This window comes from Rhizobium sp. ZW T2_16, from assembly GCF_044987325.1.
GTDB classification, from domain to species: Bacteria; Pseudomonadota; Alphaproteobacteria; order Rhizobiales; family Rhizobiaceae; genus Neorhizobium; species Neorhizobium cellulosilyticum.
In genome coordinates this window covers 57,672-115,342 of record NZ_JBJDRG010000013.1, presented here as the reverse complement: position 1 = coordinate 115,342, position 57,671 = coordinate 57,672, and the positions used below count along the sequence as shown (strand labels likewise).

The window sequence follows — 57,671 nt, the reverse complement described above, 5'->3', positions numbered from 1 at the left end:
GCTATCTGTCATGGCCCGCAATTGCTGACCGCCGCCGATGTGGTGCGCGGGCGCAAGCTGACAGCCTATCCCGCCGTCGAACCGGAGGTTCGGTTGGCTGGCGGTAATTTCGTTTCGATCGCGGCCGATGATGCCGTGACCGATGGAAACCTCGTAACCGCGCCGGCTTGGCTGGCACATCCGAAACTGATGCGCGGCTTCGTGCAGCTGGTTTCTCCCACCATTCTGAACTGCCCAATACCCTGAACTGCAAGACGCGCTCCCGCTGGCTTGAGGCCGTGGGAACGACATTCACTCCTGGAGGACGTAATGATTGAGAAGGGCTTTTCCAAACCGACCGACCGCATATTGCGGTTGAAGAAACAGATCATCGACGCGCGGCCGCATGTCGAGTCCGAGCGCGCTGTGCTGGCGACCCAGGCCTACAAGGAAACCGAAGGTCTGCCGCCAATCCTTCGCCGCGCCAAGGTGGTCGAGAAGATCTTTAACGAGCTGCCGGTGACGATCCGTGACGACGAACTGGTCGTCGGCGCCATCACCAAGAACCCGCGCTCGACCGAAATCTGCCCGGAATTCTCCTTCGACTGGGTAGAGAAGGAATTCGAGACCATGGCAACGCGTGTTGCCGATCCTTTCGAAATCCCGAAGCAGACGGCAGACGAACTGCGTGAGGCCTTCAAATACTGGCCGGGCCGCACGACGAGCGATCTCGCTTCATCCTACATGTCGCAGAAGGCCAAGGACTGCATCGCCAACGGCGTCTTCACGGTCGGCAACTATTTCTACGGCGGTGTCGGCCATGTCTGCGTCGATTACGGCAAGATCCTCAACATCGGCTTCAGTGGCGTGATTGCAGAAGCGGTCCGGCACCTCGAAGCGCTCGACCAGATGGATCCGTCCTATATCAAGAAGCAGCAGTTCTATAACGCCGTCATCATTTCCTATAAGGCTGCAATAGACTTTGCGCATCGCTACGCTGCAAAGGCCCAGGAACTGGCCGGTCGCGAAAGCAACCCGACGCGCCGGGCCGAACTGGAGCAGATCGCCAAGAACTGCCGCCTCGTGCCTGAATATCCGGCTTCCAACTTCTGGGAAGCCTGCCAGACGATGTGGTTCATCCAGTGCATGCTGCAGATCGAATCCTCGGGCCACTCGATCTCGCCCGGCCGTTTCGACCAGTACATGTATCCCTTCCTCAAGGCCGACACGTCGATCAGCCGTGAGTTCGCCCAGGAACTGATCGACTGCATCTGGATCAAGCTCAACGACGTCAACAAGACCCGCGACGAAGTCTCGGCCCAGGCCTTTGCCGGTTATGCCGTGTTCCAGAATCTCTGCGTCGGTGGCCAGACGCCGGAAGGCCGCGATGCGACCAATGACGTCTCCTACATGTGCATGGAAGCAACGGTTCATTGCCGCCTGCCGGCACCGTCCTTCTCCATCCGTGTCTGGCAGGGCACGCCGGACGAATTCCTCTACCGTGCCGCGGAAGTCATCCGTCTCGGTCTTGGCGTTCCGGCTGTCTATAACGACGAAGTCATCATTCCGGCGCTGCAGAACCGCGGTGTCTCGCTGGCCGATGCCCGCGATTACGGCATTGTCGGCTGCGTCGAACCGCAGGCAATCCACAAGACCGAAGGCTGGCACGACGCTGCCTTCTTCAACGTCGCCAAGGTTCTCGAGATCACGCTGAACGACGGCAAGGTGGGCTCGACCCAGCTCGGCCCGGTCACCGGCGATCCGAAGCGCTGGACCTCGATCGAAGACTTCTATGACGCCTTCAACAAGCAGATGGCCTTCTTCGTCAAATATCTGGCCGAAGCCGACAACTGCGTCGACATCGCCCATGGCGAGCGTGCACCGCTGCCGTTCCTGTCTCCGATGGTCGAAGACTGCATGGGACGGGGCAAGTCGCTGCAGGAAGGTGGAGCGCTCTACAACTTCACCGGTCCGCAGGCCTTCGGTGTCGCCGACACGGGTGACTCCGTCTACGCCATGAAGAAGTTCGTCTTCGACGAAAAGAAGATCTCCATGGCCGAACTGAAGGAAGCGCTCGACGCCAATTTCGGGCTTGCCATCGGCCAGAAGGCCAATACGGCCGGCGGTGGCGAACTGACGGAAGGCCAGATCTACGAGGCCGTCCGCAAGGTGCTTTCGTCCAACAGGTCGATGGATGTGACGGCGCTGAAGGAAGAGGTCTATCGCACGCTATCGACCGATACGATCACGGCGCCTGCCGGCTCATCGAAATATGACGGCATTCGCCGCCTGCTCGACTCGGCCGAAAGCTTCGGCAACGACATCGACGACGTCGATCTGATCGCCCGCAAATGCGCCCAGATCTATTGCCTCGAAGTCGAGAAGTACAAGAACCCGCGCGGTGGCCAGTTCCAGGCCGGTATCTATCCGGTCTCGGCCAACGTGTTGTTCGGCAAGGATGTCGGTGCATTGCCTGACGGCCGTCCGGCCAAGGCTCCGCTTGCAGACGGTGTCTCGCCCCGCCAGGGCAAGGACCATCTGGGACCGACGGCTGCGGCAAACTCGGTTGCCAAGCTCGACCACTTCATTGCCTCCAACGGCACGCTGTATAACCAGAAGTTCCTGCCCTCGGCTCTCGCCGGTGACAACGGGTTGCGCAACTTCGCCTCGCTGGTCCGCTCCTACTTCGACCAGAAGGGCATGCACGTACAGTTCAACGTCGTTGACCGCGATACGCTGCTCGCAGCCCAGAAGGACCCGGAAGCCTATCGCGATCTCGTGGTTCGCGTGGCCGGTTACTCCGCCCAGTTCGTCGTGCTCGCCAAGGAAGTGCAGGACGACATCATCAGCCGTACGGAACAGCATTTCTGAGACGGCAATCCCTACCCCGCCTGAAGCGGGGTCGGGATCAAGAAACAGCCTGGGCGGGTCCCAAGCCCGCCCGGGCAACACCAGACCGAACAATACCGTCAATCCCGAACTGCAACAGGTGACATATGCCTTCCTACAAAAGCTTCTCCCCCCGGACCGAGATCGTGTTCGGCGAAGGGTTGCTTGACCGGCTGCATGCCTATCGCGGGCAGCGGGTCGGGATCGTCACCGATGCCTTCATGGCGAAATCCGGTCCGCTGGAGCGGGTGCTGCGTTATCTCGATGGCTGCGAGGTCAAGGTTTTCGACGAGGCCATTCCCGAGCCGCCGATTGCAACCGTGACCAAGGGGGCCGGTATCTTTGCCGAATTCCGTCCGCAGGTGCTTCTGGCGCTCGGCGGCGGGTCGCCGATCGATGCGGCCAAGGCCATCCTGTCTGTGGTTCGCGCTACGGATACGGCCCAAACTATTGAATTCGTCGCCATTCCGACGACCAGCGGCACGGGGTCGGAAGTGACCTCATTCGCCATCATCTCCGATCCGGCAAAGGGCAAGAAATTCCCGCTGATCGCAAAAGAGATGGTGCCGGATGTGGCGATCCTCGATCCCGAATTCGTCCGCACGGCGCCACCGAAAGTGACGGCGGATACGGGCATGGATGTCATCACCCATGCGCTTGAGGCTGTGGTTGCCAATGGCGCATCGCATTTTACCGACGCCTTTGCCGAAAAGTCGCTGGAACTCGCCTTCGCCAACCTGCCGCGCGCCTATGACGACGGCAATGACATGCAGGCACGCGATGCGATGCATCAGTCCTCCTGCCTTGCCGGCCTTGCCTTCAGCGAAGCGGGCCTCGGGGTGAGCCATGGTCTTGCGCATGCGATCGGCGGGCGGATGCATCTCGTCCATGGGCGCATCAATGCGGTGCTTCTGCCGCATGTGATTGCCTGGAATGCGGGGCTTGAGGACGATGCGCCGGGCTGCCGCGAGACCGCCGGCCGCTATGCACGCATCGCTTCGCGCATCGGGCTGGACGTGCCGAGCGTGAGGGCCGGGGTCATCGCGCTGATCCGTGCGATCCAGGCACTCAATCAACGGTTCTCCATCCCGTCCACGCTTCGTGGCTTCGGCATGGATGCCGAGGAATATCGTCGGGCAATGCCCGATATGGCAGCGGCCGCCATGGCGGACGCCTGCACCGCAGGAAACCCACGCAGGCCCACGCTCGGGGAGCTTTCCATGCTTCTCGGCCGGGCCGGGGGCTAGGCCGGGAGGGAGGGGGCCGACGATTTTAGTCCAACCCGCGAGAAACGGTCATCACATCAACGTCTGAACACCGAAACGCTAAGGAGTTAAGTCATGCAACAGGAAGCTCTCGGAATGGTCGAAACCAAAGGTCTGGTTGCTGCCATCGAAGCCGCCGATGCCATGGTCAAGTCGGCTAACGTCGCCATGGTCGGTTATGAAAAGATCGGTTCCGGCCTTGTCACGGTTATGGTCCGCGGCGATGTCGGCGCAGTCAAGGCCGCCACCGATGCCGGTGCCGTCGCCGCCGAAAAGGTCGGCACGGTTGTTTCCGTCCACGTGATCCCGCGTCCTCACACTGAGGTCGAAAAGATCCTGCCGGAAAGCAAGGTCGCCTGAACCCCTGAACACACAAAGGAGGATCGACAATGCAGGATGCTCTTGTCGAAAAACTCATGGACGAGGTGATCCGGAAGATGGGTGGGAGCGAAAGCTCCCCGGCCCCGGCCGCCTCTCCCGCTGAGAAGCCGGCTGCCCGCACCACGGCGCCGAAGGCCTGTAATCTCACCGAATTCGTCGGCACGGCTATCGGGCATACGGTCGGTCTGGTGATTGCCAATGTAGACCCGCTCTTGCACGAGCAGATGAAGATCGACAAGAAATACCGGTCGATCGGCATTGTCGGCGCACGTACCGGCGCAGGTCCGCATATCTTTGCTGCAGACGAAGCGGTGAAGGCCACCAACAGTGAAGTGCTGCTGATCGAACTGCCGCGCGACACGGAAGGCGGCGGCGGCCATGGCAGCTTGATCATCTTCGGCGCCGAGGACGTTTCCGACGCCCGCCGTGCCGTCGAAGTGACGCTGTCGGAACTCGATCGTACCTTCGGCGACGTCTACGGAACGCCGGCCGGCCACCTGGAATTCCAGTATACCGCCCGCGCCAGCTATGCGCTGAACAAGGCCTTCGGGGCACCGCTCGGACAGGCATTCGGCATCACGGTCGGCTCTCCCGCCGCAATCGGCGTGCTTCTGGCCGATACCGCCGCAAAGGCCGCAACCGTCGTACCGACCGGTTTTGCGTCTCCAGGCAATGGCGGAACGAGTTACTCGAACGAAGCCATCTTCCTGTTCAGTGGCGATTCCGGTGCTGTCCGTCAGGCCATCCGCGCCGCACGCGATGTCGGCAAGCAGGTACTCGGGACGCTTGATCCGGCGGCGGTGGTCTCCTCGACCAAGCCGTATATCTGACCCTGAAAGGAGACTGTCATGTTGCAGGAAAGCCTTGGATTGATCGAGACCATCGGATTGACGGCTGCAGTGGCTGCCGCCGATGCGGCGGTGAAATCCGCCAATGTCACGCTGGTGGGCTACGAGCTTGCCAATGGCGACGGCATGACAGTCGTCAAGGTTCGGGGGGATGTCGGGGCCGTCAAGGCTGCGGTTTCCGCAGCCGCTGCAGAAGCTTCACGTGTGGGAACGGTTGTATCAACCAGCGTGATTGCCCGTCCCGCAAACGGACTGGGCAAGATCGTGGAAAGCGGGTCCACTGTCGGTCTGAAACCACCTGCCGCAGCGGTTGCTGCGGCGGAGGTTTCCCCGGAGGTTTCTCTGGCGGTCGAGGATGTTGTTGCAGACGATCTATCGCCTGAGCCGGAAACTCCGGTGACCGAAGCCGCTGAAGCTCCGGTAGAAGAAGTCGCATCGGTAGAGCCGGAAGTCCCGGCCGTTGCCGAGGCTTCCGTGGAGCCTGAGGTCGAGGTGGCGGCTGAGCCGGCACCCCAAGCTGCAAGCCATGCGCAATCCCGCGCCGATCGTCGCCATCGCCGGCGGTAGTCAGCGCCAAACAGACGAGAATTTCAGGTGACAGCGAAGGCCGGCGGCAACACCGCCGGGTGGATCGTTGCGCCCATGAAAGGCCCGGTCGTCATGTCGGGCCAGGACGAACAGGACACCATAATGCAAATCAACAGCCCCATGATCGACCGCGTGATCGCCGAGCTTCTGGCACAGAGCCTCACCGCCTCGGCAGAGCAGGCAAAACCTGCCGCAAAAGGCGCCGAGGACCGCGATCCGTGGCTTGTGCCGATCGGCGTGTCGAACCGCCACATCCATCTTTCCCGGCCGGACATGGACGCGCTTTTCGGCCCAGGATCCGAACTGACGCGGATGAAGGCGATGAAACAGCCCGGCCAGTATGCGGCGGAAGAAACGGTGACGATCCGCGGCCCCAAGGGGCAGATCGCCAAGGTGCGGGTGCTCGGGCCGCTGCGCAAGGAAACGCAGATCGAGGTTTCTGTTGCCGACGGGTTCACCCTCGGTATCAAGCCGCCGCTGCGGATGTCGGGAAAACTGGAACAGTCGCCGGGCATAGAGGTGATCGGCCCCTATGGAGCGATCAAGAAGGAGAGCGGCGTGATCGTGGCGCTCCGCCACATCCATATGCTGCCGGCTGAAGCCGCAAAGCTCGGCTTGAAGAATGGCGAAGAGGTCGATGTCGAGGTCGGCGGCGTGCGCGGCGGCATCATGCACAATGTCACGATCCGCGCGGCCGAAGCCTCATTCATGGAAATGCATATCGACGTCGAGGAGGCCAATGCATTCGGCCTGAAGAACGACGCGATGGTGCGGATCCGCAAGGTCTGATCGGAGAGAAGTCATGTCGAGCATCGACAGCAAACTCAAGGCTTTCGGGGAACTCGTCCGGCAGGGCACGATCGTGCCGCAGCCGGAATGGGCGCCCGGCCGGCTGAAAGTTGGCGTCGATCTCGGCACGGCCAATCTGGTGCTTTCGGTGGTCGATGCGGACAATAATCCGGTGGCCGGAACGTCCTGGCGCTCGACCGTCGTGCGCGATGGGATCGTCGTCGATTATATCGGCGCGGTTCACGCTGTCCGCCGCATGAAGGAAGAGCTCGAAGAACGGCTCGGTCAGCCGCTTCTTCGCGCTGCGACCGCCATTCCACCCGGCGTGCATCCGTCCAATGCGAAGGCGATCGGCCATGTGGTCGAATCGGCCGATTTCGAGCTGGCGGAGATTGTCGATGAACCGACCGCCGCGGCGCGCCTGCTTGGCGTTGAGAACGGTGCGGTGGTCGATGTCGGCGGCGGCACGACGGGGATTTCGGTCCTGAAGGACGGCGAGGTGGTTGCCACATTCGACGAGCCGACCGGCGGCACGCATATGACGCTGGTTCTGGCCGGCGCGAGAAAAATCTCCTTCGAGGATGCCGAAGCTGAAAAGCTCAATCACGCGCTTGAACGGGACGTCTTCTCGATCATCCGGCCGGTGGCCGACAAGATGGGCCGCATCGTTGCCGGCTTTCTCGCAGATTACCCTTATGTCGATACGATCCATGTCGTCGGCGGCGCCTGCTCGTTCAAGGATTTTGCTGCGGTTCTCGTCAGTCATACCGGACGCCGGGTCATCAAGCCCGTCGAACCGCTGCTGGTTACGCCGCTCGGGATCGCGATGTATCACGATGGAGGCCAGGCATGAGCATCGATGCCGTTCTCGATCGTATCCTCCTCGATCTGCTATCCGATCGCATCATCGCGCGTATGGGTGGCAGAGTGCCAGCAAAGCCGCGCTCGGCGCTGTTGCTTTTTGCGGAAACGGATTTCGGGCTTGAGGCTGCGCTCGAACAATTGCAGCAGCTTCGCGATGCGGGATGGGCATTCGAGACGGTCATTGCGCCGGAGGCACGGCAATCTCTGAAGGACCGGCTTGCCGGTTTCGGAGCAGCCGAAGTCGAAGGCAAGGCCGGGGATATTCTGGATCAGCATACGACCATATTGGTTCCAACACTCAGCATTTCGCTTGCAGCCAAGGTGGCGCTCGGCATTGCCGACGATCTGCTGTCGAAAATTCTGCAGGGTGGACTGGAAAGAGGTGTCCGCATCATCGCCGCCCGAGATGGCGGCTGCCCCAATGGACGGGATCGGCGCGCGCGCGGCTTGCTGCCAAATGCGGCCTATCAGGCGACGATGAGCGGCCATCTGCAGACACTGATGAACTACGGCATCGAATTGAGCTGGGCGGCGCGGCTTGCCGTCGCCGTCGAGGGCGCCACGCCTCTATCGTCGGCAGCCCCGATCACTGCGCCGAAGCTCGTTGCCGCCCGAACCGAGGGCGTGTTCGGCCTGCGCGAGGCGCGCAGCCTGGACGCGACGGAACTGCGTCTCGGTCATGCAGTGATCGTCACGCCGGCCGCTGCGGAAGAACTGCGCGCGCGCGACATCGCGCTTGTGAGGGAGTGAGGATCAAGCCATGTATCTCGCCAGGGTTATCGGACGGGTGGTCGCCACGACCAAGGATGCGAGCCTCTCGGGTTCGAAACTTCTGATCATTACCCGGCTCAATGAATTGTTGGAGCCGCAGGGCCAGACGCTAATTGCCGTCGATACGGTCGGTGCAGGCAAGGGCGAGACGGTCATCGTTACATCCGGCAGCGCCAGCCGCTTTGCCGGCACGCTGCAGCAGTCCGTGGTCGATGCCACGATTGTCGGCATTGTCGATACAGTCGAAACAGACGGAGGCGTGAACGATGTTCGCCACCCGTAATTTCGCCCCCCGCGACCTGCAATTGATCGAAGCGGCACTCGCCGCCGAGCTTGCCGGGCGTATTGCCGACAGAGGGTTTGCGACCGGCATTTCGCTTGCCGATGCCTGCGCCATTGCGGCGCGTGCGGAGAGCCGCGCGCGGCAGATGTCGGTGCCGGTCTGCATCGCGATCGCCGATGCCGAAGGACGGCCGATCCTGTTTCACCGAATGGAGGGCAGCCTGCCGGCAAGCACCAAGCTTGCCAGCGCCAAAGCCTGGACTTCTGCCGCCTATCGCATGGGAACCGATGAACTTGGGTGTCTCGCCCAGCCGGGCGGCATGCTTTTTGGCGTGGGTCACACGGGCAGCGGGGTTGGCAACGGCTCGGGCGAAGGCCAGGTCGTGCTTTTCGGCGGGGGCATTCCCTGCCGCGTCGGAGGCGCCGTGATCGGTGCCATCGGTATCAGTGGCGGAACGGTCGCTGAAGACATGGAGATCGCCCGCTACGCGATCGATGGATTTCCCGAAAGAAGGGGAACGGTCCCCGAGGAAGGAAGAGGATTATGAACGACCAAGATATCAACGCCGCCGTCAATCGCGTGCTTGCCGGGTTCAACGGTGCAATCGCTTCGGCTCCGACCCCTGTTCCCGCTCCTCCTCCAGTAAAGAGTGCAGCATCCTCGGTCGAAGATACGGTTGCGCGCATCATCGCGGAAATGGGCGGTTCCAAATCTGCTCCAGCTGCTGACCCTACTGCGCCGTTCAGCCAAGGCTGCATCGTAGCCGAGGGAATGGTGACGAAGTCCGCCGGTGAGATGAACTGCTCCTGTTGCGAACGCGGTGACTGCGCCTTGTCTGCCACATCGGTCTCGCTCGATGTTTCGGATGAGGAAGCAGTCGTCCTTGGCGACGGTGTGTTTGCCAGCATGGATGAGGCCGTGGAAGCCGCCGCCGAAGCGCAGCGGCAATATCTGTTCTGCTCGATGGCGGCGCGAAAAAGCTTTGTCGACGGTATCCGCGATATCTTTCTGGATCCGGTCATGCTGGAGCGGATTTCCAGGATGACGGTCGAACAGACTGGCATGGGCAATGCCAGCGACAAGGTGATCAAGAACCGGCTGGCCGCCTCCAAGACCCCCGGCATCGAGGATCTTAAAACCGAAGCCGAAAGCGGCGATGGCGGCCTGACGCTGGTTGAATATTCCGCCTATGGCGTCATCGGTTCGATCACGCCGACCACCAATCCGACGGAAACGATCATCTGCAATACGATCGGCATGCTGGCAGCCGGCAATGCTGTCGTGTTCAGCCCCCATCCGCGTGCGAAAGTCGTGTCGCTCCTGGCAATCAAGCTGATCAATCGCAAGCTTGCGAGCCTCGGTGCACCGGCAAACCTCGTTGTAACCGTCCAGGCACCGTCGATTGAAAATACCAATGCGATGATGGCGCATCCCAAGGTGCGTATGCTGGTTGCAACCGGTGGTCCGGCCATCGTCAAGACGGTGATGTCGACCGGCAAGAAAGCCATCGGTGCCGGTGCCGGCAACCCGCCGGTCGTCGTCGATGAAACCGCCGATATCGAAAAGGCCGCCAAGGACATCGTCAGCGGCTGCAGTTTCGACAACAACCTGCCCTGCATTGCGGAAAAGGAAGTGATCGCGGTCAGCCAGATCGTCGATTTCCTGATCTCGCAGATGCAGAAGAACGGCGCCTATCTGGTCAAGGATATGGCTGTCGTGAAGAAGCTCGAAGAGTTGGTGCTGACCGCGAAGGGTGGGCCGCAGACCAATTGCGTTGGCAAGAGCGCCGTCTATCTGCTCGACAAGGTCGGGATCTCGGTCGGTCCGGACATCCGCGTCATCCTGATCGAACTGCCGAAGGATCATCCGTTCGTGCAGGAGGAGTTGATGATGCCGATCCTGCCGCTGGTGCGGGCAGGGGATGTCGATGAGGCGATCGATCTTGCCGTCGAGCTGGAGCATGGCAACCGCCACACGGCGATGATCCATTCCACCGATGTGCGCAAGATCACCAAGATGGCGAAGCTGATCCAGACGACGATCTTCGTCAAGAATGGCCCGTCCTATGCCGGCATCGGCGTCGGTGGCGAGGGTTACACGACCTTTACCATTGCCGGGCCGACCGGTGAGGGCCTGACATCGCCGAAATCCTTCGCCCGCCGTCGCAAGTGCGTGATGGTGGAGGCGCTGAACGTCCGCTGACGCACAGGCGTCCAGCGTTCGAATAAGACCGGAAGAGAGGAGATCCGCCATGGCGACCCGCATCATCAACGCTCCGCATCCCGACGTGTTGCAGATGCTGCAGCGACGGATGCCACCGCATGGCCGGGCCTGGGTGCAGGCCAACCGGGTGGATTCCGTCGGGCTGATGCAGATCCCGGTGGCGGACCTTTTCTACTTCTCCGATCTCGCATTGAAGGCTGCGGGCGTTTTCACCGTCGAACTTTACGGCACCTGCCCGCAGCACGTCACTTCGCTTGCCATCATGGGAGAGACCTCGTCCGTCCGCATGGCGATGGATGCCATCGCAGCAGCACAACAGTCCGAGTTCTGAACGGCGCCGGAGGAGGCGCCGGAACCCGGCATAAAAAGACAGGATATTGAAATGACCGCGATCGACTACGACAGGCAAGGCATCGTCTTCGACATCCAGCGCTATTCCATCCATGACGGGCCGGGTGTGCGCACGATCGTGTTTCTGAAAGGCTGCCCGCTGCGGTGCCGCTGGTGCTCCAACCCGGAATCGCAGAACCCCGAGCCGGAACTGTTCTACCGCCGTTCAGCCTGCATCAAATGCGGCCAGTGCATGGCGGTCTGTCCGACCAAGGCGATTGCCTATGAGAATCCCGATTTCGTCGACCGCAGCAAATGCATCAAGTGCGGAGCCTGTACGAAAGTCTGTCCGACACAGGCATTGAAACGCGCCGGAAAGACGATGAGCATTGCCGAGGTGATGCAGGAATTGCGCAAGGATGCGCATCATTACCGTCGTTCCGGTGGCGGGATCACGCTTTCGGGTGGTGAGCCGCTGTTCCAGCACGAATTTGCCAAAAACCTTTTGATGGCCTGCCATGAGCAGGGCTGGAACACGGCGATGGAGACGACGGGCTGCACGACCCGCGAGATCGTTCGTGATGTCATTCCATTTGTCGATCACGTGCTGATGGACCTGAAGGCCATCGATCCGGCGGTGCATCGGGCCAATACCGGTATCGACAACCGCATCATTCTCGAAAACGCGCTCTGCATCGCCTCGCTCACCCATACGGTGGTGCGCATTCCGGTCGTGCCGGGGGTAAATGACAGCGTCGAGGCGATTACCGCGATCGGCAATTTCGCCAAGCTGATGCCGGGCGTCGATACCGTGCATCTGCTGCCCTACCACACCTATGGCGAAAACAAATACGAGCTGCTCGGCCGGCCTTACCCGATGGCGGATGCTCCCAATCTCAAGCCAGAGGACATGACACCGTTCAAGGCGGCAGTCGAAGGGCTTGGCTTCAATTGCGTCATCGGCGGCTGAACCAAAAAGACGATGACCCGGGACCCGCATCCCGGGCCTGGATAAAGGAGGCGATCATGGTCGCGCGCTACACGACGGCAGAATCGGTGACGGAAGGTCACCCCGACAAGGTTTGCGACCAGATTTCGGACGCCATTCTCGACGCCCATCTTGCGCAGGATCCGATGGCACGCGTGGCGGCCGAAGTTTTGGTTTCGGGCAACACAGTCCATATCGCGGGCGAGGTGACGTCGCGGGCTTCGGTTGATGTGACCCGCGTTGCGCGTGATGTGATCCGGCGTATCGGCTATATCGATCCCAATCTGGGCTTCGATGCGGATGGGTGTTTCATCCTCGTGGATCTGCATGAGCAGTCGCCCGATATCGCACAGGGTGTGGTCCGCGAGACGGATTTCGGTGCCGGCGACCAGGGGATTTTCTACGGCTACGCCAGCAATGAAACCGAAAGTCTGATGCCTGCCTCGATCGATTTTGCTCACAAGCTGACGCGCAGGCTGGCGGAGGTGCGCAAGAGCGGACGTCTTGCCTGGCTGCGGCCGGACGGCAAGGCGCAGGTGACATTCGCCCATGATAAAGAGGGCCGACCGGAAAGGCTGATCAGCGTCGTGGTCTCGACCCAGCATTCGGCGGAGATCGAACGCGAGCAATTGCTGCGCGGTGTGCTGGAAGAGGTTATCGCGCCGGTGATGGGGCGATGGCTGACCCGCGATACACGGGTTCTGATCAATCCCACTGGGCGTTTCGTCAAGGGAGGGCCAGCGGCCGATACCGGACTTACCGGGCGCAAGATCATTGTCGATACCTATGGCGGCATCGGCCGTCATGGGGGAGGGGCCTTTTCCGGCAAGGATGCCACCAAGGTGGATCGAACCGGTGCCTACATGGCGCGGTATATCGCCAAAAATATCGTTTCGGCCGGACTTGCGACAAATTGCGAAATTTCGCTGGCTTTTGCGATAGGTCAGAAAGAACCGGAAATGGTGGCGGTATCATCCGCGGAGAAATTGTCGGTAGATTCCGCTTTGCTTGAGGAGGCGATACGCGAGCTTTTCCCGCTCAGCGTATCCGGAATGATCGATGTGCTTGGACTGAGACGTCCGATATTCGAGAAAACCGCTTCTTACGGCCATTTCGGCCGTGACGCGGAGGGGTGGTCATGGGAGCAGACCGACCGAGCGGGCAGCCTGAGGAGGTGGTGCCGCAGATAAATCCGGAGATCACGATCTTTCCGGCCGCGATAGATCGGCCGGCTGAAAATTCGCTGGCAACCAAGGCTGCGCGACGCAAGAGATTGCTGGAGCTGATGAGCACCGAAATGCTCCAGAAGGTCCAGGACAATTTCAGCGCTGCGGTCGGGGTGGCGATGGTAATCGTTGATCCGGAAGGCGTACCGGTCACCAAGCCGTCAGGGTTTTCGGCATTCTGCCAGGCGGTTCGAGCTCGGGCCGAGTGGCGGGAACGGTGTTTTCACTGCGATGCCGTGGGTGGTCGCACCGCGCTCTCCACCGGGGAGCCATCCATCTATCGATGCCACTGCAGCCTGGTCGATTTTGCGGCTCCCATCATCGTGCGCGGTGAATATCTCGGGGCGGTCATTTGCGGCCAGGTCAAGCTTACCTCGGATGAAGGTGCGACCGGTCTCGTCGATCTTTCGAATATCTTTCCCTTCGAAGGGTCGTGGCGGGAGCATCAGCCGCTGCTGGAAGAGCACCACCGGATCAACGAGGTAACCTACGAGAAGCTCCGGTCGGCTGCCTATTCGTTGTTTTATATCGCATCGCATATCGTCGAGGAGAGTTATTCCCGCGGTGTGGCACAGGAGCTTTATGCAAAGAACCTGAGGCTTGCGGAGGAATCGAAACGGCGGGCAGAGCTTGAAAGGCTTCTGCGAGAGGCTGAACTGCAGGCTCTTTCCTACCAGGTTAACCCGCATTTCCTGTTCAACGTCCTGAACACAATCGGCCGGCTGGCGTTGGTCGAAAACGCACCTGAAACCGAAAACACGGTGCATTCCTTTGCAGAGATGATGCGTTACGTGCTGAAAAAGAGTGGGTCGCAATTCGTGCCATTGCGAATGGAAGTGGAGCACGTTCGCAATTACCTTCATCTCCTGAAGCTTCGAGTCGGTGATCGTTTCGAGTTCTCGCTCGATGTGCCGGAGGAGTTTCTCGACGTGCTCTGTCCGGTCATGGTGCTCCAGCCGATCGTCGAGAACTGCATCAGTTATGCGATAGAGCCGCGCGAGAGCGGCGGCGTGATCGAGATCTCCGCCTACCGCGACGGGGTCGAGCTGATCATCGACATCGTCGACAACGGTGACGGCATTTCGTCGGAGCGCAAGCAGGCGGTTCTGCGCGGCGAGGCGGATCGCGGCGGGCGTAAGAGTATCGGGATCTACAATATCGATAGCCGGCTTCGTTATTACTTTGGCACGGATCACGGACTGGAGATCCTCAGTCCTTTTCGCCAGGGGCGCGGAACGCTTGTGCGCATGCGTTTCCCTCTGGAATTCGAGCCGTTCGACTTCTGAAGGGCGGGCGGCTGACGCTTGAGAGGAGATTTGCATGTTCAACATGGCAATCGTCGAAGACGAGGAACTGGAGCGGCGCGCCCTGCGCTCGATCATCGAGCGCAATACGGATGACATCAGGATCGTCGGCGAAGCCAAGAACGGGTCGGAGGCGGTCAGGCTGCTTGAGAGCGAACGCATCGACGTGATGCTGCTCGACATCAAGATACCACGTCCCAACGGGCTGGAACTGCTGCAGATGGTGCGTGAGCGGCATCTGGCGACGAAAGTGCTGATTGTTACGGCCTACGACTATTTCGACATCATGCAGGCGGCGATCCAGTACAAGGCCGACGGTTTTCTCTTAAAGCCGGTACGGACCGAGGCGTTGCTTGATGGGGTTCGTGATTGCCTGGCCATGCCGGTTACTGAAAAGATAGTGCCGAACCTGCGTCTGATGCCGGCGATGGATGCCGCTGAGGATGAGGTGGAGGACGAAATCGACATCGCAGATCGTATCCGGTCTCTGGTCGAAAGGCGCGCCTATCGTGACTGCCTTCGTCTGGTGCGGACGCGGCTGGAAGGCATCTATGCTCACAAGGACGTGGCACCGCGCCATGAAGTGCTCGATCTTGCCGAAATCCTGACGGATCTTCTGGAGGAGATGGACCGCAAATTACCGTTGCCGATGGCGCGGCAGGTCGCAGAGCTGGAAAACCAGCGCCTCGATGCCCGCAGCCAGTACAAGGTCCAGGAATTGCTATGTCAGATCACCGACATTCTTTTCGACCCCGGACAGGAGCATGGCGGGGCAGCCGGGGAGCGGATCGAAACGGTTCTGCATTTCATCGAGCGCAATCTTTCCAAGGGGGTAACGCTTGAGGACGCGGCGGAATTTGCGCATGTCAGCCCCTGTTATCTTAGCCGGCTGTTTCGCAAGAAAATGAATACCACCTTCATTTCCTATCTGAAGGGGCAGCGGATCGAGCGCGCCAAGGTTTTGCTGCAAAACAGCGACCTCCCGATCAGCAATGTTTCACTCGATCTTTCCTATGCGGATGCGAATTATTTCTGCAAGGCGTTCAAGAAGGAGGTCGGCATCTCGCCTTCGGAATATCGGCAGCAGTTCCACAAAGCCCGCGTCGGGTGAACCGATGTCAGTCGGAAGCCGTTTTCTTGTCCTTGGGGCAAATGGCGACACAGCCATCTTCCACTGTCACGAAAGCCAGCCCGCCCTCTTCGAAGGCGCGCCTGAGCTGGGCTTCGGTCGAGCGGTGAACCTCATGGCGATCACCTTCATAGTCCCTGATCGTGCTGCGGGACACGCCTGAGCGATCCGCCAGATCGCCTTGCGTCCAGTCGAGGAAGCCACGGCCTGCCCGACAGAGCGCCGGTGACAAAATCTTTCCCTGATCCGGTTGACCCATTGTTCCAAATTGCCCATATTGGTCAGAATAAATCATATATGGCAGTTTGATCCGGTTGGCTAGTGGGGCACCCCATTACATGATAAAGGACTGAAATGCCTCGAGAATGAAGGGATGGGACATTGGGATAACGCTTGCGCCGCACTTTCTTGTCTTGCTGCTGGCCCTGCCGTTTATCGGAAGTCTCCTTTCCGTACTGCTCCTGAACACGGCATCGACGGCTTTGCCGTCGCGACTGGCCTCGCTGGTGGCGTTCGGCTGCCTCGTCATTACCGTGCTTGCCTATCCGCAGGTGACCGACGGCAATGTCCTTCGTTACACCATAGAATGGATCCCTCAGCTCGGGCTGAATTTTTCGCTGCGTCTGGACGGTTTCGCCTGGATGTTCTGCGTGCTGATCAACGGCATCGGCTTCCTGGTTACGGTTTACGCCCGCTATTACATGTCCGAGGAAGATCCGGTTCCGCGGTTCTTTTCCTTCTTTCTCGCATTCATGGGGGCGATGCTCGGCATCGTGCTTTCCGGCAATGTGATCCTGCTTTCAATCTTCTGGGAACTGACGAGCATCTCGTCCTTCCTTCTGATCAGCTACTGGAACAACTCGGCTGCGGCGCGCGATGGCGCCCGTATGGCCCTGACGATCACCGGTATCGGCGGTTTCTGCCTGCTGATCGGGCTTCTTCTGCTCGGCAACATTGTCGGCAGCTACGATCTCGACAAGATCCTCGCCTCGGGTGATCTGATCCGCAGTCACTCGCTCTATGTTCCGGCGCTAGTCTTCATCCTGCTCGGTGCGCTGACGAAAAGTGCGCAGTTTCCGTTTCATTTCTGGCTGCCAAATGCCATGGCGGCGCCCACGCCAGTGTCCGCCTTCCTTCATTCGGCAACCATGGTAAAGGCCGGGGTCTTCCTTCTGGCGCGCTTCTCGCCTGCTCTTTCCGGCACCTATGAATGGTTCTTCATTCTGGGCGCTGCCGGCATTTTCACGCTTCTGCTCGGCGCATTTTTCGCGATCTTCCAGCAGGATCTGAAAGGGCTTCTCGCCTATTCGACCATCAGCCATCTTGGGCTGATCACTACGCTGCTCAGTCTCGGAAGTCCGCTGGCCACGGTGGCCGCGATCTTCCACATGCTCAACCACGCGACCTTCAAGGCATCGCTGTTCATGGCGGCCGGTATCATCGATCATGAGACCGGAACGCGCGACATGCGGCGATTAAGCGGGCTATTCCGCTATCTGCCCTATACAGCGACGCTTGCCATGGTGGCGAGCGCGGCTATGGCGGGCGTGCCGCTGCTCAACGGCTTCCTGTCAAAGGAAATGTTCTTCGCCGAGGCAATCGAGACGCATGCGGATTCGGTTCTCGACATCATCCTCCCCTATGTCGCAACGCTTGCCGGCGCGTTCAGCGTCGCCTATTCGCTGCGCTTCATCCATACGGTCTTCTTCGGTCCGTCGCCAACCAATCTGCCGAAGGATACGCCGCACGAACCGCCGCGCTGGATGCGTTTTCCGATCGAGCTGCTGGTCGTCATCTGCCTGATCGTCGGGATCGTGCCGGCATTTTCGGTCGGCCCGTTCCTGCATACGGCTGTCGTCAGCGTACTTGGTACGCAGACGCCGGAATACAGCCTTTCCATGTGGCACGGCTTCAACCTGCCGCTGATCATGAGCCTCATCGCGCTTGTCGGCGGTGCGGCGCTCTATTTCGTCCTGCGCCATTATCTTGCGACCTGCGAGGACGGTCCTCCGCTGATCCGGCGGCTCAAGGGCCAGCGTATCTTCGAGCGCATACTGGTCGAGGTTTCATGGCGCTGGGCGCGCATGGCCGAACAGCGGATCGGCACGCGCAATCTGCAGCCGCAATTGCGCTGGGTTGTCGTGACCGGTTTCCTGGCGGGACTGCTGCCGCTCTGGCATTCCGGTTTCGAGCCACGGACCTTCGTCTTTTCGGGCGTCGACAAGGTGTTTGCCGGCATCTGGCTGATCGGTATCTGCCTTGCGCTCGGCACGGCCTATCTCGCCAAATACCACCGGCTTGCCGCACTGGTCATGCTGGGCGGCATCGGGCTTATCGTCTGCATCACGTTTGTCTGGCTTTCAGCTCCGGATCTCGCGATCACCCAGCTGCTGGTCGAGATCGTTACCACCGTTCTCATTCTTCTCGGCCTGCGCTGGCTGCCCAAGCGGACGGAGAAGATGGATGAATCAGTGACCTTCCGCGCCCGTTTCCGGCGTTTCCGCGACCTACTGATTGCGATCATCTGCGGTATCGGCATGACCTTCATTGCCTATGCCGTCATGACAATGCCGGTGCCGGATGCGATCGCGACCTACTTCCTGGAGAACGCCTATTCCGAAGGTGGTGGTCGCAATGTCGTCAACGTTATTCTCGTCGATTTCCGCGGGTTCGATACGCTCGGCGAAATCGTTGTTCTCGGCATCGTTGCACTCACCGTCTTCGCGCTTCTCCGCCGTTTCCGTCCGGCGCCTGACACGATGGTCATGCCTGAACAGCAGCGGATCCAGAACCGTTTTGATGAGGAGCGGCCGGAGCGGAACGCAGGCGATACGGTGCGCGAATACCTGCTCGTGCCATCGGTGATCATGCAGTGGATGTTCCCGGTCATCATCACCTTTGCCGTCTATCTCTTCATACGCGGGCATGATTTGCCGGGCGGCGGCTTCTCGGCCGGGTTGACGCTGTCGATCGCCTTCCTGCTGCAATATCTGGCGGGCGGTACGCGCTGGGCGGAAGACCGCATCCGCATCCTGCCACTCTGGTGGATGGGGCTCGGGCTGATCATCGCCACGCTCACGGGCATAGGCGCATGGTTCCTCGGCTATCCGTTCCTGACGTCCCATTCGCAGTATCTGACGCTGCCGCTCATCGGCAAGGTGCCGGCTGCAACGGCGTTGCTCTTCGATCTCGGGGTGTTCCTTCTGGTGGTAGGGTCGACGGTGCTTATTCTCGTCGCGCTTGCGCACCAGTCCATCCGCATAACCCGCCTTCGCACGATCGAGGCCGAAAAGGCGAAGGAGAGCTAATGGAGATCATCCTTTCCATCGCCATCGGCGTCATGACCAGTTGCGGCGTGTGGCTCATCCTGCGTCCGCGCACCTATCAAGTCATTATCGGGCTCTCGCTCCTGTCTTATGCAGTGAACCTGTTCATCTTCAGCGTCGGTGGCGTGAAGACGAATGTTCCGCCAATTCTGAGTGAAGGGGGCGGGCATGACGTTCTGGCCGATCCGGTGCCGCAGGCGCTGGTGCTGACCGCCATCGTCATCGGATTTGCAACGACGGCACTCTTCCTCGTTGTCCTGCTCGCTTCACGCGGCATGACCGGCACCGACCATGTGGACGGCAGAGGGGAGAAGCGATGAACGGCTGGTCGCATCACCTCATCATCGCACCGATCCTGATCCCGCTTGTGGCAGCGGCCATCCTGGTTGTCATCGATGAACGACAGCGCGTGACCAAGGCGATGGTAAGCCTCGTCTCGATGCTTCTGCTTCTGACGGTCGCCTTCATTCTTTTCCGCATCGAAAGCGGCCCGAACGGCTACGAAGGTGTCTATCTGCTCGGCAACTGGTCGGCGCCGTTCGGTATCGTTCTCGTGCTGGACGGCCTGTCTGCCCTGATGCTGCTTCTGACAGCGTCGGTCGCTGTCGCCGCACTCGTCTATTCGCTGGCGCGCTGGCATGCGATGGGCTCGCATTTCCATTCGATGTTCCAGTTGCTGCTGATGGGCGTGAACGGCGCTTTCCTGACCGGCGACCTGTTCAATCTCTTCGTTTTCTTCGAAGTGATGCTGGCGGCATCCTATGGTCTGTTGCTGCACGGTTCGGGTCAGCTGCGCGTCAAGGCCGGGATGCACTACATCGCGGTCAACCTTGCGGCAGCGCTGCTCTTCCTGATCGGCGTCAGCCTGATCTACGGCACGGCCGGCACGCTCAATATGGCGGATCTCGCGGCCCGTATTCCGGACATGGAAGCGGATCGCCGGATGCTGATGGAGGCGGGCGCCGGGGTGCTCGGCATTGCCTTCCTGATCAAGGCCGGCATGTGGCCGCTCTGCTTCTGGCTGCCCACGGCCTATAGCGCAGCTTCGGCCCCGGTTGCCGGCATTTTTGCCATCCTCAGCAAGCTCGGCATTTATGTCATCCTGCGGCTGACCATGCTCCTCTTCGATAACGGGCCGTCGGCCGGCTTCGGTTCCACGGTGCTGCTCTATGGCGGCATGGCGACGCTGATCTTCGGTACGATCGGTATCCTGGCATCGCAGGCACTCGGCAGGTTGGCCGGCTTTTCGGTGCTTGTGTCTTCAGGCACGCTGCTGATGGTTCTCGGCATCAATGATGGTGCGGTGTCCTCGGGTGCGCTGCTTTATCTGGTCAGTTCAACACTGACGATCAGCGCCTTCTTCATGCTGATCGAGCTTGTCGAACGAAGCCAGGATGCAGGCGCCAACGTTCTTGCCGTGACGATGGAAGCCTATGGCGATGCCGACGAGGACGAGCCGGAAGAGGGCGATGGTGTTACCATGCCCGGCACGATGGCGATCCTCGGTACCTGCTTTGCCATGTGCGGCATTCTTCTCTCCGGCCTGCCGCCGCTCTCGGGCTTCATCGCCAAGTTCGCCATGTTGTCGGCAATGATGGGCACCGGCGCGATCGGTGTTCCGCCAACTGCCCCCGTCTGGACGCTGATCATCCTCGTCATCCTGTCCGGTGTCGCAGCGCTGATTTCGATGACGCGCGTCGGTATCCGTACCTTCTGGACCTCGCTCGAAGGCGTAGTGCCAAGGGTTCTGGTGATCGAGATCGTGCCGGTAATGTTCCTTCTGGCGCTGACTCTGTTCCTGACGGTGCAGGCCAACTCGGCGATGCAGTATATGGATACGACCATCCGTACGCTCAGCAATCCGAGCCTCTATATCGACGCGGTTCGCAACGCGACGGTCGTGCCGGGTGTCGATGACGGCACAGGGGAGGGTTATTGATGCTTCCCTATCCGATCCTGACGATCTCGCTGACGCTGATGTGGATGCTGCTCAACAGCTTCACGCTCGGACATCTGATCCTCGGCGCGCTGGTTGCGGTATTTGCCTCCTGGGCGATGGCGTCGCTTAGGCCGGACAAACCGAAGCTGAACAAGTGGTACCTTCTGCCCAAGCTGTTTTTCATCGTGCTTTACGATATCGCGCTTTCCAACATCGCGGTGGCGTGGCTGATCATCCGGGGCCGAACGAAGGGTGGGAAGGCCGGTTTCCTGACGATCCCACTGGAGATCAAGGACCGCACCGCGCTGGCGCTTCTGGCGATCATCCTGACGAGCACGCCCGGATCGGTCTGGCTGGAATATGATTCCTATGATGGTTCGATCCTTATGCATGTGCTCGATCTCGAGGAGGAAGAGCAGTGGATCGCAACGATCAAGAACCGCTATGAAAAGCTGCTGATGGAGATATTCGCATGAGTGCCGTCATCATCTACACCGCAGTCGCGATTGCGCAATTCATGCTCGTGGTCGCCATGGCGATCGCCGCAATCCGGATGTTCCGCGGCCCGCGGGCGCAGGACCGGATCATCGGTCTCGACACGATCTATATCAACGCGATGCTGCTGCTCGTGACATTCGGCATCGGCACGGGTCGGGTCATCTATTTCGAGGCGGCGCTGGTGATCGGCCTGCTCGGGTTCGTTTCCACCGTGGCGCTGGCAAAATTCCTGATGCGCGGGGAGGTGATCGAATGATCTATCCTGCAGTAGACCTTCCCCTACCCGTCGCATTTGCGGTGGCTTTCTTCCTTCTCGTCGGCGCAGCTCTTGCGCTGATCGGTGCGATCGGTTTCCTGCGTCTGCCGTCCTTCTACGAACGGCTGCATGCGCCGGCGCTTGGCACCAGCTGGGGTATCGGCGGCATCATGCTTGCATCGATGATCTATTTCACCGCCGCGTCTTCGCGGCTGGTCATCCATGAAATCCTGATCGGCATTTTCGTGACCTTCACAACGCCGATCACCTTCATGCTTCTGGCGCGTGCAGCCCTGCACCGGGATCGCACGGCCCGCAGCCATGGTGTTCCGCGCAAATATCCGATCGGCCCGGAAGAGCGGCCCCGTGAGGATGACGAGTCGCAGGCTTCCTGACCTCAGGCGAGTTAAGTCGATCGTGCTTCGGATGCGCTTGGCTCACCGATCGCGAAGTCATGCCTGCCAAGGAATGCAGTTGCCCTAAAAATCACCACCGAGGCGATCTGCCGCGTTGAGCGGCACTTCGTAATTGTGTGTATAGGTCATCAACCTGCGTGAAACGCGCATTGTTTGCGTCGCAGCAGGCGCTTTCGCTCTGCGAATGCTGGACTTTTCCAATGTTATGCTGCAATGCAGCATTTCGGTGTTTGTCCTGCAGGCAGGGCATCGCCGCGTACTGCAGATTGTTGATATCACCGAATTCCATTTCAAGATTTCTCGTCGTTCCGCACATGCGTGTCGGGTCGGAGCCTGTCCCGGAGTTATTCATCCATGAGCAAGGGTGCCTCAGCCGCAACGCTGCAAAAGCAGCAGGTTATCAGCTGGGCAGATGTACTTACCCTCACAGGTGCGTTTCTCTTCGTTCTTGCAAATGTGACCCCGGGGTCCGTATGGCTGCTCCGGGCTGCCGCTGCTCTGGCCACGGTGGCAGTGCTGTCGGATTGGAAACGGCTTGCGACGATTGCCAAAGTGTTCGTCACCGCCGGCTTCATACTCTGCGCAACGTCGGAATTCCTGCTTCCGGCCGGCAAGGCTGCGATCGTTGAGCGGGCGCTCTACCAGGGCGTCGGCTTCTCCTCGTTCCTGTCCGTGCTCGGCATGCTGCGTTATGCGGTCGGACGTTCGGACATCATCAGGAATGCGGCGGAATATCTGATGAGCATGCCCGGCCGCAGGCGTTACCAGGCGGTGAAGGTCGGCAGCCATCTGCTCAGCCTGCTCTTCAATATCGGCATCATCTCGCTGCTCGGGCAGATGGTGGCAAAGGCGACCGAGGGCCAAGACCGGCAGGGCGAGCGTCGTTCCATCCTGCTTGCGGCCATGCGCGGAACGGTTCTGATGACCATATGGTCGCCGCTCGGTGTCGGTTTTGCCATCATCACCCAGTCCATTCCCAATCTCGCGCCGACGGCTTTTATCATTGCCGCCTTCGCGACTGCTGCGGCTTTGATCCTCGTGACGACACTCCTCCACACCGAGGTGACAGGCCAGACAATCAATGCTGTGCTCGATGTCGGTGACAGGCCGTCGGCCGGTCCGCTTGCGATAACGCTTTGCGCCTGCGTCGGGCTGTTTGGCGGCACGCTGGCGATCCACGCTGCGATCGATGTAAGTCCGCTTGTCGCCTCGCTGATCCTCCTGCCGCTGTTTGCTCTCGGCTGGATCGTTTACGAGCAGCGTGTGCCGATTTCGGGGCTCGGACGCGAGGTCAAAGGCATGGTCGGCAACATGTCGGTGATGCGGACGGAGAGTGCTATCTATCTCTCGGCCAGCGTCATCGGGGCAACGGCTGTCGTCTTCCTCGATGGCAGGGGAGATTTTCTGGCAGAGTTGAACCAGTTACCGCCTTCGCTGCTGGCAGGTCTGTGCATCGTGGCGATCGCGGCGAGCGCGCTTCTCTTCGTGCCGCATTCGATCGTGGTGGTGTTTCTCGCCCAGTTGTTCGGGGCAGCCGCCTTCGGCAATGCTCATCCGATGCTGCTGGCGCTGGCGCTTTCGCTCGGCTGGGCGGCGGGGATCGCGCTTTCGCCGATCAGTGCGATGACGATTACCATGGCGCGCCTGACATCCACCTCGGCTACGACGATCGTCCTCAAATGGAACGGTGCATTCGCAACGACCGTGATGGCCAGCTCGCTTCTGCTTGTGCTGGCCGTTTCATTCTTCTGAGTTACGGTGAGCTTCCGCGGATGCGGGAACTCGATGATGGAGACGATGTTGCTCGCAGCACGTTGGCCCAGAGTTGGGTCAGAGCTCGCGATCAGCGATCTGCTGTTCGATCAGTTCGCGAGCGAGTTCGTGCGTGCCGTCTTCGTCATCGCCGGCCACCTCACTGATCTTATCCATGGCAGAGAGGTAGATTTCCTTTTCCTCCTCGCCGGTCAGAATTCCCTTTTCGACCAGGGCGTCGATCAAGGAGTAGAAAACCGCCGCTGAAGAAAGCGTTATAGCCTCAGACATAAGTCTGGCGGATTCGTAAGTCATGCCCGCACCTCAATTATCCGATTCAGAAACACGCACTAAAGGGCGACCGCGACATTGCTGTGACGCCTCCACTTTGCGGCACTATTAGCTCCGCGAGCGCTCTTATTTAATGAAAAGTGCCCATTTTTCAGCTTTGAGCAAGCAAGAATACCAAGCGAGGTTACGGGGTAAGGTTAATTCGAGCAATTCCGACGCTTGCGGGTATTAGGATACCTTAAAACAGGGATGTCAAAAATTCCCGTGCATCCCGGCATGTCCGAGCGTGGCAAATCACTCTACTGCTTCTGCTTTCAGAGGTTCCGCCCGGCTGCTCAATTCCAGTAGGCGGCGGCCGTGAAATCACGTTTCTGCATGCCGCGAGCGGTCAGGCATGCGCGCGCAACGCGTGCCTGATCTGCATGCCCTGCAAACCACACATAAGCGCCGTCGACCAAGTTGATAGCCTCCAGAGCCGGGATCAGATCGTCGACGGTCGAGACCCTGTGATCGGCCGCGAGTTCGCAGAGATCCTCACGGCTTGCCTTGATAAATGCGCGGACGTCGCCTGGGGCTTCCTGAAGGATCCGGATGATGGCCGGCACTGCGGTTTCATCGCCGAAAAGGAAAAGGTTGCGGCTCTCGGGGCAGCCGCCGCCGCCCGGACCGATGATGCCGATCGTCCGTCCGACCGGATCTTCCGCCAGCCAGGCGGATGTCGGGCTGCCAGCGTGTTCGAAGATGTCGAATTCGAGCCAGTTCTGGCCATAAGCCACGGTGGTGTAGACGGGCCGGTGCAGGGCGTCGTCACCCTCTGGCCATACGGTGCGGCCGGATGCAGCGATGCGCGGCCAGCAGGGTGGGCGGCCCTTGCGGGGGATAAGGAGGCGGAAGTGGTAGCTGCAGCCTTCCCCAAAACGTTCCGTATCGTGCCCTTCGAGGCGCACGCGGGTGAAGCCGGGCGACCGTTTGGTGATGGATGCGACCTGCATCAGCGACATGCCGGGTGCGAGCGCGCCTTCGGCCACTTCATCCCATTTCGGGCAGAGGAGACATTCTTCGAAAAGCTCGGTCAGGCTGCCCTGAAGGGTCTGCAGCAGACGCTGTTCGGGCGACGAGATCTCGATCGTGACGCCGGTTTCGTCCGGATAAAGCGTTGCCTTGGAATTCCAGACATGGAAGCAGAAACCTTTTGCTTCCTGCGTCAGCGGCACTTCCCACTCGGCTGCGCGTTTCTTCAGCGCATCGATTGCGGCACCGTTGTCACGGGTAATGCGGCCTCGGGTCTGGTGAAGCATGGCGGTTGTCCGGAATATCTATCGTCTCCCCGGACTAAGATCATTCATGAGTTATGAAGTCAACTATTGTTGACCGTGACAGGCTTGCGGGTGTCGATCGCGTTCTTATCCGAGCCGCGGAGCGATCCGCGAATACGGCTCTTGCCGACCTCGATCACATGCCGCATTGCCGACATCGCCTTGGCCGGATCACGCGAGGCGATGGCATGGACGATCCGCAAATGGTTGGTCGCCACTTCGTCGATTGTTTCCGGTGAAGCGGCGGGGGACGAGAGTTCGAACGAAATCGCGAGTGCCGCTTCGATCAGTGCGCTCGCCGAACGCATGAACGGGTTACCGGACATGCGGGCGATGGCCAGATGGAATTCGAGATCCACCTTTGCGATCGATTCCGGCGTGTGGTTGAGGTTGTCGAATTTCGCCGCGATCGCATAGAGCGCGACGATGTCGTCGCTTGTGGCGCGGGCCGCAGCTGCGGAGGCTGCTGCCGGTTCAAGGGCAAGGCGGATCTCGGCAAGATGTTCGATGAATTCGTAATCCAGCCCGCTCTCGAAACGCCAGCCGAGGACATCCGAATCAAAGAAATTCCAGCTGTCCCGCGGCAGCACGCGCGTGCCGACCTTTGCCTTTGCTTCGATCAACCGTTTGGCGGAAAGCGTCTTCATCGCCTCGCGCAGAACGGTGCGGGAGACGCCGAAACGGCCCGAAAGCTCCGCATCGCCGGGCAGGAGCGAGCCTTCCGGTATCTTGCCGGAGACGATACCGCGCCCGAGCTCGGCGACCACATGGGCGTGGTTGCCGCGCCGCTTCCGGCCGCTGATGGTCGTTTCCAGAAGACCCAAAATCAAACTTCCTTCAATTGTCGTACCGCAAGTCGGCGGTCCGAATACCAGATGATGGTGCGCTGCAACACAATGAATACGAATAACAGGATGCCGATGACGATTTTCGTCCACCAGGAGGACAGCGTTCCGTCGAAGACGATGTAGGTCTGGATCAGCCCCTGCAGCAGGATGCCGATGAAGGTGCCGGCGATCAGACCGACGCCGCCGGTCAGCAACGTGCCTCCGATCACCACAGCGGCAATCGCATCGAGTTCCACGCCGACCGTCGCCAGCGAATAACCGGACGACGTGTAAAGTGTATAGACGATGCCGGCGAGGCCGGACAGGAAGCCCGACAAGGCGTAGATGCGGATTGTCGTCGCACCCACCGGCACACCCATCAGCTCGGCTGACTGAAGATTGCCGCCGATCGCATAGACATTGGCGCCGAAGCGCGTGCGCGAGGCGACGACGATGCCGACTGCAAAGACGACGAGCATTACCATCGCAAGCAGCGTCAGCCGGCCGCCACCCGGGAAACGGATGTAGAAGCCGAGCATGGTGTCGATGAATTCATGCGTAATCGGCACGGATTGCGTCGAAACGAGATAGGCAGCACCACGTGCAAGGAACATGCCTGCAAGCGTCACCACAAAAGGCGGGATCATCAGGTAGCGGATCATCGCCCCCATAAGGCAGCCGAACAGGGTCGAGATGACCAGTGCCGCGAGAAAGGCGGTGAGCGGATGTACGCCGAAGGAGCCGACCAAAACGGCGACAAAGACGCTGGTGAAGGCGATGACCGAGCCGACCGAAAGATCGATGCCGCCCGACAGGATGACGAAGGTCATCCCTACTGCTGCGATGCCCAAAAAGGCGTTGTCGGTCAGAAGGTTGCCGATTACCCGCGTCGACAGCATGTTGGGAAACTGCAGGACGCATAGCCCGTAGGCGATGACGAAGATCGCCAGCGTGGTGACGAAGGGCAGGTTGCGGGCATGGATCATCGTGTCGCCTCCTTCGTGCCGTGGTTGAGCTTGTCACTTCGCCGGGTGGCCTTGATGAAACCGAAGAGGGTCATGATCGCCGGCGATTGCAGTGTCAGCACCACGATGATGATGCCTGCCTTGATGATGAGGTTGAATTCCGGCGGAAAGCCCGAAACGAGAATGCCGGTATTGATCGACTGGATGATCAATGCGCCGATCAGCGAGGCGGTGATCGAGAAACGTCCGCCATTGAGCGACGTGCCGCCGACGACGACTGCAAGGATGGCATCGAGTTCCAGCCAAAGGCCGGCATTGTTGGCGTCGGCACCGCGAATGTCGGCGGTGACGATCATGCCGGCAATGGCGGCGCAGAGGCCGGAAATCGCGTAGGCTGAGAAGAGCAGGAAGCGGGCGCGCACGCCGGCAAGGCTTGCCGCGCGGCGGTTGATGCCGGTCGCCTCGATCAGGAAGCCGAGGGCGGTGCGCCGCATCAGAAGGCCGATGATAAGTGCGGTTCCGACCCAGAGATAGATCGGGATTGGAATGCCGGCGAGTGAGCCGGAGCCGAGTGCTGCAAACGTATCGTCATTGAAGGTGAGGATGACACCTTCGGTGATGAGCTGGGCGATGCCGCGGCCGGCCACCATTAGGATAAGCGTCGCGATGATCGGCTGGATATCGAGGACGGCGACGAGTATGCCGTTCCATAGACCGCAGATAATGCCAACGCCGAGAGAGACGGCGATCACGGCCGGCAGCGGATAACCGTCGGTGATCAAAGTGGCGGCGACAGCACCGCAAATGGCGATCACGGCACCGATCGAAAGGTCGATGCCGCGTGTGGCGATCACTAGCGTCATGCCGACGGTAAGTAGCGCAACGGGTGCGGCACGAACCAGAATATCGATCAGGCTGCCGTAAAGCCGGCCGTTCTGGACGGATATCGTTAGGAAGCCGGGGGCAATAAGGCTGATGATGCCGAGAATGATGGCGAGGGCGGCAAGCTGTGGTGCCAGGCGACGCAGGCGGCGGGTGAACCAGGTCATCACGCAGCCTCCGTTTCGCCGGTGCCGGCAATGGCGCGGATGATCCCGTCGGTGGTCAGCTGACGGCCCGAAAGCTCAGCCACATGGCGGCGGTCGGACAGTACGATGACGCGGTGGGCCACTGCGGTGAGTTCTTCCAGCTCGGAAGATATGACGACGAGCGACATGCCCTCGGAGCACAATCTTTCGATCATTTTCAGGATTTCCGCATGAGCGCCGATATCGATACCGCGGGTCGGCTCGTCGAGGATAAGCAGCCGTGGTTCCGTCACCAGCCAGCGGGCAAGGATCGCCTTCTGCTGGTTGCCGCCGGAGAGAAACTTGATCGGCCGTTCGCGGTCCGCGGGGCGAATGTCGAGAGACTTGATGAAGCTGTCGGCGAATTCGCGCTTCTGGGCTGACGAGATCGGCCGCATCCAGCCGCGCTGCGCCTGCAGCGCCAGCACGATATTGTCTGCCACCGACAGGTCGCCGACGATGCCATCCGTCTTGCGTTCTTCCGGACAGAAACCGAAGCGGTTGCCGATAGCGGCTTCCGGCGAGGCGATTGAGACCTGTTGGCCATCGATCGTGGCGGTGCCGCTGTCGGCGCGGTCGATGCCGAAAAGCAGAAAAGCGGTCTCGCTGCGGCCGGAACCAAGCAGGCCTGCAATGCCGACGACCTCGCCCGGCCTGATATCAAGATCGAAGGGCGCGACGCTGCCCTTCTTGCCGTAATTCTGGAACTGGATCGATGGCGCGCCGCGATCGTCGATGGTTTCCGGCTCTGCCTGATGATCGCGGGTGATGTGCTGCAGCTCGCGGCCGAGCATCATCGAGATCAGATCGAGGCGCGGCAGTTCCGAGATTGCGCGGCTTCCGACCAGCCGGCCGTTGCGCAGCACGGTGACGCGATCGGCGATCTCGTAAACTTGATCGAGGAAATGGGTGATGATGACGATGCCGACGCCGTCTTCGCGCAGCTGGCGCAGAACGGTGAAAAGGCCTTTCACCTCGTTGGCATCAAGGCTTGCCGTCGGTTCGTCGAGAACCAGGACCTTGCCGGAAAGATCGACGGCGCGGGCAATCGCGATGATCTGGCGGATCGCGACGGAATAGGAAGAAAGAAGCGCGTCGACGTCGATATTGAGGCCATATCGCTCAAGCAGAGTTCTGGAGCGCTCGCGCATAGTGCGGCGGTCAATCATGCCGAAGCGGCGCGGCTGGCGGCCTAGAAACAGGTTTTCCGCTACCGTCAGGTTTTCCAGAAGATTGACCTCCTGATAGACGGTGCCGATGCCGAGCGCCTGTGCGGCGGCGACATCATCGGGGGAAACCTCGTTGCCTTGCAGATAGATCGTGCCACGATCGCGGCGATAGACACCGGTCAGGATCTTGATCAGTGTTGATTTGCCTGCGCCGTTTTCGCCGAGAAGCGCATGAATCTCGCCCTGCTGAAGGGTGAAATCGACGTCTTCAAGGGCGGATATGCCGAAAAAGGATTTGCCGATGCCTCGGGCTTCGAGAAGAGCGTGTGGTGCTGACATGTCTTCGTCCCGCATGCTGATGAGAAACCGAAGCGGGAAATCCCGCTCCGGTCATTGATCCTGTCCGGCTTCGAGCGCCGGACAGCGGGAGATCAGTAGCCGAGGCCTTTCTTGGCTTCGTAGACCTTCATCGGATCGTCCTTCTGAGTGTAGAGCTTGGACTCAGTCTGGATCCACTTCTTCGGTTCCTTCTTGTCCTTCAGATAGGCTTCCAGCGCATCGAAGGCGGGGCCGGCCATGTTCGGCGTCAGTTCGACGGTCGCGTTGGCTTCACCCTTGGCCATAGCCTGGAAGATATCCGGCACGGCGTCGATCGAGACGATCTTGATGTCGGTGCCCGGCTTCAGGCCGGCTTCCTTGATCGCCTGGATTGCGCCGACGGCCATGTCGTCGTTATGGGCGTAAACGGCACAGATATCCTTGCCGCCGCCTTCCGCCTTGATGAAGCTTTCCATGACTTCCTTGCCCTTGGTGCGGGTGAAGTCGCCGGTCTGCGAGCGCACGATCTTGATGTTGGACGCAGCCTTGATGCCTTCCTCAAAGCCCTTCTTGCGGTTGATTGCCGGTGAAGAGCCGGTCGTGCCCTGAAGCTCGACGACCTTGCAGTCCTTGGAGCCGACGTCCTTGGCAAGCCATTCGCCGGCGACCTTGCCTTCGAAGACCTGGTCGGAGGTTACGGCGGTAAGATAGAGATCCTTGGGGGACTCGATTTCGCGGTCGAGAAGAATGACCGGGATTTTCTCTTCCTTGGCTTCCTTCAGAACCGCATCCCAGCCGGTGGCGACCACCGGAGCGATCAGGATGGCGTCGACGCCCTGGGCAATGAAGCCGCGGATCGCCTTGATCTGGTTTTCCTGCTTTTGCTGGGCGTCAGCAAATTTCAGCGTAACGCCACGCTTTTCGGCTTCCTGCTTGGTCACAGTCGTTTCGGCTGCGCGCCAGCCGGATTCAGATCCGATCTGCGAGAAGCCGACTGTCAGTGATTTTGCGGAAACGCCGGATGCAAGAGTTGCAAAAATAGCGGCAGCAGTTGCCGCGACGAGAGCTTTTTTCATCTTAATCCTCCCAGAGATGATGAAGCAAACTGGCGAGGCAAGGATTGGCATATAATAATACTTTTTCAACCCCCAATTTCACGACTTGCCGAAAATTCGATCAAACTGTCGGAAATGTTGGCGAATTGCGTGTATTGGTTGGGCCTATAGCCTGAAAATTGACCATTGCCGATTTACCTTTACGGAAAAAGACGTTCTTGACATCGGCAACGCAAATCCAATAGTCGTATTTTTGAAAGATGTCAGGTCCGCGACCTGATAGGAGGACGGCATGGCCTGTGGAGGCGCCATGTCAAATCAGACAAAATGGATGACGGGTTTGATGCTGAGAATTCTGCAGATTGCCGATGACGCTGGTGCAACCAAGGTTGTTGCATGGGAGGGGCAGGGCTCCGGCCATGTCGTCAATGGTGTGACTTCGACCTATGATCTGGCGATGCAGGCAATTGCTGCGGGCCGCAGTCTTGCGGCGCAGATCGAAGCGCTCGGCTTTGGTGCAGATATCGATGTCGAGCTTGCTGCGCGCGAAGGCCGTATCGGTCTGCCGATCTCGCATCCCGATCCCGCTCATTTCATCGTTGCCGGCACAGGTCTGACGCATCTCGGTTCGGCCGATGGTCGCGACAAGATGCACAAAGCCGCTCAGGCTGAAGACAAGCCGACCGATTCCATGCGCATGTTCCTGTCGGGCGTCGAAGGCGGCAAGCCTGCCCCGGGCCAGATTGGTGCGCAGCCGGAATGGTTCTACAAGGGCAATGGCTCGCAACTCAGGTCCACCGGCTCGGATCTCGTCTCGCCATCCTTCGCGCTCGATGGCGGTGAAGAGCCGGAACTTGCCGGCATCTATCTGATCGGTCCTGATGGCACGCCCTTCCGCGTCGGTTTCTGTCTCGCCAACGAGTTTTCCGATCACGTGACCGAGAAGGGCAACTATCTGTGGCTCGCTCATTCGAAGCTGCGCCAGGCGTCGCTCGGGCCGGAGCTGCTGATCGGCGATCTGCCGGATCACGTCGAGGGCACGTCGCGCATCCGCCGCGGCGATCAGGTTATCTTCGAGAAGCCCTTCCTGTCGGGCGAAGCCAACATGTCGCACTCGATCGCCAATCTCGAATACCATAACTTCAAATACGACATCTTCCGCGCGCCGGGCGACCTGCACGTTCATTTCTTCGGCACGGCTACCTTGTCCGTCTCGCACGGCATCAAGACCGAAGAAGGTGATGTGTTTGAAATCGATGCTGCGCCCTTCAAGCTGCCGCTCGTCAACCGTCTGACCGTCGCCGCGGCGATGTCGGTTGACGTGCGCAAGCTTTAAGGAAAATTGACATGAGCAAAATTCGTCTCGGCATCGTCGGGCTTGGAAAGATCGCCAGAGATCAGCATCTCGGCGCGATCGAATCGACCGACGGCATCGAACTGACGGCTGTCGCCAGCCGTAACGCCAAGCTGGAAGGCGTTCACTGCTTTCACGACATCGATGCCATGTTGGCATCCGGCGTTGAACTAGATGCGATCTCGCTCTGCACGCCGCCGCAGGGACGCTTCGCCCAGGCCAAGGCCGCTATCGAGGCCGGCAAGCATGTGATGCTGGAAAAGCCGCCGGGCGCTACATTGTCTGAAGTGTTTGCGCTGGAAAAGCTGGCCAAGTCGAAAGGCCTGAGCCTGTTTGCCACATGGCACTCCCGCGGTGCCGCAGGCGTCGAGCCGGCGCGGGCACTGCTTGCCAAGCGCAAGCTCAAGAGCGCTTCTGTCGCGTGGAAGGAAGATGTGCGTCACTGGCATCCGGGCCAGGCCTGGATCTGGGAGCCGGGTGGTCTCGGCGTGTTCGATCCGGGCATCAACGCGCTGTCGATCGTCACTCGCATCATGCCGGAGACGTTTCATCTCACCCATTCGGACCTGACCATTCCGTCCAATCGCGCAGCGCCGATTGCCGCCAACCTGACGTTTGAAACCGCGTCCGGCCTGCCGATTACGGCTGAGTTCGACTGGCGCCAGACCGGCCCGCAGACCTGGGACATTCGCGTCGAGACGGAAGAAGGCTCCGTCGTGTTGACCCATGGCGGCAGCCGTCTGATCGTCGATGGCGATGCGCAGATCGTCGAGGAAGATCGCGAATATCGCAATCTCTACCGGGATTTCGTTGCGCTCGTCTCTAAGGGCGAGAGCGATACCGACTTTTCGCCGCTGGTGCATGTGGCCGATGCCTTCATGCTGGGCCGGCGCATCGAAACTGAAGCATTCGAGGACTGACAATGGCAGATCACGGCAAAACCCCGTCCACCGAGATTGCAACGACCGGAGCGCGCAAACTTCGTTCGCGCGCCTGGTTCGACAATCCCGACAATGTCGACATGACGGCGCTCTATCTGGAGCGCTACATGAACTTCGGCCTGAGCCAGGCCGAACTCCAGTCCGATCGCCCGATCATCGGCATCGCGCAGACCGGTTCCGACCTGTCGCCCTGCAACCGTCATCACCTCGAACTGGCCAATCGCCTGCGCGAGGGCATTCGCGAAGCCGGCGGTATCGCGATCGAATTCCCGGTCCACCCGATCCAGGAAACCGGCAAGCGCCCGACTGCGGGCCTAGACCGTAACCTTGCCTATCTCGGCCTCGTCGAGGTTCTCTACGGCTATCCGCTTGATGGCGTCGTGCTGACGATCGGTTGCGACAAGACCACGCCGGCCTGTCTTATGGCGGCGGCCACCGTGAACATTCCCTCGATCGCCCTTTCCGTTGGCCCGATGCTGAACGGCTGGTTCCGTGGCGAGCGTACCGGTTCGGGCACGATCGTCTGGAAGGCGCGCGAACTGCTGGCCAAGGGCGAAATCGATTATGCTGGCTTCGTCAAGCTGGTGGCTTCGTCGGCTCCGTCGACCGGCTACTGCAACACTATGGGCACGGCGACCACGATGAACTCGCTTGCCGAAGCGCTCGGCATGCAGCTTCCGGGTTCGGCCGCCATTCCGGCGCCTTACCGCGACCGCCAGGAGGTCTCCTATCTGACCGGCCTGCGCATCGTCGAAATGGTCAAGGAAGACCTGAAGCCGTCCGACATCCTGACCAAGGACGCCTTCGTCAACGCCATCCGCGTCAACTCGGCGATCGGCGGTTCGACCAATGCGCCGATCCACCTCAACGCGCTTGCCCGCCATATCGGCGTGGAACTGACGGTCGACGACTGGCAGACCTATGGCGAAGAGGTTCCGCTTCTCGTCAACCTGCAGCCGGCCGGTGAATATCTCGGCGAGGATTATTATCACGCGGGCGGTGTTCCGGCGGTCGTCAACCAGCTGATGGGCCAGGGCCTGATCAACGAAGACGCGATCACGGTCAACGGCAAGACGATCGGTGAGAACTGTCGCGGGGCGATCATCGAGGACGACAAGGTCATCAAGCGTTATGACGAGCCGCTGAAGGCGCGCGCCGGTTTCCGCGTGCTGCGCGGCAACCTGTTCTCGTCGGCGATCATGAAGACCAGCGTCATTTCGCCGGAATTCCGCGAGCGTTATCTGTCGAACCCGAGCGACCCGGAAGCCTTCGAAGGCAAGGCCGTGGTGTTCGACGGTCCGGAGGATTACCATCACCGCATCGACGATCCGTCGCTCGGCATCGACGAGCACACGGTCCTGTTCATGCGCGGTGCCGGTCCGATCGGTTATCCGGGTGCGGCCGAAGTCGTCAACATGCGCGCGCCGGATTACCTTTTGAAGCGCGGCATCAGCTCGCTTGCCTGCATCGGCGATGGTCGCCAGTCCGGCACGTCGGGCAGCCCGTCCATCCTCAACGCTTCCCCGGAAGCGGCAGCAGGTGGCGGCCTGGCGCTTCTGAAGACCGGCGACCGGGTACGTATCGACCTTGGCCGCGGCGAAGCGAATATCCTTATTTCCGACGACGAGCTTTCCGCACGTCGCCGCGAGTTGGAAGCCAATGGCGGTTATCATTATCCCAAGCACCAGACGCCCTGGCAGGAAATCCAGCGCGGCATTGTCGGACAGATGGAGACCGGTGCGGTTCTTGAGCCGGCTGTCAAATACCAGCGCATTGCGCAGACCGAAGGTCTGCCGCGCGACAATCACTGACCTTTAAAGGCAGGCGTCCTTTTTGAGGTCGTGAGGGCGGCGAGGAGCCAGCCCGAACTAACTCGGTGGCCCGTTGGGGGCCACCGTTACGGAGGAGTGTACAATGAAAATACTTAAATTGCTTGCTTCTGCGGCGATGATGGCTTCGATCGCCTTCGCTGCCCCCGCATTCTCGCAGGACAAGGGCCTCGTCGGCGTTGCCATGCCGACCAAGTCCTCGGCCCGCTGGATCGCCGACGGCGACAACATGATCAAGGTCCTGCAGGAGCGCGGCTACACCACCGATCTCCAGTATGCCGAAGACGACATTCCGAACCAGCTTTCCCAGATCGAAAACATGATCACCAAGGGCGCCAAGGTGCTCGTGGTCGCTTCGATCGACGGCACGACACTGTCCGACGTGCTTGCCCAGGCACATAATGCCGGCATCAAGGTCATCGCTTATGACCGCCTGATCCGTGACACCCCGAATGTCGATTATTACGCAACCTTCGACAATTTCCAGGTCGGCGTTCTGCAGGCAACCTCGCTGGTCAAGGCTCTCAAGGCCGACACCGAAAAGGGCCCGTTCAACATCGAACTTTTCGGCGGTTCGCCGGACGACAACAACGCCTACTTCTTCTATGACGGCGCCATGAGCGTTCTGCAGCCGCTGATCGACAAGGGCACCCTCGTCGTCGGTTCCGGCCAGACCGGCATGGACAAGGTCGCCACCCTTCGCTGGGACCCGGCTACCGCCCAGGCCCGCATGGACGCGATCCTCTCCTCGACCTATTCCGACAAGAAGCTGAACGCAGTCCTGTCTCCTTATGACGGCCTGTCGATCGGTATCCTCTCGTCGGTCAAGGGCGTAGGTTACGGTTCCGGCGACATGCCGATGCCGTTCGTTTCCGGTCAGGACGCCGAAGTTCCTTCGGTCAAGTCGATCATTGCCGGCGAGCAGTATTCGACCATCTTCAAGGACACGCGCGATCTCGCCAAGGTCACTGTCGACATGGTCGATGCGGTCATGAGCGGCAAGGAGCCTCAGGTCAACGACACCAAGACCTACAACAACGGTAACAAGGTCGTTCCGTCCTACCTGCTGAAGCCGGTTGCCATCGACAAGACCAATGTCGATCTGCTGGTCAAGAGCGGTTACTACACCGAAGCGCAGATCAAGTAATCCATTCAGGCCGCGCGGCGACCTGCCGCGCGGCCCCTTCATATTGGGAGTCGTCATGCTTGATCCCGTATTATCTGCGGCGGAAAAGCCGCCCATTCTCGAAATGCGGGGCATTTCGAAGAGTTTTGGCGCCGTGAAGGCGCTTTCCGATGTCAGCTTCACCGTCCGGGAAGGCGAGATTCATGCTCTCGTCGGCGAAAACGGTGCCGGCAAGTCGACGCTAATGAAGGTTCTGTCGGGTGTCTACCCGCACGGGTCCTACGAGGGATCGATCCTCTTCGGCGGCGAAGAACGCCAGTTCCGCGACATCAACGATTCCGAAAAGCTCGGCATCATCATCATTCACCAGGAGCTCGCGCTCATTCCGCTGATGTCGATCGCGGAAAACATCTTTCTGGCCAATGCACCATCCAAGTTCGGCGTGATTGATCGCGATGAGCGTTACATTCGCACAAAGGAACTGCTCGCCAAGGTAGGTCTGACCGAAGCACCGGAAACGCTGATCACCAATCTCGGCGTTGGCAAGCAGCAGCTCGTCGAGATCGCCAAGGCACTGTCGAAGGACGTGCGCCTGCTGATTCTCGATGAGCCTACCGCATCGCTCAACGAAACCGACAGTGCGGCCCTTCTGGAGCTGCTGAAGGAATTCCGCCGGCGCGGTATCACCTCGATCATGATCAGCCACAAGCTGAACGAGATCACCGAAGTCGCCGATCGCATCACGGTTCTGCGCGACGGCCGTACCGTCGGCACGCTCGATTGCCATGAAGGCGCGGTCGACGAGGACGAGATCGTGCGCCGCATGGTCGATCGCGATCTCGAAAGCCGGTATCCGGCCCGCGTGTCGAAAATCGGCGATGTGATCTTCGAAGTCGACAACTGGTCCGTCTACCATCCGCAGCATTCCAGCCGCCAGATGGTCAAGAACGTCTCGATAAAGGTCCGGGCCGGCGAGGTGGTCGGCATATCGGGCCTGATGGGGGCCGGCCGCACCGAGTTCGCCATGAGCGTGTTCGGCCGCACCTATGGCCGCGACATTACCGGAACCGTGAAGATCCACGGGAAAGAGGCCGATACGTCGAACGTTCACCGGGCGATCAAGGCAGGTCTGGCTTATGTTACCGAAGATCGCAAGCAGCTCGGGCTGATCCTTGCCGAAGACATCCGCAAGAATGTCTCGCTTGCTCATCTCGGCGGCGTCTCGTCCAATGGTGTCATCGACGACATCAGGGAAATGAAGGTGGCGCAGGAATTCCGCTCCCGCATGCGGATCCGCAGCCACAACGTCTATCAGGAAACCGGCAAGCTCTCGGGCGGCAACCAGCAGAAGGTGGTGCTGTCGAAATGGTTGTTCACCGGCCCCGACATCCTGATCCTCGACGAACCGACGCGCGGTATCGATGTCGGCGCGAAATACGAAATCTATTCGATCATCAACGAACTTGCGGATGCCGGTAAGGCTGTCGTCGTGATCTCGTCGGAAATGCCGGAACTGATCGGCACCTGCGACAGGATCATGGTCATGCACGAGGGAGAATTCGTCGGCGAAGTGGCCGGCGAAGAGGCCACGCAGGAAAATATCATGCGCGCCATCATGCGCCGCAAAGGGAGATAACCCATGAGCACCCCACAGGAAGCAGCAGTGGCTCCGAAAGCGGGCACCGGTTTCTGGAAGGACAATCTGCGCGATTACGGCATGCTGATCTCGCTCGTCGTCATCGTCATCTTCTTCCAGTTCGCCACCGGCGGCATTCTCTTGAAGCCGCTCAACGTCACCAATATCGTGCTGCAGAACGCCTATATCGTCATCATGGCGCTCGGCATGCTGATGATCATCGTTACCGGCCATATCGACCTTTCGGTCGGCTCAGTTGCCGGCTTCATCGGCGGGTTGGCGGGCCTTTTAATGGTCAGGTGGGGCATCAACCTGCCGCTCGCCATTCTGACCTGCCTCGTCGTCGGCGGCATTATCGGCGGTATTCAGGGCTATTTCGTTGCCTATTTCAAGATCCCATCCTTCATCGTGACGCTGGCGGGCATGCTCGTCTTCCGCGGCTTCATGATCGCCATTCTCGGCAGCCAGGCGATCGGCCCGTTCCCGCCGATCTTCCAGAAACTGTCCTCCGGCTATATGGTCGAGCTGATCTCGTCCGACGGCGGCATCTATGTGACCTCCTTCATCATTGGGCTGGCCGTTGCCGTTCTGATGGTCTGGCAGAATTTCCGCAGCCGCGCGCGCCGCGTTCTGCATGGCGTCGAAAGCGAACCGATGGGCTTCTTCGTCGCCAAGAACGTCCTCGTTTTTGCAGCGATCGCCTTCGTCGCCTACCTGATCTCGTCGCATCGCGGCCTGCCGAATGTGATGATCATCATGGCCGTGCTGATCGTCGCCTATGGCTTCTTCACCAACCGCACCATCCTCGGCCGGCAGATCTATGCCGTAGGCGGTAACGCCCGCGCGGCGGAACTGTCGGGTATCAAGACGACGCGTCTGGTGTTCTGGACCTTCGTCAACATGGGCGTGCTCGCGGCACTTGCCGGTCTCGTCGTTGCGGCACGCCTTAACAGCGCCACACCGAAGGCCGGCACCGGCTTCGAGCTCGACGTTATCGCCGCCTGCTTCATCGGCGGCGCATCCGCCTATGGCGGCGTCGGCAAGGTGACGGGTGCGGTAATCGGCGCATTCCTGATGGGCGTGATGAACAACGGCATGTCGATCCTCGGCATCGGCATCGATTACCAGCAGGTGATCAAGGGCCTGGTCCTGCTCGGCGCGGTCTGCGTCGATGTGTATAACCAGCGGCGGTGAGCCGGTTCGCATTTCCGAATTAGGAAAGGGGTGCTTTGGCGCCCCTTTCTCGTTTAGACGTGGCTTACAAAACTCCGTTTTCCTCGGGCTTGTCCCGAGGATCTGCAACGCTTCGATAACGTGCAACGTGGTTAGGTCCTCGGGACAAGCCCGAGGAAGACGCGAGAGGTAGGGGCCGTTCAGCCTTTGGCAAACATCGGCCCGCCTTTGTGAGCGGGAAAGCCGTAGCCGTTGATCATCACTAGATCGATGTCGCTTGCCCGGGCCGCGATGCCTTCTGCCAGTAGCGCCTCACCTTCCGTCGCCATGGCACCGAGCAGCCTTTGCCGGATTTCATCCTTCGAGAAACTGCGAGCCACAACGCTCTTCTTTGCCCGTTCTGCTTCGATAATCGCCATGACTTCGGGATCGACGGTTTTCCTGCCATCCGGATAAGCATACCACCCTCGGCCGGATTTCTGGCCCAGACGCCCGGCCTCGCACAGCCTGTCGGCGATCTCGACATAACGCTTGGATAGATCACGCATCGCTGCCTGACGCTTGCGGCGCGCCCAGGCGATTTCGAGACCTGCCATGTCATAGACGGCAAAAAGGCCCATCGGAAAACCATAATCCTCCAGCGCCGCATCGATCTCGTGCGGCAGCGCACCGTCTTCCAGCAAGAACTCTGCCTCGCGGCGATAGGCGGAGAATATGCGGTTGCCGATGAAACCTTCGGTGACACCGGTCACGACCGGCAGTTTTTTCAGCCTCTTCGCCACGGAAAGGCCGGTCGCCAGAACATCCGGTGCAGTCTCCCTGCAACGCACGACCTCGAGCAAGCGCATGACATGGGCGGGTGAGAAGAAATGCAGGCCGAGCACGCGCTCGGGATATGCGGTCGCTGAGGCGATCTCGTCCGGGTTCAGGTAGCTGGTGTTGGTGGCAAGAATGGCGTCCTGGCGGATTACCTTATCGAGGCGGCGGAAGAGGTCGATCTTGACGTCGAGATCGTCGAACACTGCTTCGATCACAAGGTCGCAAGGGGCAAGGTCGGCATCCGTTGCGGTGGCCGATAGCCGGGCCGTCTGAGTGTCGAAACCGGCCTGATCCAGCCGGCCAGAGGCAAGGTTGCGTTCCAGCAGGTCGGTGATCCGCTCGCGGCCTTTTTCGGCCGCCTCCGGTGTCTGGTCGAGGCCGATGACCGTGTAGCCTGCGCCGAGTGCCGCAACGGCGATACCGCTGCCCATCAGCCCCAGTCCGCAGATGCCGATCGTATTGACCGAACGCGCCTCGGCGCCTTCCAGTCCGGCAACCTTCGAGGCTTCCCGCTCGGCAAAGAAGACGTGCTGCAGCGCTGCTGCCTCGCGGCTGTCCCGCAAGGTGAGGAAGGTGGCGCGCTCATCCGCCAGCCCTTCGCCCAGCGGGCGATGCGATGATGCGATCAGCCGCACGGCTTCCGCCGGTGCCTTCTGTCCACGTGCCTTTGCAAGGAGTGTGCTTGATGCCTTTTCGATCTCCGCTGGATCGGCCGAAGTAATAGCCAGCTCACCCGTCCTGCGAAGTGGCGTACCCACCAGCTTTTGCGCGGCGTCGATGGCCACGTCGATAAGATCGGTCTCTGCCAGTTCATCCACGATGCCGAGCGACAGCGCCTCTCCGGCCCTGGCGATCCGTCCCGACGCAATAAGCTCCATCGCGGCCGGAATGCCGATAAGCCGCGGCAGGCGCTGAGTGCCACCTGCACCGGGTACGATGCCGAGCTTCACTTCGGGCAGGCCAAGCTGCGCCGTGGGGGAAGCGATGCGATAATGACAGGCCAGAGCCAGTTCCAGCCCGCCGCCGAGGGCAGCGCCATTCAGCGCCGCGACGACCGGTTTAGACAGGGCCTCGATCCGTTCGATCACGTCGGGCAGCGTCGGCTCGATAGCCGGCTTGCCGAATTCCTTTATGTCTGCGCCGCCGATGAAGGTCTTTCCCGCGCCGGTGATGACCATGCCGGAAATCGTGCCCTCGGCCTCGGCATGGGCAAGTGCCCGGGAAAGTCCGAGACGGACATCGGCCGAGGTGGCGTTGACCGGCGGATTGTCGATGGTGACGACCAGAATGCCGTTTCGGGTCGTTGCAGAAACCGTGGCGGAGAAGGGCGTCACTTCGCTCATGGCCTTATTCCGGCACGACGGCCGTCGCCTGGATCTCGATCTTGGCGCGATCTTCGACAAGCGCCACGACCTGCATCGCCGCCATGGCCGGGAAATGCTTGCCGATCACCTCGCGATACGCCTGGCCGATACCCTTCAGGTTGCCGAGATATTCGGCCTTGTCGGTGAAATACCAAGTCATGGTGGTGATGTGTTCTGGCTTGGCGCCGCCTGCGGCTAGCACTGCCACGATATTTTCCAGCGTCTGTTTCACTTGGCCGACGAAATCGTCGGTTTCGAACTGGCACTGAGCATTCCAGCCGATCTGCCCGCCGACGAAGATCTGGCGGCCGGTGGCGGAGACGCCGTTGGCGTAACCGATCGGTTTGGCCCAGCCTTCAGGCTGCAGAATGGTGTGCATCTTGTTTCTCCAAATGCTGTGTCAGCGCGGCGCGCAGATCATCCGGCCAGGTGCAGGCCTTGGTTGTTTCGTGAGAGGTGAGGACAAGCCTTTGCCGGGCCGTCCAGAGCAGGCGGTCGCCAGCGCGGACTTCGTGCTCAAGATCAAGCGAGCTGTTGCCGAGCCTTGCGAGTTTGAGGGTGAAATCCATCCGGTCGCCGTGGAAACCGGGATTGATGAAGGTGAGGTCCAGTGTGACGGTCGGAAAGCCGAGTTTTCGCTCGGTGATCATTTCTGGCCATGGAAACCCGAGGCTTTCGAAGAATTCCTCATAAACTCCGACCAGCATGTGCAGGTAGGAGGGAAAGTACGCGATGCCGGAGGGGTCGCAATCTCCGAAATTCAGCCGGCGCGTCGTCGTGTAAGCCATGGTCAAACCTTCAGCAATTCGCGGGCGATGATGAGTTTCTGCACTTCGGTCGCGCCTTCATAGATGCGCAGCGCCCGGATTTCCCGGTAGAGACTTTCGGTGATCTCGCCGACACGAACGCCGCGGCCGCCAAACATCTGCACTGCGCGGTCGATCACCTTCTGGGCATTTTCCGTGGCGACCATCTTTGCCATCGCCGCTTCCCTTGTGGTCGGCAGGCCCTGCACATCACGGCGCCACGCGGCGCGGTAGGTCAGCAGCGCTGCAGCATCAATGTCTGCCGCCATCTCGCCAAAGGCGGCCTGGGTCAGTTGCAGGTCGGACAGCGTATTGCCGAAGATTTTTCGCGATTTTGCATGGGCAAGTGCCTCATCCAGCGCGCGTCTGGCAAAGCCGACGGCCGCTGCCGCCACAGAGGCGCGAAAAATGTCGAGGGTGCGCATGGCGATCTTGAAGCCCTCGCCGGGGGCGCCGAGCAGGCGCGAGGCCGGGATGCGGCAATTGTCGAAACGGATCGTCGCCAGCGGATGTGGGGCGATCACGTTGATGCGCTCTGCGATAAAAAAACCGGGATCGTCGGCAAAGACGACAAAGGCGGAGATGCCGCGTGTACCGGGCGCTTCGCCGGTGCGGGCAAAAACCGTGTAGACATCGGCGATGCCGCCATTGGAGATCCAGGTTTTTTCGCCGTCGAGCACATAATGCTCACTATTTCTGCGGGCGGCGCAGGCCATGGCCGCGACATCTGACCCAGCATCCTTTTCCGAAAGAGCAAAGGCCGCGATCCATTCCCCGGACCGGGCTTTTGGCAGGACGGTGGCACGGAGTTCTTCCGAACCGGAAAGGCCGATCGCGCCGGTGCCGAGGCCCTGCATGGCGAAGGCAAAATCGGCCAGTCCGTCATGCCAGGCCAGCGTTTCACGCGTCAGGCATGCGGCACGGCTGTCTATCGGTGTCGTGCCGCCGGGGCCGGTTGCGGCATCCAGAAGGCCAGCCTCGCCCAGTGACCTGACGAGCGAACGGCAGGCCTTGTCTGTGTCGGCATGGTCGATATCGCCAAGCGCGCCGGAGGCTGCGAAGGCATCGAGCTTTTGCGCCAGCGCCTTGTGGCTGGCATCGAAAAAGGGCCAGTCGAGAAAATCGCGCGATGGGCCGGTGAGCGTCGAATGCACTGCCATCAGTTGCCCTCGAAAACCGGCTTGCGCTTTTCGGCAAAGGCTTCGAAAGCCCGGCGAAAATCCCTGGTCGCCATGCAGATCGCCTGAGCCTGGGCTTCGCTCTCGATCATTTCGTCGAGGCCCATGGCCCATTCTTGGTTCAGCATGGTTTTCGTCATCGTATGGGCAAACCACGGGCCGTCGGCCAGTGAGTGTGCGAGTTTCAGCGCTTCGGCCTCCAGCGTGTCCGCTGCGTGAAGGGCGTTATAGAACCCCCATGCATGTCCCTCATCGGCGGTCATCGAACGGCCGGTGAAGAGAAGCTCGGCGGCGCGGCCCTGGCCGATGATACGCGGCAGGATCCCGCAGGCGCCCATATCGGCACCGGCGAGGCCGACACGGGTGAAGAGGAAGGCGGTTTTCGCTTCCGGCGTTGCAAGCCTCAAGTCGGAGGCCATGGCGAGGATCGCGCCGGCACCGGCGCAGATGCCATCGACGGCAGCGACGATCGGCTGCGGGCATTTCTTCATTGCCTTGACCAGATCGCCGGTCATGCGGGTGAAGGCCAGAAGCTCGGGCATCGGCATTTTCGTCAACGGCTCGATGATCTCGAAGACATCGCCGCCGGAAGAGAAGTTTCCGCCGGCACCCGTCAGGACGATGGCACGGATATCGGACGCGTAGGCCAGATCGCGAAAGAGGTCGCGCAGCTCGGCATAGCTTTCGAAGGTCAGTGGATTCTTGCGCTCCGGCCGGTTGAGCCGGATCGTGCCGACACGACCGTCTTCGCTGACCTGCCAGACAAAGTGTCTGGCCTGATAATCCCGAAAAGGCTTCAGGTGCCCCGCCATCGAAACCGTTGCGTCGCTCATCCCGACAAAACCTCCCCACCGGCAACCGCGATTGCCTGTCCATTGATCGATTGGGCGGCGGGCGAAGCCAGCCACAGAACCGTGTCTGCGACTTCCTCCGGCTGCACCAGCCGCCCCTGCGGATTGTGTCTGGTGAATTCCTTCAATGCATCTTCCGGCGAACGGCCGGTCTTTGCCACGATCGTCTCGATCGAACGGGCGATCAGCGGCGTATCGGTAAAGCCGGGGCAGATGGCGTTGACGGTAATTTCGGTCTTGGCCAGTTCCAGCGCCAGCGCGCGGGTCAGGCCGACGACGCCATGTTTTGCCGCGACATAGGCCGAGACATAGGCGTAACCCGTCAACCCGGCGGTCGAGGCAATGTTGATGATGCGCGCACCTGCGCCATGGGCCTTCAGGTCGGGCAACACGGCCTGGGTCACCTGGAAGACGCCGGTCAGGTCCACCGCCATTACCCGGTTCCACATTTCGAGCGAGGTTTTTTCGAACGACGCGCTCGGGCCTTCGCCGGCATTGTTGACGAGGATGGTCACCGGCCCGAATTTTTTCCGCGCAGCATCGAGACCGGTGGCGATTGCGGCGGCGTCCGTCACGTCGAAGCCGGCAACCACGCAGACGCTGTCCGTGCCGAGTTCCAATGCCAGCGCTTCGAGCGGTTCTGCCCGCCGGCCTGCCAGCGTCACCCGTGCTCCGGCCTCGACCAATGCCTTTGCGATTGCGGCGCCGATGCCGGAACCGGCGCCGGTGACGAGTGCGTGGCCATTTGAAAGCCTGCCGGATGTACTGGTCATCGCATCTCGTCCCTATCTCGCGGCAATCGTCGGGCCGACCGGCGGCGGGGCGGCAGAGGCACGGGCAAGGCCCGTCTCGTATTGCGTCTTGCCGGAGAGATACTGTTTCGGCCACGCAATGTTGGTCAGGCCGATCTTCGCCGCTTCATGCAGAACCCAGGCGGGGTCGGCGAGATGCGGGCGGGCGACGGCGCAGAGGTCGGCGCGGCCGGCGGCGATGATCGAGTTTGCTTGATCGGCTTCGGAAATTGCGCCGACGGCGATGGTCGGAATGCCGATCTCGTTGCGGATCTTGTCGGAAAACGGCGTCTGGAACAGGCGGCCATAGACCGGCTTTTCTTCCTTCGACACCTGGCCGGACGAGCAGTCGATCAGGTCTGCGCCTGCTTGCTTGAACATTTTCGCAAAGATCGCGGCGTCTTCCGGCGTGTTGCCGCCATCGGCCCAGTCATGGCAGGAGAGGCGCACCGAGATCGGCTTGTCTGCCGGCCAGACTTCGCGGATTGCGGCAAAGACTTCCAGCGGATAGCGGGCGCGGTTCTCGTGGCTGCCGCCATAGTCATCGTTGCGGATGTTGGTCAGCGGCGAAAGGAAACTCGACAGAAGATAACCGTGGGCGCAGTGCAACTCCAGCCAGTCGGCGCCGGCCTCGGCGGCATATCTTGCGGCACTTACGTGGTCAGCCTTTACCCGGTCCATGTCGCCGCGATCCATCGCCTTCGGTACCTGGCTGTTTTTCAGATAGGGCAAGGCGGAGGCGGAGATCAGCGGCCATGCGCCGGTTTCCAGCGGCTGGTCGATGCCTTCCCATGCGAGTTTCGTTGCACCTTTTCGCCCCGCGTGTCCAAGCTGGATGCCGACCTTGGCTTCCGAATTGGCATGGACGAAATCGACAAAACGCTTCCAGCTCATCGCCTGTTCGTCGTTCCAGAGGCCGAGGCAGCCGGGGGTGATGCGGGCATCGGGCGAAACGCAGGTCATTTCGGCAAAGACGAGGCCAGCGCCACCGAGCGCGCGGGAACCGAGATGGACGAGGTGGAAATCGTCGAGCAACCCGTCCTTTGCCGAATACATCGCCATCGGCGACATGACGATGCGGTTCGGCAGGTCGGTGCCACGCAGCGAATAGGGGGTGAACATCGGCGGCAGGGTGCGGCCGTTGCCCTGCACTTCGATGCCGTTTCTTTCCGCGAACCAGCGCTCATAGCCTTCGAGCCACACCGGATCGCGCAGGCGCAGGTTCTCGTGGCTGATGCGTTGCGAGCGGGTCAGCATGGAATACATGAATTGCGGCGGCTCCAGCGTCTCGGCATAACGCTCACTCACGACTTCGAACCATTCCATCGCATTGCGTGCCGCGTTCTGGATACGGGCGACATCGATGCGGCGGATATCCTCATAGGTCTTCAAAACCTGCGGGATTGCATCCTTCGAATGGCCGAGCCGGTTGAACTGGTTGGTTAGTTCGATCGCGTCGTCGATTGCAAGCTTGGTGCCGGAGCCGATGGCGAAATGGGCTGTGTGGGCAGCGTCGCCCATCAGCACGACATGGGAATTGCCGTTGAAATGGCTCCACTTGCCGCAGATCAGCCGGTTGAAATTCAGCCATGCCGAACCGCGCAGGTGCCGCGCATTGGTCATCAACTCGGCGCCTTCCAGCACTTCGGAAAAGAGCCCTTGGCAGAAGTCTATCGAGCCCTGCTGGTCCATCTGACCGAGGTTGTGCTTTTCGTAGGCCTCTTCGGTCGTTTCGACGATGAAGGTCGAGGTATTGTCGTCGAACTTGTAGATATGCGCCTGGAACCAGCCGTGATCCGTCTTGCGGAAATCGAAGGTGAAGGCATCGAAGAGCTTGTTGGTGCCGAGCCAGATATAGCGGTTCGGGCGCACGGCGAGATCCGGCTCGAAGACTTCCGGATAACGATTGCGGATCTTCGAGTTGAAGCCATCGGAGGCGATAATCAGATCGGCATCTGGGTAGTCGGTGTCACCATCGGAATCGGTTTCGAACACCAGTTCGACGCCAAGCGCCTCGCAGCGACGCTGCAGGATGTTCAGGAGCTTCTTGCGGCCGATGCCGACAAAGCCGTGGCCGGAGGTGCGCTGGCGGGTGCCCTTGAACAGAAGCTCGATATCGTCCCAGTGGTTGAAGGCATCCTCGATTTCGGCTGCACTCTCCGGATCCCAGGCACGCATCGACACCATGGTAGCGTCTGAAAAGACCACGCCCCAACCGAATGTGTCATAGGGCCGATTGCGCTCTACAACCGCAACCGAGTGCTCGGGATGAAACTTCTTCATCAACAGGGCGAAATAGAGCCCAGCCGGGCCGCCACCGATGCAGACGATGCGCATGAATATCTCCCGAAGTTCCCGTGTGTAGTTATTTTAAGTTTAAACTATATGGGCCGCGCAGAATCCGTCAAGCGATATTAAGAAGCATATGATAGGAGCGGTTGCGCAAATCAGCGGATGACACACTTAAGCCGTGATCCAGTTGCTTTTCGCACCGCGTTTTCAGATCTTATCGCTTGTCTTCGGGGCAAAGCAGACCATGGCGTCCAACAGTTCTAGCAGTTACGTCCGCGATTTTTTCCAGGCCCATCGCGGCTTGTTCGTTTCCTTCATCGTGCTTCTGGTCTTCGGTTTCACCGCTCTGGCTATTTACGAGCTGACGACAGAAGTCAGTTATGACGAGGTGATCGAGGCGCTGGTCTCGACCTCGTGGTCGTCGATCGCACTTGCTGTGTTCTTCACCGGCCTCAGCTTCGCAGCGCTGGTCGGATATGATCTCAATGCCCTGACCTATATCGGCCGCAAGCTGCCGACGGTACCAGTGGCGATGACGGCCTTCAGCGCCTATGCTGTGGGCAATACGGCAGGTTTCGGTGCGCTGAGCGGCGGTGCCATCCGGTTTCGCGGTTATTCGCGGTTAGGTCTTTCGCCGGAAGATATCGGCCGTGTCATCGCGTTTGTCACTTTCGCTTTCGGCATTGGCCTTTTGTCGGTCACGGCACTTGCCTGTCTTGTTACTGCCCCGCGGGTCGGCCAGATCATCGGTGTCAGCGATACGGCAATCCGCATCATCGCCCTGATCATCATCGTCGGCCTGAGCATACTGGTTTTCATCGGTCGTGACGGGCGCACAATCTCAATCGGAAAGGTGCATCTGAGGCTTCCCGACAGCCGCACGTCGTCGCAGCAATTTCTCGTCACTGCACTCGATATCGCTGCATCCGCGTCCGTGCTTTACGTTCTTCTGCCTCAGACCACTATCGGCTGGCCGTCTTTTCTGGCGATTTACGCGACTGCCGTAGGTGCCGGCGTTCTCAGCCACGTTCCGGCTGGGCTGGGCGTTTTCGAGACAATTATCGTTGCCGCTCTCGGCAACACCGTCGATATCGATCAGGTTCTTGGCAGCCTCGTCCTCTATCGCGTCATCTATCACGTCCTGCCCCTGCTGATCGCGACGCTTTTCGTCATCTTTCTCGAAGCGCGGCAGTTGTCGAAACATCCGGTCGCTTCCACATTGCGAAAGCTTGAGTTTCGGCTGGCGCCTCTCCTGCTTTCCGCCTTCGCGCTGATCGCTGGTGCGATGCTGGTTCTTTCGAGCGTCACGCCGACGCCGGATTCCAACCTCAATTTCCTTGGCAGCTACATGCCGCTGCCGTTGGTTGAAAGCGCGCATTTTCTCTCCAGTATTATCGGCATCTTGCTCTTCGTCAGCGCTCGCGGATTGGCGCAGAGGCTGGATGGCGCATGGTGGACAGCAGTCCTCTGCACGGCACTCGGTCTTTTGTTCTCGCTGCTCAAGGCGCTCGCACTTTTCGAAGCTGTGTTCCTGACGGTGCTCCTGGCCGGGCTTTTGCTCAGCGCCCGACAATTCAACCGCCCGGCCTCGATGCTGCGCCAGGCGCTGACGCCGCCATGGATCGTGGCTATGTTGATCCTCGTCGCTGCTGCCACCACGATCCTGTTTTTCGTCTATCGTGAGGTCGATTACAGTCGCGATCTCTGGTGGCGGTTCGAATTCTCTGCCGAGGCACCGCGAGGTCTGCGCGCTATGCTCGGCATAGCCATCGTCGCTGCGGTCGTTTCGATCTTCAGCCTGTTACGGCCTGCCGTGAAGCGATCGGACCTGTCGACCGCGGAAGAACTGACACAGGCGACAAATATCGCTATGGCCCAGGATTTCGCGGACGCCAACCTCGTTCGCATGGGTGACAAGCGGTTGATGTTTTCCGCGAGCGGCAATGCATTCATCATGTATGGCATCCAGGGCCGTTCCTGGATCGCGCTTTTTGATCCGATCGGTCCAAGTGACGAGATCGCCGAATTGGTCTGGCGTTTCGTCGAAGAGGCGAGAACCGGTGGTGGGCGTGCCGTCTTCTATCAGATTTCGCCTGATCTTCTCGCCTATTGCACAGATGCCGGTATGCGCGCCTTCCGGCTGGGCGAACTTGCCGTCGTAGATCTTGCGGGTTTCGAATTGAAGGGCAGCCGGCTATCCGGCCTCCGGCAAGCGATCAACAAGGGTGTGCGCGAAGGGCTCGAATTCGAGATGCTGCAGCCGCATGAGGTTGCCAACCAGCTCGAGGCCCTGCGTGGCGTGTCCGAGAGTTGGCTCGACGAACACAATACGCGCGAAAAGACCTTTTCGCTCGGCGCTTTCCGCGATGACTACGTGCTGTCGCAACCGGTTGGCATTCTGCGCAAGGAGGGCCGGATCGTCGCGTTTGCAACGCTTGCCGTCACCGATACCAAACAGGAAGGAACGGTAGACCTGATGCGGTTTGCACCGGATGCGCCGAAAGGATCGATGGATTTTCTGTTCGTGCGGATCATGGAGCATCTGCGCGATGCTGGCTTCAAGGAATTCAATCTCGGCATGGCGCCGCTTTCCGGCATGGCGCAGCGCGAAGCGGCACCCGCCTGGGACCGGATCGGCAGCGTCATTTTCGAACACGGCGAGCGGTTTTATAACTTCAAGGGTCTGAAGGCCTTCAAATCAAAGTTTCACCCTCGCTGGGAACCGCGCTATCTTGCCGTTTCCGGCATCGGTCCGGCTGTCGCCATGATGGATGCGACGCTTTTGATCGGTGGTGGGTTGAGAGGAGTAGTGGGTAAATGAGAATGCGTCTTGCTACACTGTTTACGCTTGGCCTGACAACGGCGCTGAGCATGGCGTTTGCGCCCCTGACGCATGCCCAGACACCAGCTCCCGCACAATCTCCCACCCTGGCAGCGCCTCAGGCACAGGCCGAAAATCCTGTGGCCGATCAGGACTACCATACCGGGCTCATTCCCTCGCCGCATATCTATCTTCCGCAGGGACAGGATTTGGCCGGCATGGTGTTCCTGATTTCCGATGCGAAAGGCTGGGGTGCTGCCGAGGAAGCGCAGGCGAAGGATCTCGTCGAGAGTGGTGCTGCCGTCGTCGGCATCGATTTCCCCTCCTACATGAAATCGCTGGCGACGGACGACGGTGACTGCATCTACATGGTTTCCGATATCGAGGATCTCTCGCAGCAGGTACAGCGGCGGGTGGCAAACCGCGAATACCGGCATCCTGTTCTGGCCGGCGTGAAAGAAGGCGGCACGCTTGCGCTCGCGATGATCGCACAGAGCCCGTTTGCAACGATCGGCGGTGCGATCGCCGTTGATCCGGGCGAGATCGTGCCTTTGAAAAAGCAGCTCTGCACACCTGCCGACAAACGCCCCACCGATACCGGGATCGTCTACGGACTGACTGACGGTCCATTGCCGGCTCCAGTGACGGTTGCTTTCACGCCGGAGGCGGATCCAGCTGGCAAGACGCATGCGCTTACCCTGAAACAGGCCCATAGCGATATCGTGGTGAAGGAAACTTCCGATGACGCAGAGGATTATCTCGGAACGTGGCTGCAGAACCAGCTATCGTCCGGGAAATCCGAAGGCGCTCTCGACCTGCCGCTTTCCGTTCTGGAAACAAAGCCGGCTATGGACACGATGGCGATCGTCTATTCCGGTGATGGCGGCTGGCGCGATCTCGACAGCGAGCTTGGGGAATATCTGCAGAGCCAAGGCGTTCCCGTCATCGGCGTCGACTCGCTGCGGTATTTCTGGGCGAAACGCACGCCACAGGAAACAGCAGACGATCTGAAGCGGATCATCGATACCTATGCCGATCAATGGGGTGTTTCGAATGTCGTGTTGATTGGATATTCGTTCGGTGCGGATGTGATTCCCGCGGCCTACAATCTTCTTCCCAAGGCCGAGAAAAAACGGGTGAAGCAGCTTTCGCTGCTGGCGCTTTCCAAGGAAGTGGATTTCGAAATTTCCGTTACCGGCTGGCTCGGTATGGCCGGAGCAGGCGATGGCGGGACGACGGTCGACGATATCGCCAAGATCAAGAGCGGCCTCGTCCAGTGCATTTACGGCACCGAAGAAGACGATGACCCGTGCCCTTCGATGAAGGCATCCGGCGTGGAAACGGTGGCGATCGATGGCGGGCATCACTTCGACGAGGATTACCAGGCGCTCGGAAAACGCATCCTGGACAGCCTGCAGAAGCGGCTTCCGAAGTGAAAACGCATCGGAGGCGAGTTGCGGTGCGGGCCGACAATTCGGCCGTTGCGCTAGCGGAGATCACGAGGATCTGACGGTTTCGTGAGTCGGCCACTTGAGTTTCGCTCAAGCCGGCGCTAAATCTTGGTCGACCAGGACCGGGCCCCTCTGGCAGTTCTTCCATGAACTGTGATGTCGGACTGGATTGTCCAATATCGGTGCCCGGTGTCGTGATGGTTTTTGGTCAGATGGAATGTGTGTCCTTGGGTTCATCGCCCGGAACACGCCCCAAAGGTCGTCAGGACATGAGGCACCCCGTCTAAATAGGTTGTCTTATGATGGAATTTTTCACGCCTGAGGCCTTGTCCGCCCTCGCGCAAGTTATCATGATCGATCTGGTTCTGGCTGGTGACAATGCGATCGTCATCGGCCTTGCTGCGGCAGGCTTGCCGAAGGAACAGCGCGCCAAGGCCATTCTGGTTGGCATCATTGCCGCTACGCTGCTGCGTATCGGTTTTGCACTGGCGACCACGCAGTTGCTGCAGATCGTCGGCCTGCTGCTCGCTGGCGGCGTTCTGCTTTTGTGGGTCTGCTGGAAAATGTGGCGCGAACTCAGAACGCCTCATCAGCATGAAGACGAAGCCAATGAGGCTCTTGCCGACAGCGATTTTAATGCCGATGGTACGGTCGCCGGTGGTGCACCCCGCAAGACCTTTGCCCAGGCCGCTTGGCAGATCGTCATTGCCGACGTCTCCATGTCGCTCGACAACGTGCTGGCTGTGGCCGGTGCGGCGCACGAGCACCCGGAAGTGCTGATCTTCGGTCTGGTTCTGTCGATCGCATTGATGGGTATTGCCGCAAGCTTCATCGCCCGCCTGCTCAACAGGCATCGCTGGATCGCCTATGTCGGTCTCGCCGTCATTCTCTACGTTGCGCTCGAAATGATCTGGCGCGGTACGAATGAGGTCCTGCCCTATATTTCGGGCTGATCACGGTCTCTTCCACGATAAAAAATCGGCGCGGTCCTCGGATCGCGCCGTTTTCTTTCTAACGTCCGTTATCGAGCTATTGGCTCGCGACCTTGCCCTTGAGCACGCGCTCGTTCACCCAGTCGGCGCTTGCCTTTATGCCGCCGAGCGGGAAGACATGGATCTCGTCGATCACGCTTTGCGGATGGGTTGCCTTGTAGTTGGCGATCTCGGTCAGGAACTCGTCAGGCTCGTAAGGAACAAGCAGCTTGCTCAGATCCATCGCGCGTCGCTGCAAAACGCTCAGTGACGGGCCGACGCCGCAGGAAATGGCGAACTTGATCAACGTCTGCAGTTTCGTCGGTCCGGCAACGCCGAGATGGATCGGCAGCGTCACGCCCGCATCGGCGATACGCTCCACCCAGCGGGTTATCGACCCGGCATCGAAGGCAAACTGGGTGACTATCGCCATCTCGGCATCGCTGTTTTCCGAATAGGCCTGCTTGAACTTCAAGGCCCGGTCGACAAGTCTTGTCGTGCCATCCTTGTCGATGTCCTTGTTGCCTTCCGGATGGCCGGCGACGTGGAGTCGCTTGAAGCCGTAACGACCAAACAGGCCGGTCTCCAGAAGCTGCAGCGAACTTTCGAGATCACCCCTGGGGACGTTGAGGCCACCGGCCAGCAGCAGCGCCTGAGTGACGCCAGCATCGTTCACATAACGGTTGATCCAGTCTTCCAGCGTCGCCTTGTCGCGGATGAGGCGGGCGGGAACATGCGGCATCACCGCGTAGCCGTCTTCGGTGAGCCGTTTTGCCGTCGCGACCATGTCCTCGATCGGCGTGCCGTCGATATGGGCGATATAGACGCGCATTCCGGCCGGCAGGAATTCGCGGAAATTGTCGATCTTGGCCGCCGTGCGCGGCATGACCTCGATCGAATAGCCGTCGAGAAGAGCGCCGAAACTTGCCCGCTCCGCCTTCTCGTCTGCTCGCCTGTTCTTGAAAAGGTTCAGAATTGCCATATCGACTGCCTTCTACATCACAAGACTGTCTGCCTGCCACTATCAATGACGTGTGCAAGACGGCATTTCTGGCACAGCTTTGTGTAGAGGAGTTTTCTCGCTGCGTCACTTTCGGTTTGATTTCGTCCGTAACGAAGGAGATCAGTTCCGTTGACAAGCTGCTCCTCACATTGGACAAAGGCGCATCCGACGGCTGCCACGGGGGGACTTGCAAATGTCTAGGCGCGCGATCTTCGGCTTTTCAGCTCTTGTGTTTTCATCTCTTGTTCTCGGCTCTCCGCTTGCTGCCCAGGAGCGGCGGATAGAGACGACGGTTGATGGCGACTATCTTGGCTTCGACCTACGGACCGTGAAGAATGTCAGCCAGGATCAGTGCGAGACTGCCTGTATCGGCGACAACCAGTGCCGTGCCTTCACGTACAATGTCAAAGCCAAGTGGTGCTTTCTCAAATCCGACCACGGCCAGCTCAATACTTTTGCCGGCGCCGTTGCGGGCAAGATCGTCGAAGTGGCTGTCCAGCCAGATATCGGTGCCCCGCCGCGGCTTTCCTTCCTGTCGGACGAGGTCTTGCAGCAGGCTCGCGAGCAGAAGGACGGGCTGACGCTCGGCGACAACCAGCAGGGTTACGGTATTGAAAACCTGAAAACCGTGGCGCAGTCCGAGCTGCTTGCCGGCCGGGTCGATACGGCGATCTATAATTACAAGGGTGCCCTGTCGCTCTTCCCCGACGACGGCGATCTGTGGATCGCGCTGGCGCGTGCAGCCGGCATCGCCAAGAACAATGGTTCGGCCGACAGCGAAGGCACGCTTGCGGCGATCAACGGTTATCTGATGTCGCGCTCGACGCAGGCCCGTGCCGATGCGCTTGCAGTGCTCGGTGCGGCACTCGCCAAACAGCAGAATTATCGTCAGGCGCTCACTGCCTACAAGCAAAGCCTTGCACTCATCAGCGCCCGCACGGTTCAGGCCGCTTATAACGATCTGCGCGAACGCCAGGGTTTTCGCGTGAGCGGCAACACCGTGGATGCCGACAGTGCCAATCCGCGCGCCTGTGTGCAGTTTTCCGAGCCTCTGGTGAAGGCTGGGGTCGATTATGCGCCCTTCGTGACGCTTGACGGGCAGGCGCCCAAGGCGATCGAGGCCAAAGACAACCAGATCTGCGTCGAAGGCCTGACCCATGGCCAGCGCTACAAGCTGTCGCTGCGCCGTGGCCTGCCGTCCTCGGTTGACGAGCCGCTGCCGGCGCAGGTGGATCTCGACCTCTACGTCAAGGACCGCTCGCCGATGGTGCGGTTTACCGGCGACAGCTTCGTGCTGCCGTCGACCGCGCGTCGCGGCATCCCGATCGTTTCGGTGAATACCGAACGCGCCAACCTGAAGCTTTACCGTATCGGCGACCGCAACATCGCGCCGCTTCTGACCAATTCGCAGTTCCTCACCCAGATGAGCGGCTATAGTGCCGACCGGATCGAGCAGGAAAACGGCGAACTCGTCTGGCAGGGTACGATCGATCTGGGGCAGGACCTCAACAAGGATGTGACGACCAGTTTCCCGGTCGACGAGGCGTTGCCGGAACGCAAGCCCGGCGTCTATGTGCTGACGGCTTCCGCCGCCAATGCCGTCAATCAGGAATGGGACAACAAGGCGACGCAGTGGTTCGTCGTCTCCGATATCGGCCTCACCACTTATGCCGGCACCGACGGCCTGCATGTGTTTGCCCGCGCGCTCGGGTCCGCCAAGCCGATCGAAGGCGTCGACCTTCAGCTTCTTGCCAAAAACAACGAAATCCTCGGCACGGCGAAGACGGATGCGGACGGCCGTGCGACATTTACGGCCGGCCTTATGCGCGGCACGGCGGCGATGGTGCCGGCAGTGCTTTCCGCGCAGAACGAGGGCAAGGACTATGTCTTCCTCGACATGACCCGCGCCGGTTTCGATCTTTCCGACCGTGGTGTCACCGGCCGCCCGGCTCCCGGCGCGATTGATCTTCTGTCCTGGACGGAACGCGGCATCTACCGCCCCGGCGAGGTGGTGCATGCGAGCGCGCTTGCCCGCAATGTCGATGCAACGGCGATCGAAAACCTGCCGCTCACCTTCGTTTTCCTGCGCCCCGATGGCGTGGAAGATCGACGGATGGTGAGGAACGGCGATATCGGCGGCTATACGCTCGATTTAGCCCTGCAGGATACGTCGATGCGCGGCATCTGGACGATGCAGGTGTTTACCGACCCCAAGGGCTCGGCGATCGGCGAGAAGACTTTTCTCGTCGACGATTTCGTGCCGGATCGCATCGAATTCGACATGACAAGCGAGGCGAAGGAGATCGTTGCCGGCGAGCCGGCCAAGGTTTCCATCGACGGGCGTTATCTCTATGGCGCGCCTGCGGCCGGCCTCGGCCTCGAAGGTGAGATCGCTCTGAAGCCGACCCGCGAAAACGCTGCCTTCCCGGGCTACCAGTTCGGCCTTGCCGACGAGGAGGAGACCGAGACAGTGCGCATCCCACTCGATGCGCTGGAGGATACGGATGAGGACGGCAAGGCCACGTTCGACGCGGATGTGGCGGAACTGCCGTCGACGACGAAACTCATCAATGCCGATATCGTCGTGCGCATGCAGGAAACCGGCGGTCGCGCGATCGAGCGCAACCTGTCGCTGCCGGTCAAGGCTGACGGAACGCGGATCGGCATCAAGCCGGAGTTTTCCGGTGACCTGCCGGAAGGTGCGGTCGGCAATTTCAATGTCATCCTAGTCAACGAAGCCGGTGCCAAGCAGCCGCTGAAGGCGCTGCCGTGGAAGCTCGTCAAGGTTGAGCGGGATTACCAGTGGTATCGTGACGGCAATTCCTGGCGTTACGAGCCGATCACCCGCACGCGTCAGGTTTCCAACGGCACCGTTGACGTGACGACCGATGGCGGCCGCGTTTCCGTTCCGGTCGAGTGGGGGCGTTATCGCCTCGAGATCGAAACCGCCGATATCGGCGGCCCGGCCTCCAGCGTCGAGTTCGATGCCGGCTGGTTCGTTACAGCGACCTCGACCGAAACGCCGGATGCGCTGGAAGTTGCGCTCGACAAGCCGAGTTACAAGGTCGGTGATACGGCCAAGCTGAAAGTCTCGTCGCGTTATGCAGGCGAGCTGATGGTGATGGCTGGTTCCGAGGAGTTGATCTCGGTCGAGACCGCGAGCATTGCGGAAAATGGCGGTGAGGTCGAAATCCCGGTGACTGCGGATTGGGGCGCAGGATCCTATGTGACCGCAACACTTTATCGCCCCGGCGAAGCGCGTGAAAGCCGCATGCCGATGCGGGCGATCGGGATTACCTGGCTGAAGGTCGATCCCGAGACCCGTGATCTGGCGATTTCCATCGACGCGCCGGAAAAGACGCTGCCGCGCCAGCCGCTCGAACTCTCGTTGCAGATCGCCGGAGCGGGTGCCAACGAAGACGCCTATGTCACGGTCGCGGCCGTCGATGTCGGTATTCTCAATCTCACCCGTTACGAACCGCCGGCGCCTGACCACTGGTATTTTGGCCAGCGTCGTTTGGGGTTGGAAATCCGCGATATCTATGGCCGGCTGATCGATGGTTCGCTCGGTGCTACCGGTCGTCTGAGGACCGGCGGCGATGGCGGCAGCATGGCGCTGCAGGCAAGCCCGCCGAAGGAAAAGCTGGTCGCCTTCTTCTCCGGTCCGGTGAAGCTGGATGGCGAAGGCAAGGCGAAAGTCTCCTTCGATATCCCGCAGTTCAACGGCACGGCGCGGGTCATGGCCGTAGCATGGTCGAAATCCGGTGTCGGGCACGGGGTGAAGGATGTCATCATCCGCGATCCGATCGTCATCACCTCCAGCCTGCCGCGCTTTCTGGCTCCGGGCGATGACAGCAATCTGCGGTTGGATATCGCAAATACCGATGGCCCTGCCGGAACCTATGACCTGACCATTGAAACCAGCGATGCGGTGGCTGTCGGCCAGAGCGCGGTGAAGCCGGTGGAACTGACTGCAGGCGGTAAAACCAGCGTCACGCTGCCGCTGGTCGGTATCGAGCCGGGAGACGGTACGGTGTCGATCAAGCTTGCCAATAGTTCTGGTCTCTCCGTCGATCAGGTGCTCCATATCCCTGTCCGCCCGGCGGCGATGCCGGTGACGGAACGGCGGCTGGTCGATCTTCGGCCCGGTGCAAGTGTTACCGTCGATGGCAATCTGCTGGCAGACAGCGTGCTGCAGGGGGCATCGGTCAGC

49 protein-coding genes and 1 pseudogene (2 of these 50 cut by a window edge) are annotated in these 57,671 nt (G+C 60.3%); 34 read left to right on the top strand and 16 right to left on the bottom strand.

The window, feature by feature from the left end; all coding sequences use genetic code 11:
• From ACI3K0_RS23205 to ACI3K0_RS23125, 17 genes and pseudogenes are all read left to right on the top strand, one after another.
• Window positions 1-246: the final stretch of a DJ-1/PfpI family protein gene (locus tag ACI3K0_RS23205; RefSeq protein ID WP_404946343.1), read on the top strand. 357 nt of this gene lie to the left of the window's left edge; 246 of the gene's 603 nt are visible here — the last part of the coding sequence; its start codon lies beyond the left edge, outside the window; its stop codon occupies window positions 244-246.
• A gap of 63 nt (window positions 247-309) precedes the next feature.
• Window positions 310-2,850, top strand: a complete 2,541-nt coding sequence (locus ACI3K0_RS23200; RefSeq protein ID WP_404946342.1) for a glycyl radical protein — start codon at window positions 310-312, stop codon at window positions 2,848-2,850.
• Window positions 2,851-2,975: 125 nt separating this feature from the next.
• A complete protein-coding gene (locus ACI3K0_RS23195) occupies window positions 2,976-4,115 on the top strand; it encodes a 1-propanol dehydrogenase PduQ (protein ID WP_404946341.1) in 1,140 nt (379 codons plus the stop codon).
• A 93-nt stretch (window positions 4,116-4,208) separates the two neighbouring features.
• Window positions 4,209-4,493, top strand: a complete 285-nt coding sequence (pduA, locus tag ACI3K0_RS23190; protein ID WP_183994481.1) for a propanediol utilization microcompartment protein PduA — start codon at window positions 4,209-4,211, stop codon at window positions 4,491-4,493.
• A gap of 29 nt (window positions 4,494-4,522) precedes the next feature.
• The gene (gene pduB / locus ACI3K0_RS23185; protein WP_404946340.1) at window positions 4,523-5,344 is read left to right on the top strand and encodes a propanediol utilization microcompartment protein PduB; all 822 of its coding nucleotides are present in this window, start codon (window positions 4,523-4,525) and stop codon (window positions 5,342-5,344) included.
• 18 nt (window positions 5,345-5,362) lie between these two features.
• Window positions 5,363-5,632: pseudogene (locus tag ACI3K0_RS23180) on the top strand (BMC domain-containing protein); the annotation flags it as partial.
• A 324-nt stretch (window positions 5,633-5,956) separates the two neighbouring features.
• Window positions 5,957-6,739, top strand: a complete 783-nt coding sequence (locus tag ACI3K0_RS23175) for a phosphate propanoyltransferase (protein ID WP_404946339.1) — start codon at window positions 5,957-5,959, stop codon at window positions 6,737-6,739.
• Window positions 6,740-6,752: 13 nt separating this feature from the next.
• Window positions 6,753-7,592: an ethanolamine utilization protein EutJ gene (gene eutJ, locus ACI3K0_RS23170; RefSeq protein WP_404946338.1), complete on the top strand. Its 840-nt coding sequence runs from the start codon at window positions 6,753-6,755 to the stop codon at window positions 7,590-7,592.
• On the top strand, window positions 7,589-8,353 hold the full coding sequence (locus tag ACI3K0_RS23165) for a hypothetical protein (RefSeq protein WP_404946337.1): 765 nt from the start codon (window positions 7,589-7,591) through the stop codon (window positions 8,351-8,353). Before eutJ ends, ACI3K0_RS23165 begins: the two co-directional genes overlap by 4 nt.
• A 10-nt stretch (window positions 8,354-8,363) precedes the next feature.
• Window positions 8,364-8,657: a EutN/CcmL family microcompartment protein gene (locus ACI3K0_RS23160; RefSeq protein ID WP_404946336.1), complete on the top strand. Its 294-nt coding sequence runs from the start codon at window positions 8,364-8,366 to the stop codon at window positions 8,655-8,657.
• Window positions 8,641-9,204, top strand: a complete 564-nt coding sequence (locus ACI3K0_RS23155) for a heme-binding protein (RefSeq protein WP_404946335.1) — start codon at window positions 8,641-8,643, stop codon at window positions 9,202-9,204. The genes ACI3K0_RS23160 and ACI3K0_RS23155 overlap by 17 nt, the downstream gene beginning before the upstream one ends.
• Entirely contained in the window at window positions 9,201-10,859 is a 1,659-nt protein-coding gene (locus ACI3K0_RS23150; protein WP_404946334.1) for an aldehyde dehydrogenase family protein, read from the top strand. The genes ACI3K0_RS23155 and ACI3K0_RS23150 overlap by 4 nt, the downstream gene beginning before the upstream one ends.
• A gap of 49 nt (window positions 10,860-10,908) precedes the next feature.
• A complete protein-coding gene (locus tag ACI3K0_RS23145) occupies window positions 10,909-11,211 on the top strand; it encodes a BMC domain-containing protein (RefSeq protein WP_148147694.1) in 303 nt (100 codons plus the stop codon).
• Window positions 11,212-11,262: 51 nt separating this feature from the next.
• Window positions 11,263-12,180, top strand: a complete 918-nt coding sequence (locus ACI3K0_RS23140; RefSeq protein WP_206827934.1) for a glycyl-radical enzyme activating protein — start codon at window positions 11,263-11,265, stop codon at window positions 12,178-12,180.
• A gap of 56 nt (window positions 12,181-12,236) precedes the next feature.
• Complete coding sequence (gene metK, locus ACI3K0_RS23135; protein ID WP_404946333.1) at window positions 12,237-13,388, top strand: methionine adenosyltransferase; 1,152 nt, start codon at window positions 12,237-12,239, stop codon at window positions 13,386-13,388.
• The gene (locus ACI3K0_RS23130; RefSeq protein ID WP_286194994.1) at window positions 13,337-14,710 is read left to right on the top strand and encodes a PocR ligand-binding domain-containing protein; all 1,374 of its coding nucleotides are present in this window, start codon (window positions 13,337-13,339) and stop codon (window positions 14,708-14,710) included. The genes metK and ACI3K0_RS23130 overlap by 52 nt, the downstream gene beginning before the upstream one ends.
• 34 nt (window positions 14,711-14,744) lie before the next feature.
• Window positions 14,745-15,839, top strand: coding sequence for a response regulator (locus tag ACI3K0_RS23125; RefSeq protein ID WP_404946332.1), 1,095 nt, complete (start codon window positions 14,745-14,747; stop codon window positions 15,837-15,839).
• A gap of 7 nt (window positions 15,840-15,846) precedes the next feature.
• Here ACI3K0_RS23125 and ACI3K0_RS23120 read toward each other — a convergent pair whose 3' ends face one another.
• Window positions 15,847-16,161, bottom strand: a complete 315-nt coding sequence (locus ACI3K0_RS23120) for a helix-turn-helix transcriptional regulator (RefSeq protein ID WP_206828030.1) — start codon at window positions 16,159-16,161, stop codon at window positions 15,847-15,849.
• A 61-nt stretch (window positions 16,162-16,222) separates the two neighbouring features.
• On the opposite strand from ACI3K0_RS23120, the gene ACI3K0_RS23115 reads away from it, so the two are divergent.
• From ACI3K0_RS23115 to ACI3K0_RS23085, 7 genes are all read left to right on the top strand, one after another.
• Entirely contained in the window at window positions 16,223-19,165 is a 2,943-nt protein-coding gene (locus tag ACI3K0_RS23115; protein WP_404946331.1) for a monovalent cation/H+ antiporter subunit A, read from the top strand.
• Complete coding sequence (locus tag ACI3K0_RS23110) at window positions 19,165-19,503, top strand: Na+/H+ antiporter subunit C (protein ID WP_183829326.1); 339 nt, start codon at window positions 19,165-19,167, stop codon at window positions 19,501-19,503. The genes ACI3K0_RS23115 and ACI3K0_RS23110 overlap by 1 nt, the downstream gene beginning before the upstream one ends.
• Window positions 19,500-21,122: a monovalent cation/H+ antiporter subunit D gene (locus tag ACI3K0_RS23105; RefSeq protein ID WP_404946330.1), complete on the top strand. Its 1,623-nt coding sequence runs from the start codon at window positions 19,500-19,502 to the stop codon at window positions 21,120-21,122. The genes ACI3K0_RS23110 and ACI3K0_RS23105 overlap by 4 nt, the downstream gene beginning before the upstream one ends.
• Window positions 21,122-21,598, top strand: coding sequence for a Na+/H+ antiporter subunit E (locus ACI3K0_RS23100; protein ID WP_404946329.1), 477 nt, complete (start codon window positions 21,122-21,124; stop codon window positions 21,596-21,598). Before ACI3K0_RS23105 ends, ACI3K0_RS23100 begins: the two co-directional genes overlap by 1 nt.
• A complete protein-coding gene (locus tag ACI3K0_RS23095) occupies window positions 21,595-21,876 on the top strand; it encodes a K+/H+ antiporter subunit F (protein ID WP_112505878.1) in 282 nt (93 codons plus the stop codon). The genes ACI3K0_RS23100 and ACI3K0_RS23095 overlap by 4 nt, the downstream gene beginning before the upstream one ends.
• Window positions 21,873-22,271 carry a monovalent cation/H(+) antiporter subunit G gene (mnhG, locus tag ACI3K0_RS23090; protein ID WP_183686373.1) on the top strand — a complete coding sequence of 133 codons (399 nt, stop codon included), beginning with the start codon at window positions 21,873-21,875 and terminating at the stop codon, window positions 22,269-22,271. Before ACI3K0_RS23095 ends, mnhG begins: the two co-directional genes overlap by 4 nt.
• Window positions 22,272-22,646: 375 nt before the next feature.
• Window positions 22,647-24,044 carry a hypothetical protein gene (locus ACI3K0_RS23085; RefSeq protein ID WP_404946328.1) on the top strand — a complete coding sequence of 466 codons (1,398 nt, stop codon included), beginning with the start codon at window positions 22,647-22,649 and terminating at the stop codon, window positions 24,042-24,044.
• A 78-nt stretch (window positions 24,045-24,122) separates the two neighbouring features.
• Here the strand turns inward: ACI3K0_RS23085 and ACI3K0_RS23080 are convergent, their stop codons facing one another.
• The 7 genes from ACI3K0_RS23080 to ytfQ form a co-directional block, all read right to left on the bottom strand.
• The gene (locus ACI3K0_RS23080; RefSeq protein ID WP_148147705.1) at window positions 24,123-24,359 is read right to left on the bottom strand and encodes a hypothetical protein; all 237 of its coding nucleotides are present in this window, start codon (window positions 24,357-24,359) and stop codon (window positions 24,123-24,125) included.
• Between the two features lie 311 nt (window positions 24,360-24,670).
• Window positions 24,671-25,633: a siderophore-interacting protein gene (locus ACI3K0_RS23075; RefSeq protein ID WP_404946327.1), complete on the bottom strand. Its 963-nt coding sequence runs from the start codon at window positions 25,631-25,633 to the stop codon at window positions 24,671-24,673.
• A 59-nt stretch (window positions 25,634-25,692) separates the two neighbouring features.
• The gene (locus tag ACI3K0_RS23070) at window positions 25,693-26,475 is read right to left on the bottom strand and encodes a FadR/GntR family transcriptional regulator (RefSeq protein ID WP_183829313.1); all 783 of its coding nucleotides are present in this window, start codon (window positions 26,473-26,475) and stop codon (window positions 25,693-25,695) included.
• Window positions 26,476-26,477: 2 nt separating this feature from the next.
• Complete coding sequence (yjfF, locus tag ACI3K0_RS23065; protein ID WP_404946326.1) at window positions 26,478-27,464, bottom strand: galactofuranose ABC transporter, permease protein YjfF; 987 nt, start codon at window positions 27,462-27,464, stop codon at window positions 26,478-26,480.
• Entirely contained in the window at window positions 27,461-28,492 is a 1,032-nt protein-coding gene (locus ACI3K0_RS23060; protein WP_404946325.1) for an ABC transporter permease, read from the bottom strand. The genes yjfF and ACI3K0_RS23060 overlap by 4 nt, the downstream gene beginning before the upstream one ends.
• Entirely contained in the window at window positions 28,492-30,018 is a 1,527-nt protein-coding gene (locus ACI3K0_RS23055) for a sugar ABC transporter ATP-binding protein (RefSeq protein ID WP_404946324.1), read from the bottom strand. The genes ACI3K0_RS23060 and ACI3K0_RS23055 overlap by 1 nt, the downstream gene beginning before the upstream one ends.
• A 92-nt stretch (window positions 30,019-30,110) precedes the next feature.
• Complete coding sequence (gene ytfQ, locus ACI3K0_RS23050; protein ID WP_373289457.1) at window positions 30,111-31,079, bottom strand: galactofuranose ABC transporter, galactofuranose-binding protein YtfQ; 969 nt, start codon at window positions 31,077-31,079, stop codon at window positions 30,111-30,113.
• Window positions 31,080-31,395: 316 nt separating this feature from the next.
• Here ytfQ and araD1 point away from each other — a divergent pair, with 316 nt between their 5' ends.
• From araD1 to mmsB, 6 genes are all read left to right on the top strand, one after another.
• On the top strand, window positions 31,396-32,388 hold the full coding sequence (araD1, locus tag ACI3K0_RS23045; protein WP_404946347.1) for an AraD1 family protein: 993 nt from the start codon (window positions 31,396-31,398) through the stop codon (window positions 32,386-32,388).
• An 11-nt stretch (window positions 32,389-32,399) separates the two neighbouring features.
• Window positions 32,400-33,326: a Gfo/Idh/MocA family protein gene (locus ACI3K0_RS23040; RefSeq protein WP_404946323.1), complete on the top strand. Its 927-nt coding sequence runs from the start codon at window positions 32,400-32,402 to the stop codon at window positions 33,324-33,326.
• A gap of 2 nt (window positions 33,327-33,328) precedes the next feature.
• Window positions 33,329-35,158 (top strand): IlvD/Edd family dehydratase, encoded by a 1,830-nt coding sequence (locus ACI3K0_RS23035; RefSeq protein WP_404946322.1) that lies wholly within the window; start codon window positions 33,329-33,331, stop codon window positions 35,156-35,158.
• 103 nt (window positions 35,159-35,261) lie between these two features.
• Entirely contained in the window at window positions 35,262-36,323 is a 1,062-nt protein-coding gene (chvE, locus tag ACI3K0_RS23030; RefSeq protein ID WP_404946321.1) for a multiple monosaccharide ABC transporter substrate-binding protein, read from the top strand.
• A 55-nt stretch (window positions 36,324-36,378) separates the two neighbouring features.
• Entirely contained in the window at window positions 36,379-37,938 is a 1,560-nt protein-coding gene (gene mmsA, locus ACI3K0_RS23025) for a multiple monosaccharide ABC transporter ATP-binding protein (protein ID WP_404946320.1), read from the top strand.
• A 3-nt stretch (window positions 37,939-37,941) separates the two neighbouring features.
• Window positions 37,942-39,132: a multiple monosaccharide ABC transporter permease gene (mmsB, locus tag ACI3K0_RS23020; protein ID WP_404946319.1), complete on the top strand. Its 1,191-nt coding sequence runs from the start codon at window positions 37,942-37,944 to the stop codon at window positions 39,130-39,132.
• A 179-nt stretch (window positions 39,133-39,311) separates the two neighbouring features.
• On the opposite strand, the gene ACI3K0_RS23015 is transcribed toward mmsB, so the two are convergent.
• The 7 genes from ACI3K0_RS23015 to ACI3K0_RS22985 are packed head-to-tail and all read right to left on the bottom strand — an operon-like array spanning window position 39,312 to window position 47,257.
• Window positions 39,312-41,273 carry a 3-hydroxyacyl-CoA dehydrogenase NAD-binding domain-containing protein gene (locus ACI3K0_RS23015; RefSeq protein ID WP_404946318.1) on the bottom strand — a complete coding sequence of 654 codons (1,962 nt, stop codon included), beginning with the start codon at window positions 41,271-41,273 and terminating at the stop codon, window positions 39,312-39,314.
• Window positions 41,274-41,277: 4 nt separating this feature from the next.
• Entirely contained in the window at window positions 41,278-41,673 is a 396-nt protein-coding gene (locus ACI3K0_RS23010; RefSeq protein ID WP_183829282.1) for a RidA family protein, read from the bottom strand.
• Window positions 41,651-42,082, bottom strand: a complete 432-nt coding sequence (locus ACI3K0_RS23005; RefSeq protein WP_404946317.1) for an acyl-CoA thioesterase — start codon at window positions 42,080-42,082, stop codon at window positions 41,651-41,653. The genes ACI3K0_RS23010 and ACI3K0_RS23005 overlap by 23 nt, the downstream gene beginning before the upstream one ends.
• Before the next feature lie 2 nt (window positions 42,083-42,084).
• Window positions 42,085-43,260, bottom strand: coding sequence for an acyl-CoA dehydrogenase family protein (locus ACI3K0_RS23000; RefSeq protein WP_404946316.1), 1,176 nt, complete (start codon window positions 43,258-43,260; stop codon window positions 42,085-42,087).
• On the bottom strand, window positions 43,260-44,111 hold the full coding sequence (locus tag ACI3K0_RS22995; RefSeq protein ID WP_404946315.1) for an enoyl-CoA hydratase family protein: 852 nt from the start codon (window positions 44,109-44,111) through the stop codon (window positions 43,260-43,262). The genes ACI3K0_RS23000 and ACI3K0_RS22995 overlap by 1 nt, the downstream gene beginning before the upstream one ends.
• Window positions 44,108-44,902, bottom strand: coding sequence for an SDR family NAD(P)-dependent oxidoreductase (locus tag ACI3K0_RS22990; RefSeq protein WP_404946314.1), 795 nt, complete (start codon window positions 44,900-44,902; stop codon window positions 44,108-44,110). The genes ACI3K0_RS22995 and ACI3K0_RS22990 overlap by 4 nt, the downstream gene beginning before the upstream one ends.
• 12 nt (window positions 44,903-44,914) lie before the next feature.
• A complete protein-coding gene (locus ACI3K0_RS22985) occupies window positions 44,915-47,257 on the bottom strand; it encodes a bifunctional salicylyl-CoA 5-hydroxylase/oxidoreductase (protein WP_404946313.1) in 2,343 nt (780 codons plus the stop codon).
• A gap of 199 nt (window positions 47,258-47,456) precedes the next feature.
• Here ACI3K0_RS22985 and mprF point away from each other — a divergent pair, with 199 nt between their 5' ends.
• The 3 genes from mprF to ACI3K0_RS22970 all read left to right on the top strand — a co-directional run bounded on the left by mprF (window position 47,457) and on the right by ACI3K0_RS22970 (window position 52,437).
• Window positions 47,457-50,033, top strand: a complete 2,577-nt coding sequence (mprF, locus tag ACI3K0_RS22980) for a bifunctional lysylphosphatidylglycerol flippase/synthetase MprF (protein ID WP_404946312.1) — start codon at window positions 47,457-47,459, stop codon at window positions 50,031-50,033.
• 50 nt (window positions 50,034-50,083) lie between these two features.
• Complete coding sequence (locus ACI3K0_RS22975; RefSeq protein ID WP_404946346.1) at window positions 50,084-51,469, top strand: virulence factor family protein; 1,386 nt, start codon at window positions 50,084-50,086, stop codon at window positions 51,467-51,469.
• A 314-nt stretch (window positions 51,470-51,783) separates the two neighbouring features.
• Complete coding sequence (locus ACI3K0_RS22970) at window positions 51,784-52,437, top strand: TerC family protein (RefSeq protein WP_148147725.1); 654 nt, start codon at window positions 51,784-51,786, stop codon at window positions 52,435-52,437.
• Window positions 52,438-52,513: 76 nt separating this feature from the next.
• On the opposite strand, the gene ACI3K0_RS22965 is transcribed toward ACI3K0_RS22970, so the two are convergent.
• Entirely contained in the window at window positions 52,514-53,437 is a 924-nt protein-coding gene (locus ACI3K0_RS22965) for a methylenetetrahydrofolate reductase (RefSeq protein ID WP_404946311.1), read from the bottom strand.
• 214 nt (window positions 53,438-53,651) lie between these two features.
• On the opposite strand from ACI3K0_RS22965, the gene ACI3K0_RS22960 reads away from it, so the two are divergent.
• Window positions 53,652-57,671, top strand: partial view of an alpha-2-macroglobulin family protein gene (locus ACI3K0_RS22960; RefSeq protein WP_404946310.1) — the 5' portion only. The gene runs 1,434 nt beyond the window's last position; 4,020 of the gene's 5,454 nt are visible here — the first part of the coding sequence; the start codon lies at window positions 53,652-53,654; its stop codon lies off the right edge, out of view.

Bases quoted from the DNA above. Each gene is read 5' to 3' on its own strand.
- ACI3K0_RS23200 (WP_404946342.1), top strand. From the start codon at position 310: ATGATTGAGAAGGGCTTTTCCAAACCGACCGACCGCATATTGCGGTTG.
- ACI3K0_RS23195 (WP_404946341.1), top strand. From the start codon at position 2,976: ATGCCTTCCTACAAAAGCTTCTCCCCCCGGACCGAGATCGTGTTCGGC.
- pduA (WP_183994481.1), top strand. From the start codon at position 4,209: ATGCAACAGGAAGCTCTCGGAATGGTCGAAACCAAAGGTCTGGTTGCT.
- pduB (WP_404946340.1), top strand. From the start codon at position 4,523: ATGCAGGATGCTCTTGTCGAAAAACTCATGGACGAGGTGATCCGGAAG.
- eutJ (WP_404946338.1), top strand. From the start codon at position 6,753: ATGTCGAGCATCGACAGCAAACTCAAGGCTTTCGGGGAACTCGTCCGG.
- ACI3K0_RS23165 (WP_404946337.1), top strand. From the start codon at position 7,589: ATGAGCATCGATGCCGTTCTCGATCGTATCCTCCTCGATCTGCTATCC.
- ACI3K0_RS23160 (WP_404946336.1), top strand. From the start codon at position 8,364: ATGTATCTCGCCAGGGTTATCGGACGGGTGGTCGCCACGACCAAGGAT.
- ACI3K0_RS23155 (WP_404946335.1), top strand. From the start codon at position 8,641: ATGTTCGCCACCCGTAATTTCGCCCCCCGCGACCTGCAATTGATCGAA.
- ACI3K0_RS23150 (WP_404946334.1), top strand. From the start codon at position 9,201: ATGAACGACCAAGATATCAACGCCGCCGTCAATCGCGTGCTTGCCGGG.
- ACI3K0_RS23145 (WP_148147694.1), top strand. From the start codon at position 10,909: ATGGCGACCCGCATCATCAACGCTCCGCATCCCGACGTGTTGCAGATG.
- ACI3K0_RS23140 (WP_206827934.1), top strand. From the start codon at position 11,263: ATGACCGCGATCGACTACGACAGGCAAGGCATCGTCTTCGACATCCAG.
- metK (WP_404946333.1), top strand. From the start codon at position 12,237: ATGGTCGCGCGCTACACGACGGCAGAATCGGTGACGGAAGGTCACCCC.
- ACI3K0_RS23130 (WP_286194994.1), top strand. From the start codon at position 13,337: ATGGGAGCAGACCGACCGAGCGGGCAGCCTGAGGAGGTGGTGCCGCAG.
- ACI3K0_RS23125 (WP_404946332.1), top strand. From the start codon at position 14,745: ATGTTCAACATGGCAATCGTCGAAGACGAGGAACTGGAGCGGCGCGCC.
- ACI3K0_RS23115 (WP_404946331.1), top strand. From the start codon at position 16,223: ATGAAGGGATGGGACATTGGGATAACGCTTGCGCCGCACTTTCTTGTC.
- ACI3K0_RS23110 (WP_183829326.1), top strand. From the start codon at position 19,165: ATGGAGATCATCCTTTCCATCGCCATCGGCGTCATGACCAGTTGCGGC.
- ACI3K0_RS23105 (WP_404946330.1), top strand. From the start codon at position 19,500: ATGAACGGCTGGTCGCATCACCTCATCATCGCACCGATCCTGATCCCG.
- ACI3K0_RS23100 (WP_404946329.1), top strand. From the start codon at position 21,122: ATGCTTCCCTATCCGATCCTGACGATCTCGCTGACGCTGATGTGGATG.
- ACI3K0_RS23095 (WP_112505878.1), top strand. From the start codon at position 21,595: ATGAGTGCCGTCATCATCTACACCGCAGTCGCGATTGCGCAATTCATG.
- mnhG (WP_183686373.1), top strand. From the start codon at position 21,873: ATGATCTATCCTGCAGTAGACCTTCCCCTACCCGTCGCATTTGCGGTG.
- ACI3K0_RS23085 (WP_404946328.1), top strand. From the start codon at position 22,647: ATGAGCAAGGGTGCCTCAGCCGCAACGCTGCAAAAGCAGCAGGTTATC.
- ACI3K0_RS23080 (WP_148147705.1), bottom strand. From the start codon at position 24,359: ATGACTTACGAATCCGCCAGACTTATGTCTGAGGCTATAACGCTTTCT.
- ACI3K0_RS23075 (WP_404946327.1), bottom strand. From the start codon at position 25,633: ATGCTTCACCAGACCCGAGGCCGCATTACCCGTGACAACGGTGCCGCA.
- yjfF (WP_404946326.1), bottom strand. From the start codon at position 27,464: ATGATCCATGCCCGCAACCTGCCCTTCGTCACCACGCTGGCGATCTTC.
- ACI3K0_RS23060 (WP_404946325.1), bottom strand. From the start codon at position 28,492: ATGACCTGGTTCACCCGCCGCCTGCGTCGCCTGGCACCACAGCTTGCC.
- ACI3K0_RS23055 (WP_404946324.1), bottom strand. From the start codon at position 30,018: ATGTCAGCACCACACGCTCTTCTCGAAGCCCGAGGCATCGGCAAATCC.
- araD1 (WP_404946347.1), top strand. From the start codon at position 31,396: ATGCTGAGAATTCTGCAGATTGCCGATGACGCTGGTGCAACCAAGGTT.
- ACI3K0_RS23040 (WP_404946323.1), top strand. From the start codon at position 32,400: ATGAGCAAAATTCGTCTCGGCATCGTCGGGCTTGGAAAGATCGCCAGA.
- ACI3K0_RS23035 (WP_404946322.1), top strand. From the start codon at position 33,329: ATGGCAGATCACGGCAAAACCCCGTCCACCGAGATTGCAACGACCGGA.
- chvE (WP_404946321.1), top strand. From the start codon at position 35,262: ATGAAAATACTTAAATTGCTTGCTTCTGCGGCGATGATGGCTTCGATC.
- mmsA (WP_404946320.1), top strand. From the start codon at position 36,379: ATGCTTGATCCCGTATTATCTGCGGCGGAAAAGCCGCCCATTCTCGAA.
- mmsB (WP_404946319.1), top strand. From the start codon at position 37,942: ATGAGCACCCCACAGGAAGCAGCAGTGGCTCCGAAAGCGGGCACCGGT.
- ACI3K0_RS23015 (WP_404946318.1), bottom strand. From the start codon at position 41,273: ATGAGCGAAGTGACGCCCTTCTCCGCCACGGTTTCTGCAACGACCCGA.
- ACI3K0_RS23010 (WP_183829282.1), bottom strand. From the start codon at position 41,673: ATGCACACCATTCTGCAGCCTGAAGGCTGGGCCAAACCGATCGGTTAC.
- ACI3K0_RS23005 (WP_404946317.1), bottom strand. From the start codon at position 42,082: ATGGCTTACACGACGACGCGCCGGCTGAATTTCGGAGATTGCGACCCC.
- ACI3K0_RS23000 (WP_404946316.1), bottom strand. From the start codon at position 43,260: ATGGCAGTGCATTCGACGCTCACCGGCCCATCGCGCGATTTTCTCGAC.
- ACI3K0_RS22995 (WP_404946315.1), bottom strand. From the start codon at position 44,111: ATGAGCGACGCAACGGTTTCGATGGCGGGGCACCTGAAGCCTTTTCGG.
- ACI3K0_RS22990 (WP_404946314.1), bottom strand. From the start codon at position 44,902: ATGACCAGTACATCCGGCAGGCTTTCAAATGGCCACGCACTCGTCACC.
- ACI3K0_RS22985 (WP_404946313.1), bottom strand. From the start codon at position 47,257: ATGCGCATCGTCTGCATCGGTGGCGGCCCGGCTGGGCTCTATTTCGCC.
- mprF (WP_404946312.1), top strand. From the start codon at position 47,457: ATGGCGTCCAACAGTTCTAGCAGTTACGTCCGCGATTTTTTCCAGGCC.
- ACI3K0_RS22975 (WP_404946346.1), top strand. From the start codon at position 50,084: ATGGCGTTTGCGCCCCTGACGCATGCCCAGACACCAGCTCCCGCACAA.
- ACI3K0_RS22970 (WP_148147725.1), top strand. From the start codon at position 51,784: ATGATGGAATTTTTCACGCCTGAGGCCTTGTCCGCCCTCGCGCAAGTT.
- ACI3K0_RS22965 (WP_404946311.1), bottom strand. From the start codon at position 53,437: ATGGCAATTCTGAACCTTTTCAAGAACAGGCGAGCAGACGAGAAGGCG.